The sequence below is a fragment of the Vagococcus fluvialis genome (assembly GCF_048815235.1).
In the GTDB taxonomy this organism is placed as follows: domain Bacteria; phylum Bacillota; class Bacilli; order Lactobacillales; family Vagococcaceae; genus Vagococcus.
Map to the genome: position 1 here is coordinate 57,672 of NZ_JBMEAO010000002.1, position 57,461 is coordinate 115,132.

The window sequence follows — 57,461 nt, forward strand, 5'->3', positions numbered from 1 at the left end:
ATAATAGGTTTTTTAGTTGTATCGCCCGTTTGTAAGTAAGTTAATGTATCATTTTTTTTATGTATTGTTGTCATAATATCCACCTCTTATTTTATTAACTCAATCGAAAACCAATTGAGCTTGTAGTTGTTTAGATTGGTTAACCAAACAAGAGACGTTATCTGATAAATGAACCTGATAAGCCCATAGCAAATCATCCTTTCTTTTCTATTAGAGAGTAACATAAAAAGTAAAAAAATGTAATAAATGCTCCTTTTTTAAGGAACAGATTGAAAATATCGTGTTAAAATAGCACTTGAAAGGTGTGGTTGTTATGCAGAAAAAAAGCAAGATTTTTTCTATTAGTTTATTGTTGTGTGTGATACTTGTAGTAACTGGCTGCGGAAAGAAGGAAGTGCCTGTAAAAAGACGTGAAATCTCATCTAAATTAGATACAGAGTTAGTAAATAAACTCTCAGGTACATGGTTAGGTGAAGGTGAAAAAGAAAAGAAAATATATGATATTCAAGTCGATGATAAAGAAATAAAAATAAATGATGAACTTTTAGAAGTAACTGAAACAGACAATAATTGGGTGAAATCACAAACCAAATCTGGGAAAATATTTTTTTATGATTTTGAAATCAATGAAAAGGAGTTAACTGTTTACCCATCATTTCCAGTTGAAGAAGGCCAAGTTGGTGGGGTCTTAGCTCCATTCAAATTGAAACCAATTGAATCGCAAGAGATTAGTGTTCGTAATTCAAACAAAGAAGAAATGAAAAAATATGAAGATACATTAAAAAATACAGCCAAAAAATGTGATATAGGGGAAACATTTCTATTAAAAATAACTCAATATACTCATGAGGGGGATCCAATTGTTGAGAGTATTAGTTTTGATGGCAAAATAATCACATATCACCATGATAATTCAAAAGATTCTTATGGAGAAAAAAATGTGTTTAGTGCGAATTATAAACAGATGAAATGGGAGGATAATAATACTGATACCAAGGGATTAGTGTTATTTGATCCGGTCTCAAAAGAGAGTGAAAAAGAAGTCGTTTTTGACGCAAAAAATGTTGATTAATTTTGAGCAAACAATAGTTATATTTTGAATCCTTCATGCTATACTGAATTATCAAAATTTGGAGGAAGTGAAGTATGCACCTAGTTTTTTACAATGACGATTTTTTTAATGATGTTAAAGCGTATCGTCTGGATGATGCCTCTTTTACAGGGGTACCAATTGAGATAATAGAGGAGTACAAGAATCAGGAAGATTTTTATCCAATTCTTTGCTTTGAAGAAGATAGATTAGTTTGTTTCTTTGCCTTGGACGGCTCAGCAAATAAATTAGTTTATACTGATAATCAAAATAGTTTTCTTATCAGAGCTTTTTCGACGGATTCTAATGAAGTCAGGAAAGGTTATGCAACTAAGAGCCTATTAGCTTTAGAATCATTTGTAAAAATGAACTTTGAAGGTGTAGATGAGATTGTTTTAGGGGTTAATGTAAAAAATCCTAATGCTTATAAGATGTATTTAAAAGCAGGATTTGATGATACAACAAGAACAAACTTAGGACCTAGAGGGTATCAAAATGTTTTAAATAAATTTGTAAGAAAAGAAGCTGAATGTTAAAACATTCAGCTTCTTTTACTATTTAGATACGCGTTTTGGATAAGTTTTACTCCTGTACTAATTTCATTTGGACTAAGTTGTAATAATTCAATCGTATACATTTTATTTTCACATTTGTAAGAAGTAGGTACATTGCGACCAATATCCTCTAAAATCACTTGATTCTCTTTTAACTGTTTTTCAAACAGTGTAACAGACACATCCTCTGGTAAAGTAATAAAGCTTTTACTCGTTTGAAAGAGGTCTAATTGGAATAACTCAGGTGTTTTCAAAGCATAAGTAGTAAATGCTTGATTTCGTTCATTTTGAATATGTAGTGTTTCTTTAATATGATTGTCAAACATCCCCGTTTTGATATAGATATTTAGAGCGGCTTGAGAAAACATGGAACTATCAACTTCTAGAACCCGTCGATATTTGATAAAAGAGTCTCTTAAGCTATTTGGTAAAAGACAAGCGCCAATTCGAAGACCTGGAAACATAATTTTTGAAAAACTTTTTAGATAGATAACCCGTTGATTTGTATCGTAAAAATGAAGTGGTAAATTATCGCTTTCTGAAATAAAGTCACCAAGATAGTCATCTTCAACTAAATAAACATCATAGGTTTGAGCTAGCGACACCAGTTTCTTTTTTTCTTTTTCTGTAAAAGATAACCCTAGAGGACTAGAGATGCGCGGAGTTGTATAAAAGAACTTGATTTGTTTTGTTTTAAAATAAAATTCTAAAAGTTCCCAATCTAGTCCCTTTTCATCTCGTTGGATAGTAAGAAAAGGAATATTTTCCATTTCTAGCAAATCTAGTATTAAGTGATAGCTAGGTAGTTCAAGTAATACTGTCTCTTTTTGATTAGGAAAAGACAGACGACTTAAAATAAATAGAGCTTGCTGGACACCAGTTGTGATAAATAGGTTGTCTTCTTTTGTAAAGAGTTGTTTGGTTTCAAACCATTGCTGTAAGGTATGAATTAATTCAGGTAAACCCTGTGTTTGTCCATATTGGAAAAACTCTTCCTTGTAATTTTCAGTTGCTTTTTTTAAGCACATCATAAAATCGCTATAAGGAAATGAAACAGCATTAGAGCGACTAGATCCAAAATCAATAACAGAGTTTGGTTGTGTGTTAAAAGCGTTGTACTCTTTTTGTAAGACATAGAAACCACTTCTATCCTTAGAATAAATGAGGTTATCTTCAACTAATAGATTAAGAGCTTTTTTTATGGTATCAAGACTAACTTGATACTGAGTAGCTAAGTTTCTAAGAGAGGGGATTTTTTGCCCTTCTGTGAAAACATCTTGTTGAATATCACATTTTATTTGTTGATAGACGGAAATGTATTTCATGATTACCTCCTGATCTGTACCGTTACAGATTGATTTCAAACTAATTGTATCCCTTGCTGTTTGGAAATACAATAAAAGTGATTAAAGGAGAGTGAATTAAAATGACACAAACATCAAAAGCTTATTTAGCCATTGTGACACAAATATTTATTGTAGGATTATCATTTTTATTTGTAAAGGAAGGACTAGGATACACAGATACTTTTACCCAGTTATCTCATCGGTTTATTATTGCCAGTCTAGGGATGAGTATAATTTGGTTAAGTAATAAAAATAGAACAAGGTTTAGTAAAGAAATGATAAAAGATTTATTGCCTTTAGGAATTTTTTATCCTGTTTTATTTTTCTCAATGCAAACGATGTCCCTAAACCATATTTCTACACTAGAGGGAGGAATTGTAACAGCAACTATTCCTATTATTATTTTGGTATTAGCCAGTGTCATCTTAAAAGAAAAAACAACCAGTTTACAAAAGATAGTTATTTTTATTGCCTTTTTTGGTGTTTTATACATCAATATCAGTAGTCAAACGAGTTCGAGTAACTTTAATATTTTGGGAACTTTTCTTATGTTTCTTTCAGCATTAGCATCAGCTTTCTATACCATTACAGCCAAAAAAGTGGCTAGTAAATATCATGCAATGGATATGACTCGGTTTATGCTGTTTTTTGGAATGATTGTTTTTACTTTAATATCAATGTTTCAACACATGACAGGAAGAGTAGAGACTAACTATTTTGAAGCGTTAAGTCATCCGAGTTATTTGATTGCTGTAGGTTACTTAGGTTTATTATCTTCATTAGGCAGTTCTTTCTTATCAAATTATGCTATTCATTATGTAGATGCGTCTACTGTAGGTCTATTTTCTAACCTTTCTCCAGTTATTATGATCCTTTCAGGAATCATTGTTTTAGGAGAACCAGTGTATAGCTATCAAATAATAGGTATACTTATTATTTTATTACCTATCATTGGAATGAATGTTATACAAAGAAAAAAACGGATAGTCTAATTAAAAAGTTCAACCTTAATTTTTCTTTTTAGGTATAATGAAAGAAAGAAAAGAGGGATTTGGATGAAAGATACGGATATTTATGACAAGCTTAGAGATAATCCTATTATTGCAGCAATTAAAGAAGAATCTGATCTGGATGAACTTTTAGAAACGGATGTTGAAGTTATTTTTGTTCTTCAATCGTCTTTATTAACGATTAAAGCCTTATCTAATAAAATTGATGCCAGTGGTAAAGTAGGATTTGTTCATCTAGGATTAGTAAAAGGTTTATCAGATGATGAGGTTGGTTTGAGATATTTAAAAGAAAATACATCTTTTGTAGGAATTATTTCAACGAAATGGCCTCAATTAGTAAGAGCGCAAGCATTAGGATTCATGACGGTTTACCGAATTTTTATGGTAGATTCCTTAGCATTTAATTCTCTAAAAAAAGCTCAAAATCCTAAATTTCCTGATTTCATTGAAATTCTACCTAATGCAAGTGGTAAAATAATTAAGTCTGTTATGGATCAAATTAAACGACCTCTAATTGTCAGCGGGTTAATTACAGATAAGGAAGATGTTATCAACGCATTAAAACATGGCGCAACTGCCATATCATCGACTAATAAAGATGTTTGGAAATTTTAAAAACAGATTGCAAAACTTTGTGAATTATTCTATAATATAGTTAATAAAATAAACAGCTAGAGAAAAGAGCGCACTGAACCAACCTTCACTAACGTGAGGTTGGTTCAGTGCGCTCTTTTTATAATTGGAGGATGAGGAAATGTACGATATCGCAATTATAGGTGGCGGCATTAGTGGCGCGTCACTGGCTTACGAATTAAGTAAGTATCAATTAAAAATTTGTGTGATTGAAGCTGAAAATGATGTGGCAGTCAAAACAACAAAAGCTAACAGTGCTATTTTACATGCAGGGTATGACCCAAAACCAGGCTCACTAAATGCCAGATTAAATGTTGAAGGAGCTAAGTTAGCTAAAGAAATTTGCAGAAAACTAGATGTACCCAGAAAACAACTAGGTTCTCTTGTTGTCGCCTTTTCAGAAGAAGATTTAGTGACTATTCAAGATTTGTATGAGCGAGGCAATTCAAATGGAGTCCCCGATTTACAAATATTATCTAAAGAAGAAACGTTAGCAAAAGAACCTCATTTGAATCAGGATATCTACGGCGCTCTTTTTGCACCAAGTGCTGCAGTTGTTAATCCATGGGAGTACACCATTGCAATGGCTGAAGTAGCTATTCAAAATGATGTCGAATTCTATTTTAATCAAAAAGTTATTAGTATTAACCAACTTGACTCTTATTTTGAGTTACAAACTGAAACAAAGTTGTTCGAATCAAGAATTGTTGTTAATGCAGCAGGTGTTCATGCTGGAGAAATTCATGAAATGGTAGCTGAGCCAACTTTTAAAACAATTCCTTGTCGAGGTGAGTATTATTTACTTGATTTAGAAGAAACAGATACCGTTAATCATATTGTTTTCCAATGCCCAACTAAAGTGGGTAAAGGAATCTTAGTAGCTCCGACTACTCATGGCAATATTATAGTTGGCCCAAATGCAGAAAATATTCCTGATGAATGGGTTAATACAGGTCAAGATACTGCCAATACTAGCTTAGGGCTAAAAGATGTAGCAAGTGGAGCTAGAAAAAGTGTTCCAACAATCAACCTAGCTAACTCAATTCGTAACTTTTCAGGTGTAAGAGCTAATACAGACCGAGAAGATTTTATTATTGAGAAAGTTGTACCAGGTTTTTATGATATGGCTGGTATTAAGTCACCTGGATTAACGGCAGCTCCTGCTAATTCACTTTATCTAATTGATTTAATGGAGAAGGACGGACTTGAATTAGTGGAAAAAGAAACTTATGTGGATTCAAGAAGAAGAATTCATTTTAATGAAGCTTCTATTGAAGAAAAACAAGAGTTAATCAATCAAAATCTAGATTACGGGCGAATTATTTGTCGCTGTGAAAATATAACAGAAGCAGATATTCGTGCTTCGTTACATCAAACATTACCTGCTCAATCAGTAGATGGGGTAAAACGAAGAACTATTGCAGGAATGGGAAGATGCCAAGGTGGCTTTTGTGGCCCTAGAGTGGTAGAAATTATCGCTGATGAATTAAATATTTCTGTGTTAGAAGTTGATTTAGATCGTTTCAATAGTCATGTTTTAGTGAGTGAATCAAAGGAGGTTCTTTAAATGTATGATTTGATTGTCATTGGCGGTGGTCCAGCAGGTTTGGCCGCAGCTATTAGCGCTTATGAAAATGGGTTAGAAAAGATACTAATTGTCGAAAGAGATGTTGAACTTGGCGGGATATTAAATCAATGTATTCACAACGGATTTGGTCTTCACTATTTTAAAGAAGAGCTAACTGGTCCTGAGTATGCAGGTAAATTTATTGAAAAATTAGAAGGAACAACAATAGAAGTCCTGTTAGATACTATTTGTTTAGAAGTAACTGATGAAAAACATGTTCATATCATGAATAAAATAAATGGTTACCAAATTCTAGAAGCAAAATCAATTGTTCTTGCTATGGGATGTCGAGAAAGAACGAGAGGAGCGATTCAATTACCTGGAGCAAGACCTTCAGGCATTATGACAGCAGGAGTAGCTCAACGTTACGTTAATATGGAAGGTTATATGGTTGGACGTAAAGTCGTTATTCTAGGCTCAGGAGATATTGGATTAGTTATGGCACGAAGAATGACTTTAGAGGGAGCTGAAGTTTTAGCTTGTATTGAAGTGATGCCCTATTCAGGAGGTTTAAATCGAAACATTGTTCAATGTCTTCATGACTTTGATATCCCCCTTTATCTGTCCCATAGCATTATCGACATTAAAGGGAATGAACGACTTGAATCGATTACCATGGCTCAAATTGATATGAACCGTGAAGTGATTCCAGGTACAGAAGAAGTCATCGAATGTGATACCTTACTGCTCTCTGTAGGATTGATACCCGAAAATGAATTATCAAGAAAAATGGGTGTCGAAATGGATAAAAAAACAAAAGGGGCTTATGTTTTTGAGAATCGAGAAACCTCAGTTCCAGGAGTTTTTGCCTGTGGGAATGTCTTACATGTCCATGATTTAGTTGATAACGTAAGTGCTGAAAGTATGATTGCTGGAGAAGCTGCAGCTCATTATGTCTTAAATCAAACACATAGTGAAGAGTCTGCTATTACTTTGGAAAACGGAAATGGTATTTCTTATTTACTCCCTCAAAAAATCAGAAGAAACCAAGTAGATAAACGAGTTGAAGTTTATTTCCGAGTAACGAAAGTAATGGAAGAGTGTGAGATTGAAGTTCGAAATAAGGGTGAGGTTATTACGACTTTTAAGAAAAAAGATTTAGCTCCAGGAGAAATGGAATCTTTACGCTTACGTAAAAAATTTATTGAAGACGTAGATATCAGTGAGTTAGAAATTGCTATAAAGGAGGATGAATAGGATGGCAGAATTAATTTGTATCGTTTGTCCAAAAGGGTGTCATATTCATGTGGATGAAGAAAATGACTATAAAGTAACAGGGAATAATTGCCGAAAAGGAGAAGTATACGGTAAACAAGAGTTAATTAATCCTGTTAGGACAATCACATCAACTTGTAAAATAAAAAATGGCAATCTACCAAGAATTCCAGTTAAAACACAAGACACGATTCCAAAAGGAAAAATGATTGAAATCATGGCGCTTATTAACAAAGTAGAGCTTCAAGCGCCAGTCCACGTAGGTGATTTAATTATTGAAAATGTATTGGATACAGGAGTAAATGTTGTGGCTTGTAAAAATATGGAACGTATTAGTTAAATAATAGGAGGAAAACATAATGACTTTAGTAAAAATTGCATACGCATCAAACACAGGAAATACAGAAGGAATTTCAGAATATTTAGAAGAAGCTTTTGAGGAATTAGGAGTTGACGTAGAAAGAGAAGAAGCAGGAGATATTGATAGTGATTTCTTTGAGGATGCAGATATTGCTATCGTAGCTACTTTTACAGATGGAGATGGAGAAATTCCATTTGATTTTGAAGATTTTTATGAAGAAATTGTAGATGAAGACTTAGATGGTAAATTATTTGCAGTTGTTGGAAGTGGTGACAGTGAATTGTATCCTGATTATTTCTGTCATGCAGCCTTTTTATTTGAAAAAGCGATGAGCCAAACAGGAGCAATTAAAGCATGCGAGACCTTAACCATTGAAAATGATGCAGAAGGCGAAGATGTTGAAAACATTAATAAATTAGCTAAAGAGGTACTAGAAAAACTTTAAACGTAAAGGACGATAAAAAATGAAAAAAACAATGGATGGAAATACAGCAGCAGCTTATATTTCTTACGCCTTTACTGAAGTTGCAGCTATTTATCCCATTACACCAAGTTCAACGATGGCTGAGTTAGTCGATGATTGGTCATCTAAGGGGCAACAAAATATTTTTGGTGAAACAGTAAAAGTCGTAGAGATGCAATCTGAAGCAGGAGCAGCAGGGACAGTCCACGGTTCATTAAAAACAGGTGTTTTAACTTCAACTTATACAGCTTCGCAAGGGTTACTTTTAATGATTCCAAACATGTATAAAATTGCAGGCGAGTTATTACCAACTGTTTTTCATGTAACAGCAAGAGCTATCGCAACAAATGCTTTAAGTATTTTTGGTGACCATAGCGATGTGATGGCAACAAGACAAACTGGTTTTGCCATGTTAGCTGAAGGCAGTGTTCAGGAAGTGATGGATTTATCAGGTGTGGCGCATTTGGCAAGTATTGAAAGTAGTGTGCCGTTTTTAAACTTCTTTGATGGGTTTAGAACGAGTCATGAACTACAAAAAATTGAAGTGATTGACTATGATGATTTAAAAGATTTAGTTAACAAAGAGAAATTAACTGAATTTAGAAACAGAGGGTTAAATCCTAATACCCCAACTGTTTCAGGAACAGCTCAAAATCCAGATATTTATTTCCAATCAAGAGAAACAGTGAATCAACATTATGTAGAGCTACCTAAGATTGTTCAGAAATACATGAATGACATCAATGAAATCCGCGGAACAGATTATGATTTAACAACTTATTATGGTCATGAAGAAGCAACAGAAGTGATTATCTCAATGGGATCAGCTACCCCTACGATTAGACAAACAGTAGATTATTTAAATAAACAAGGAAGAAAAGTTGGGCATATTGCTATTCATTTATATCGTCCATTTCCAACTGAGAACTTATTGGAAAAATTACCTAAAACAGTCACAAGTATTGCTGTTTTAGATCGAACGAAAGAACCAGGAGCAGATGGAGATCCTTTATTATTAGATGTTCAAAGTGCTCTTTATGAGTTAGAAACGCGTCCAACTATAATTGGTGGGAGATACGGAATAGGTTCTAAAGATGTTACACCTAATCAAATTGTCTCTGTTTACGACCATTTATTATTAGATAAATCAGCTGTTAAGAGACGTTTTACAGTAGGGATTGAAGATGATTTAACCCATTTATCATTGCCAATGACACCCGTTTTAGATTTAACACCTAGTTCAACATTCCAAGGGAAATTCTGGGGATTTGGTTCTGACGGAACAGTGGGAGCTAATAAACAAGCGATTAAAATTATTGGAGACAATACGGACAGATACGCACAAGCTTATTTTTCTTATGATTCTAAAAAATCAGGTGGCTTGACCGTTTCTCATTTAAGGTTTGGTAAAGAACCAATAAATTCGATTTATTTAGTTGAGAATCCTGATTTTGTGGGTTGTCATAATGCAGCTTACATTCATAAATATGACTTAATAAAGGGATTAAAAGATGGAGGGACTTTCCTCTTAAATACGGTTTGGGATGAAGAGAAAGTTTTAAGGCTATTACCTAAACATTTAAAGAAATATATCGCAGAACATCGAATTAATTTTTATATTATTAACGCCATGGAAATTGCGCAAGCAGCAGGGTTAGGTAGACGAATTAATACCGTTATGTCAACAGCCTTTTTCGAGTTAACGCACTTAATGACACGAGAAGAATATCTACCGCTGCTTAAAGAAGAAATAAAGAATACGTATGGTCGTAAATCATCAGAGATAGTTGAACGCAACTGGAGTGTGATTGATCAAACCTTTGATGCTTTAATAAAAATAGATGTGCCAAAAGAGTGGGCCGATTTAGATATCACTGTAAAACCTGTTGAAAAAGATTTACCAGCTTATGTTAAAAATATTGCTCAACCTATTGAACGCCAAGAAGGTAATAATTTATCCGTTAAAACCTTAATTGATAACGGCATGTTAGGAGGAAGTATTCCTCTTGGAACAGCAGCTTATGAAAAAAGAGGCATCGCTCTTGAAGTGCCTGAATGGATTCCTGATGCTTGTACTATGTGTAATGAGTGTGCCTTTGTTTGTCCTCACGCAGCAATTAGACCATTCTTAGCTAATGAAGAAGAGATGGAAGAGGCTCCAGCAGGATATATTACTAGAGACATGAAAGGTAAAGATGGCTTAAATTACCGAATCCAAGTATCTGTTGAAGACTGTACGGGATGTGGTTTATGTGTGGATGCTTGTCCAGCTAAAGATAAAGCTCTTGTGATGAAACCTTATGAAGAACAACGCGAAGAAGCAGTTAACTGGGCGTTTTCTATGACTTTAAAACAAAAAGAAAATCCAGTGAAAAAAGAATCTGTTAAAGGCTCACAGTTTGAACAACCTTTACTTGAGTTTTCAGGAGCTTGTTCTGGATGCGGGGAAACACCATACGTTAAATTATTAACTCAGTTATTCGGAGACCGTATGATGATTGCTAATACAACAGGTTGTTCGTCAATTTGGGGAGCGTCAGCACCAACGACACCTTATACAACAAATGAGCTAGGACAAGGACCAGCTTGGAGTAACTCTTTATTTGAAGATAATGCAGAATTTGGTTTTGGTATGTATGTAGCTAATCAAGTAAAACGTAATCGTGTTGCGGATAAAGTTAAGTGGCTGTTGTCTCAAGAAGTAGGGACTGAAGAAACAAGAGAAGTATTAACTAATTGGTTAGAGAAAATAGATGATGGTCAAGGAACAAGACAAAGAGCTAGTCAATTATCTATGGCACTTCAAACCGAAACAGACGCAGCATTTAAGGAATTATTAGCTGATGAAAACATGTTTGTTAAACCAAGCCAATGGATGATTGGTGGAGATGGTTGGGCCTATGATATAGGTTTTGGCGGAATTGATCATGTGCTTGCTTCAGGTGAAGATATCAATATTTTTGTAATGGATAATGAACTGTATGCCAATACAGGTGGTCAAATGTCTAAAGCAACGACTCAATCAGCCATAGCTAAATTTGCTGCTAGTGGTAAAAAGACAAGTAAAAAAGACTTAGGTATGATGGCTGCGACTTATGGAAATGTTTATGTGGCTCAAATTTCGATTAATGCTCATCCAAATCAAGCGATTAAAGCTATTACAGAAGCTGAGAATTATCCAGGTCCATCTTTAATTATTGGTTATACACCATGTATTAACCATGGTATCAAAGGTGGTATGAGTAATGCCTTATTAAATGCTAAAGAAGCATTAGAATCAGGCTACTGGCAACTCTATCGTTATGATCCAAGGTTAGCTGAAAAAGGAAAAGACCCAATGCGAGTTGATTATAAAAAAGCTGATTTGAGTAAAATTCCAGATTTCCTTGAAACGCAAACTCGTTTTTCATCATTGATAAATGTGATGAAAGATGAAGAGATGGTTGAAGAAATGTATGATAATACGAAACAAGATGTTGAAGAAAGAAACGACAATTATGAACGTCTTTCTAAATTACAAAAAAATAAATAATGAAACGTGAGAGGTTAGTTTTTACTAGCCTCTTTTTTATATGCGTCTAATTAAAATTATTGAGCTTATTATTTGTAAGTATAATAAAAAAGGTGTATGATAATCTCATGAAAGTCAAAGAAGGTCAAACGTCTTTCATAACAGAAAAAAATAGGAGGTTTGCGCTATGGCGAAACAACATTTTGAAAGAACAAAAGAACACGTTAACATTGGAACAATTGGACATGTCGATCACGGGAAAACAACATTAACTGCTGCGATCACAAGTGTACTAGCTAAAAAGGGCCTAGCAAACCCTCAAGACTATGCAAGTATTGACGGCGCTCCAGAAGAAAGAGAACGTGGTATTACAATTAATGCGTCTCATGTGGAGTATGAAACTGAAAAAAGACATTACGCACATATTGATGCACCGGGACATGCGGACTATGTTAAAAATATGATTACTGGTGCTGCACAAATGGATGGAGCTATATTAGTTGTATCAGCAACAGATGGCCCAATGCCTCAGACAAGAGAACATATTCTACTATCAAGACAAGTAGGAGTTAAATACCTAATTGTTTTCTTAAATAAAACAGATTTAGTAGATGATGAAGAGTTAATTGATTTAGTAGAAATGGAAGTTAGAGATTTATTAACCGAATACGATTTTCCAGGTGACACAACACCAGTCATTAAAGGTTCTGCGTTAAAAGCTATCGAAGGAGATAGTGAAGCAGAGGCTGCTATTCTTGAATTAATGGATACTGTAGATAGCTATATTCCAACTCCTTCAAGAGACACAGACAAACCGTTACTGTTATCAGTAGAAGATGTCTTCTCAATTTCAGGACGTGGAACAGTTGTTTCTGGTCGAATTGAAAGAGGTGTTGTTAACGTAGGAGACGAGATTGAAATTGTTGGTATTCATAAAGAAACCAAAAAAGCGGTAGTAACAGGAATTGAAATGTTCCGTAAAACCTTAGAACGTGGTGAAGCAGGAGATAATGTTGGTTTACTTCTTAGAGGTGTTACAAAAGACGAGGTCGAACGTGGCCAAGTGATTGCTAAACCAGGTTCTATTACACCACATACCAAATTTAAAGCTGAAATCTATGTTTTAAGTAAAGAAGAAGGTGGTCGTCATACACCATTCTTTAACAATTATCGTCCACAATTTTACTTTAGAACAACAGATGTGACAGGAAACATTATGTTGAATGAAGGAACTGAGATGGTAATGCCAGGAGACAATGTGGCAATTGATGTTGAATTGATTCACCCAGTAGCTATTGAAAAAGGAACAACTTTTTCAATTCGTGAAGGCGGTCGAACAGTAGGTTCTGGTATGGTAACAGAAATAGAAGCATAAATAAAAGGTCATTACTGATTATCAGTAATGACCTTTTTGATTAATAGTTGTACTTTTAGTCGTAAACTTGATACTAATAAAAAAGCTCTTTGTTATTTTTCAAATAAACTTGGTATAATAGACGTAATAAAATGCTGTTTGAAAGGAACTATATGAAAATAGAACGATTGATGTATATCATTATTACTTTGTTATCTAATAAATACTTAAAAGCAAGTGATGTTGCAGAAATGTATCAAGTGTCACAACGAACAATTTATCGTGATATTGATACTTTAAGTTTGGCAGGTATTCCTATCTATTCTAAAAAAGGAAATGAGGGTGGTTTTTATATAGATGCGGATTATAAATTAAATACTTTATTATTTTCAGATATGGAAAAAAAGATGATTCATGAGTTGAGTCTTAGTTTAGCAACGAGCTATAAAAGCCCTAAGATGGATGAGTTAAGTAAAAAAATGAGTTATTTAGTTGAGAAAAACAAAAGTGATTCTCCCTACTTTTTTGATTTAACCTTATGGAAAACAGATGCTTTATTTTTAGAAACGATTGAAAAAGGCATTGAACAACATAGAAAACTAGAATTTGAATACACAACTTTTCAAGGGGCGACAACAATTAGAACAATTGAACCTATCAATTTAGTTTTTAAATCTAATGTTTGGTATGTTTATGGTTTTTGCCATTTGAGACAAGAAATGCGTTTGTTTAGGGTTAATCGGATTAGAGAAGTAAAGCTTTTGAATGACTCATTTGAACCTAAAAAATATGATTCTTTAACCAAAAAAACGTTGGAAAATTTTTATTCTGGTTTAGAAAAAACGATTGAGATGATCCCAGTTATTTTAGAATTTGACTTACATGTAAAAGCTAAAGTTTATGATTCTTTTTTAGAGAAAGATATTAAAGAACTATCTAATAAAATTATTGTGGAAAAAGAGATGCCAAAGGAAAGATGGTTGGTTGAGATGTTACTTAGTTTTGGTGATGGAATCAAAGTTATCTCTCCAGAATGGCTACAAAGTGAAATCATAACAGAGGCTAAAAAGATTTTATCCCAATATGACATAGGGGTGTCAAGTTGATTTGCTATGATGATAGCAATAACAAGGAGGAGTAGTAATGACAAAAAGTCTATTTACAGTAAATAATTGGCAAGAAAATTTTGTTTTTGAGAAAAAAATAGCACATGCTAGAGCAAGTTATATAATGACAGGTGAATTAAATGGAAGTGTAGAAGTTGATTACAGTATCTACTATCTACACTATAACGAAGAAGACGTTCATGCTTCTACAAGTAGATTTGAAGGTTTTGCTGTATTTAATGGTGAAATGAATGGTAAAAAAGGAAGTTTTGCCTATTATGATTGTGGCAGTTTTATTAATAATCAGTACCAAGCTGCTATTGAGATTTTAGAAGGCACTGGAACAGGGGATTTTAAGGGAATTAAAGGAAAAGGCACGTATCAACCAACTGAAAAAGGAATGGAGATCAGTTTAGCATTTATCTAAGGAGGAGTCTTTATGAAACATGAATGGAGAAAACAGGAGAAAGAAATTTATTTACCTAAATCGATTGAAATAAGAGAGATTCCTAGGTATTCGTTTCTAATGTTTGAGGGAGAAGGAGACCCAAATAGCGAAATGTTTAGTCAACAAATTGAAGCTTTATACAGTGTCTCATATGCTATCAGAATGATGTTGAAAAAGGGTGAAACAACAGATAGTTTTGTCTATACTGTCTACCCCTTAGAAGGTATTTGGACAACAAAAGACGGTTCAAAAGATGAAAACTTAAATAAAGACCAGTTAGTTTATCGAATTATGATTAGACAACCAGAACAGGTTAATTTAGAAATGGTGAGTCAAGCTATTCAACAAACAATAAAGAAAAAAGACAATCCTTACCTAAATCAGCTTAGCTTTGAAACCTATGAAGATGGCATGTCGATTCAAATGATTCATGTTGGTAGTTTTGATACGGAATTGGAAAGTTTTAAACAGATGGATAGGTTTCTTGAAGGAACAGCATACGAAAGAGATTGGATAATGGAGTCTTATGTTCATCGTGAAATTTATTTATCTGACGCCAGAAAAGTAGTACCTGAGAAAAGAAAAACAGTCTTAAGATATAAATTAAAGGAGAAAAAATAATGAAATTAGATATGGTTGGTATTATTGTTAGCAAGATGAAGCCCTCAATTGATTTTTATGAACTTCTTGGATTAAAAGTGATTGAAGGAGATGAACATGCAGCTTATGTTGAACTTCAAAATGAAGGGGTAAGGATCTCACTTAATACAAAAGAGATGATTACTGGTGTGTTAGGCTTTGAACCTGAAAATAGAGGGGATAAAATAGAGTTAGCATTTTTATGTGATTCTAAAACTGAAGTAGATGAAATGACTGGAAAAATTCGAGATAAGGGATATACAGTTCTTAAGGAACCTTGGTCAGCACCTTGGGGACAATATTATGCATTGGTTAGAGATGTTGATAACAATATTATTAGTCTCTTTGTTAATGAATGATTTTGTAAAGATTAGTTTAATATGTTATGATGACATAACTATATGACAAGGAGCGATGAACATGCCTGGAAGAATTCGAATTGCATTTTTAAGACAACAATTAAATAAAATTTAAGAGTCTAGCAATGCGACATTTTAACGGGATACGTGTTTATTTTTTTATGATTAAATGTTGAGAGATAGCTTAGGCTATCTCTTTTTGTGTCCCTTTTTCCCATTGTTAGGTGTAAAGGGAGAAAGAAAAATGCAAGAATTAGTACTATCAATGGAAAATATTAGCCTAGAATTAGGTAACAAACATTTATTTGAGTTTGAAAGATTAACTGTTTATCAACAAGATAGAATAGGAATTATTGGGAAAAATGGGGAAGGTAAATCTAGTCTGCTTAAATTGATTACAGAAGAGCTATCTACTGAAAGAGGAATTGTTCAAAAGGAAATTGATTTTTCTTATCATGCTCAGTTGCCAGAAGATTTTTTAAACGAGCCAACATACGCAGATGAAGCTTTGTTAAGTCGTTTGAATGTTCCACTAAGAATGATTAGTCAAATGAGTGGTGGAGAGCAAGCGAAATATCGACTAGCCACTTTACTTTCTAACTATCCAGAAGGACTCATTTTAGATGAGCCAACAACTCATTTGGATCATAGGAGTAAAAACTTTTTGATTGATGAATTACGATATTATTATGGAACGTTATTATTTGTCAGTCATGATCGTCATTTTTTAAATGAATTAGCGACTAAAATCTGGGATATTTCAGATGGAAGAATTATTGAGTTTCAAGGGAATTATGAAGAGTACCAAAAATATCAAAGGCAACAAGCAATAGAAAACGATAGAGAATATAGCAATTTTCAACAACAAAAAAAGAAATTAGAAGTTTCTATCAAAAAACAAAAAGAGCAAGCACAACAAGCAGGAAAAATATCTCAGTCTCACTCTAAGAAGAATATTAAACCTAGCAGATTGTCAGCAAGTAAATCTAAAGATACAGTTCAAAAAAATTTATATAAACAGGTTAAACATTTAGAGAATCGATTGAATAAACTAGAGCCGAAAGAAGCTATTCAAATAGATAAAGAAATTATTTTCCCATCTCATCATTTTGAAGAGCTTTATAATCCCTATCCAGTTATGGCTGATAACTTAACTATTGAGTTTGAGCAGAAGATTATTCTTGATCACTGTGATTTTCAATTTAAGAAGGGGAAAAAAATTGCGATTGTAGGAGAAAATGGATCTGGGAAAACAACTCTTTTAAATTCTATTCATCAAGAGCAAGCAGGCATAAAAATTTCAACAAAAGCAAAATTGTCAACATATGGACAATTTGATTATCAAATGGCTAGTTCACAAAACGTCTTAGCGTATTTATTGAGTCAAACAGATTATTCAGAGTCAGTTGCTCGAAGTGTTCTTAGTCGACTAGGCTTTACTCAAGAAGAGTTAAGTAAACCAATTAGTAAATTAAGCGGTGGTGAAAAAACGAGATTAGCTTTAGCTTTGACACTTACTAAACCTTCTAACATTTTAATACTCGACGAGCCAACTAACTTTATTGATTTAAAAACAATTGAAGGATTAGAACAACTTATTAAGTCTTATCAAGGAACGGTTATTTTTACTTCTCATGATTCTTATTTTGTACAACATGTTGCTGATACTATTTATGAGTTGAAGGATGGTAAATTATGTATAATTGATTTAGTTTAAATGAGTCTCGTGAAAACTAGTTGAATACTTTAAGCCAAAACCTAAACTTCGGTCCATAAAGATATGTGTCAACCAAATGAGACTAATCATGATTAGAGAATTATGGTGGAATAAAAAACCTACCCCACATAAAAGAATAGGAATTAGTAAATGGTGGCAACTATTATAGATAGTTGCCCCTATTTTTGTGTCAACCATGTAACCAATCATCGAAATATCTGGGACAAGTAGTAGTAAAAGTAAAAGTTGCCAAGAAAAGTTAAAAAAATAAAAATAGATAAATAAAGTAAATAACAACAACATGATGTTTTCTAATTGTATAAGCTGTTTCATAGAGAGCCTCCTTCAAATTGTTTTAATAAAGGGATAACTTTTTCTTCATCATTAATACCATCGCTAGTTGAGATAATCGAATGAATTTCGTTTAAGGTACCCAAGCTCTTTTCCATAAATAGGAGTTGATTGGTGATGTTTGTTATATGAGTTTCTAAAAAAAGAACTGTTTCTTTTTTACAAGATAGAGAGGTTTCTTTATTTTTTATAGCAATAAGTATTGAAATGTCTTCTAAAGTGAGATTTAATTTTTTTAAATTTAAGATAAACATTAAGTCATCTATATCAGACTCAACGTACTCTCGGTAACCATTTAAACTCCTTGTGGGATGTAATAGTCCTAGGGATTCATAATAGCGAATGCTTTCTTTTGATACGTCGAATAGTTTAGCAAGTTCATTTATTTTCATGTGACTCATCCTTTCGTATTTCTTAATAGTAGAATAACATTGAAGTTCACTTTAAGGTCAAGATTAATTTACTAAGAAAAATAATCTGATAAAAAGTAAGTAAATTAATTAAAAATTAATGTAATAGAATAATAAACATGATATTATTCCAAGTGTTATTTAATTATTAGGAGGATTTGTAATGGATAGTTTTAAGGTGTTTTTTGAGAAAGAGAATTTAAGAAAGTGTATTAAAAGTAATAGTTTTATTATAATAATGTTACTTGGATGTTTTCCAATTGGTTTAATTTTATTGTGGAAATCTAAAAATTTCCGAAAAAATGTTAAAATAGTATTGTCTGTAGTGGGAATTTTTTGGGTTAGTCTATTCATGACTTATGCTTTTCGTTCAGCAGAATATGAAAATAAGTATTCTGAATTAAAAGAAGACTATGAAGAGTTAGAATATGAGAAATCGTCATTAAGCAGTGAAAATGATGATTTATTATTAGTAGAGCAAGAATATATAGCTTATAAAGAAAAAATGATACCATATGAAAGTTTATCTGAGGCTGATGCTAAGAAAAGAGAAAATGATGGAAAGTTAGCCAAAAAAGTTAGTGATGAAATAAGTAATTTACCTGAAGTTTCAGAAATGGTAATTGGCGACAAAGCGAAATTTACTAAAGTTAAAGGACTCTACAATGACTTAACAAAAGAGCAAAAAGAATTAGTAGATAGTTCCGATTTTTCAATTTATGAAGATAAAATAAAAGAATTAGAAGCGCAAGAGGCAAAAGCAAAAGAAGAAGCAAAAAAACAGGCTGAAGCAGCTAAGAAAAAAGCGGAAGAAGAAGCTAAAGGTTATGAAACAGGGATTACATATGATCAATTAGCGAGAACACCTGATGATTATTTACTTAAGAAAGTTAAATTCTACGGAAAAGTAATTCAAGTAATGGAAGGCGACGACTCTACACAAATAAGATTAGCTGTAAATGATAATTATGATACAGTTTTATATGCTGAGTATGATAGTTCTTCAGTGACATCTAGAGTTTTAGAAGATGATTATATTACAGTATCTGGGGTTTCAGCAGGACTATTAAGTTATGAATCAACAATGGGTGGGAAAATAACTATCCCTTCTATTTTAGTAGAAAAAATTGATCAATAACAAGTCAGATAACATGCTAAACATATATTGACAATTTGTGTCTCAAAAGAGTAGACTTTAGAAAAGATTACTATTAATTTAAGGAGTGAAGATATGCCAATCGTACATGTTGAATTATTAGAAGGTCGTACTCAAGAACAAAAAAATGCAATGGTCAAAGAAGTGACAGAAGCAATTGTTAGAACAACAGGAGCTAAGGAAGAAGCGGTTCATATTATCATTAATGATATGGAAAAAGGAAACTATGCCGTTGGTGGAAAGACTAAACTACAGTAATATAGTAGGAAAGTTATTTTTTTGCCGAATAACTAGAAATTTATAGACACTTATGATAAAATCATAAAGATGTCAGTTAGTTTAGTAGAGATGAGGAGGACATATTTTGTATCAACTTCTTTTAACCATTATGCTTATTTTATCAGTACTTATTATTATTGCTGTAATGATGCAGCCAAGTAAACAAAATAGTGCAGCCAGTGCATTCTCAGGTGGCGCAAGTGAATTATTTGGAAAAGCAAAAGCTAGAGGATTCGAAGCATTCATGCAAAAAGCAACAGCTGTTTTAGGTGTAGCTTGGGTTGCAGTAGCTATCGCTTTAGCCGTGTTATCATCAAAATAAGTAAAAAACTAACCTCCTGTTCTGACAGGAGGCTTTTTTATTGGTACAATGTAAACAAGATTTATGAGAAGGAATGATGTTAGTGTTACCACAAGAAATATATTTTAAAAATGGCGAAAAAGCTGTTTTATTACTCCATGCTTACACAGGAAGTCCTAATGATGTAAGAATGTTAGCTAGAAGATTAGAAAAAGAAAACTATACGGTGTTAGCTCCATTATTTTCTGGTCATGGCACACCTGATCCAATGAACATACTAAATATGACACCAGATATTTGGATAAATGATGCAAGAAAAGCTTTAAAAAAATTACAAGATGATGGATATAAAGAAATAGCAGTATTTGGTTTATCAATGGGTGGCGTTATCGCAACGACATTAATGGGAGAAAATCCAGATTTATTTATGGGTGGTGGCTCATTCAGCTCTCCATTAGTTCCTGAATCAACTAATCAAATTTATCCAAACTTTTTAAAATATTGTGAATTTATGTATAAAAAAATAACTAATTCTCCTGAAGAATTAGAAGAAAAACTTAATAAGGTGAAAGCGCCACTCAAAATTCAACTTGAACAAATATTTGGTTTATCAAAAATCGCTTATAACGGATTACCTAAAGTGTATAAACCAGTATTTGTTGCTCAATCAGGTCAAGATGAGATGTTTGACGGTACCTCTGTTTATCAAATTGGTAAACAATTACAACAAACGTATCATCAAATTATTTGGTACCCAAATAGTACTCATGTCATTACAGTGAGTAAAGATCGTAAACAATTTGAAGGAGATGTTGTAGCATTCTTAAGCCAAATTAAGTGGAATGAGGAATAGAATATGACAAGTAGTATAAAAGAAAGTGTGATAAAGTTCATGTCTGAAAGTAAAAAACAGACATTTGCTTTGGAACAAATTGCAGAAGGCTTAAAACTTCAAAAAAGCAATGATTTTAAGTTATTAGTACAAACTGTGGCTCAAATGGAAAGAGAAGGCAGTATCGTATTTAATCAAAAAGGAAAAATAAAACTAAATAATCAAGAAACTCAATTAGAAGGAATTTTCAGAGGGAATGAACGCGGCTTTGGTTTTGCGACAATTGAAGATGAAGAGGATGATGTTTTTATTCCTAAAGACTTTACTAATTTTGCTATTGAAGGTGACAAAGTTGTTATCGAAATTTTAAAATCAGGTAATCCTTTAGACGGACAAGCTGCAGAAGGTAAAGTAGTAGAAATAGTTGAAAGAAAAACAACTCAATTAGTTGGTATTTTTTATCTTTATTCAGAGGAAGATATTCAAAAATCAGGCCTTTACGGAATGGTTATACCCAAAGATAAAAAACTAAATCGCTTTAGAGTATTTGTAGCAGATGAAGGAATCAAACCAGAAGATGGTAGTGTCGTATCTGTTGAGATAACTCATTATCCAGATCATGATCATACTCATAGTTTTGAAGGTCTAGTGAAACAAGTGATTGGTCACAAAAATGATCCAGGTATGGATATTTTATCCATCTGTTTATCTCATGGTATTTCAGTTGAATTTGATGAAGCGACTCTTAAAGAAGCAGAAGCTATTTCTGATGTAGTCTTAGAATCAGAATTAGAAGGAAGAGTGGATTTAAGAGATGAAATAATCGTTACAATTGATGGCGAGGAAGCAAAAGATTTAGACGATGCCGTTAGAGTTAAACGACTAGAAAATGGTAATTTCTTATTAGGAGTTTATATCGCTGACGTTTCTCATTATGTAAGAGAAAATACACCTCTTGATAATGAAGCAAGTGATAGAGCAACAAGTGTCTATTTAACGGACCGAGTTATTCCGATGTTACCTAGAAAATTATCAAATGGCATTTGTTCATTGAATCCAAACGTGGACCGCTTGGTTATGGCGTGTGAGATGGAAATCGATTTAGCTGGACGTGTCGTTTCTCATGATATCTTTGAGGCAGTTATTCATTCTACTGCTCGTATGACTTATACAGCCGTTAATGAAATATTAGAAAAATCCAATGAAGAAACACTATCAAAATATCAATCTTTAATTCCTTATTTTGAAGAAATGGGAACACTACATAAAATTTTAGAACATATGCGTTCTGAACGTGGAGCTATTTCATTTGAAGACAGAGAAGCTAAAATTATTGTTGATGATGAAGGACACCCATTAGGTATTGAGCTAAGAGAAAGAAAAACAGCAGAAAGATTAATTGAATCATTCATGTTAGCGGCTAATGAAACAGTAGCTAGACATTATACACAATTAAAATTACCTTTTATTTACCGAATTCATGAGCATCCAAGAGAAGAAAAAGTTCAACGTTTCTTTGAATTTATTACTAACTTTGGTATTTTAGTAAAAGGTAAAAAAGATGATGTAAGTCCAAAAGAGCTTCAGAAAGTATTGGATAATATCGCCGGTAAGCCAGAAGAACCTGTTGTTAGTATGATGTTGTTAAGAAGTATGCAACAAGCGCGCTATGAAGAAAATCCTGTTGGTCATTACGGTTTAGCAGCAGACGACTATACGCATTTTACTTCACCTATTAGACGTTACCCTGACTTAATTGTTCATCGATTAATAAAATCTTATATGAAGAAACCGATTTCTGACGAGTTAAGAGAAAAATGGGAAGATGCGTTGCCTGATATTGCTGATCATAGTTCTAAAATGGAAAGAAGAGCGGTTCAAGCTGAACGTGAAACAGACAGTATGAAAAAAGCAGAGTTCATGCAAGATAAAATTGATGAAGAATTTGATGGAATTATCACATCGATTACTAAATTTGGTATGTTCGTAGAATTGCCAAATACAATAGAAGGTTTAATTCATGTTTCAAAATTAAAAGATGATTATTTCCAATTTGTTGAAAATCATTTAGCCTTAGTTGGAGAACGAACAGGTGTTATTTACAGAATCGGTCAAGCAGTGAAGATTAAAGTTGCTAAAGCTGATCCTGAAACAAGAGAAATTGATTTTGAGCTTCTGTCAGCAGAACCAATCACAGCTTCAATTGAATTACCTAAAAAAACAAAAGGTCAAGGTCGAAGAGATAGCAATAGAGGTTCTCAAAAAGTAACTTCTAAATCTAATAATAAAGATCAAGATAAACCGAAAAAAAATCGAAAAAATAAAAAGCAGCCTTTCTATAAAAGTGTGGCCAAAAAAGGTAAAGGAAAAGGCGGCCGAAATAAAAAGAGGTGACCAGTATGAGTAAAGGGAAAGAAGATGGCAATTTAATTGCTCAGAATCGAAAAGCAAGACATGACTATACGGTTATTGAAACAATTGAAGCAGGGATGGTTTTAAAAGGTACAGAGATTAAAGCTATCAGAAATCGCCGTGTTAACTTAAAAGATGGCTATGTTAGAATTAAAGACGGAGAAGCATTTTTGGTTAACGTTCATATCAGTCCCTACGAACAGGGAAATTTATTTAACCACGATCCTTTAAGAACTAGAAAATTATTGATGCATAAAAAACAGATTGATAAATTAACAATTGAAACCAAAAACACAGGAATCACTCTGATACCTCTGAAAATGTATATAAAAAATGGTTTTGCAAAAGTCTTAATTGGTGTGGCAAAAGGAAAAAAACAATATGATAAGCGACATGATTTAAAACAAAAAGATATGAATCGAGAAATTAATCGTACATTAAAAGAACGACAAAGGTAGATAAAAAAAGAGAAAAACACTTAATGTTTTTCTCTTTTTTATTTTTTATATAAACATCTAAAATCTACATTAAAAAAACATATAATTGCTTTGTGTTATTTATCATTTGGTGTTATTATAGTCCTAGTTGGGTTCAAAAACCATGAAGTACCAACTAATAGTTAGGAAAGATTTTTTATATCTTTTCTATATAAAAAAACAGGAAGACATTACAGTTTCCTGAAGCAATTATTTTCTAAAGAGAAAAGGGGTGAATAGAGGTGGAAGAAAAATCCCTGATGATTGAGGTTGCGGGAATTACGTTTGATGCCACAGTATGTATTATGACAGTTATCACTTGTTTAATCGTCTTTGGAATCGTATTCTTTTGTAGTCGCAATTTACAGATGAAGCCTAAAGGGAAACAGAATGTGTTAGAGTTTATAGTTGACTTTATTCGAGGTATTGTATCTGATAACGTACCTAAGAAAGAAGTAAATGATTACCATTTATTAGGATTTACTTTCTTTATGTTTGTTCTTGTTTCCAACGTGATTGGATTAATAACAAAAGTAGTTATCTTCCCAGATGAGATATCCTTATGGAAGTCACCAACAGCAGACCCGCTTGTTACTATGACATTAGCTTTAATTGCTATTGCGTTATCTCACTATTATGGTGTGAAAAAACAAGGAGCAAAAGGTTATTTTGTTAATAGTTTCTTGAAGCCAACAGCTATACTATTTCCAATTAAGATAATTGAAGAATTTACAAACGTATTGACGTTAGGTCTTCGTTTATATGGAAATATTTTTGCTGGGGAAATCTTGTTAACTTTAATTGCCCAACTTGGTGCAAGCAGTCCAACTAAATTTGTACTAGCTTTACCATTAGAAGTTATATGGCAAACATTCTCGTTATTTATTGGAGCAGTACAAGCCTTTATTTTTGTGACATTAATGATGGTTTACCTGTCACATAAAATAGAAGCAGAGCATTAAAAAATAGTTACTTAAATTAAAACAATCATTAGGAGGAAATAGTAATGCAATATCTTGCAGCGGCTATCGCAGTTTTCGGAGCTTCATTAGGAGCAGCATATGGTAATGGTAAAGTAATCGCACAAGCGATCGAATCAATGACTCGTCAACCAGAAATGTCAGGTCAAATCAGAGCAACAATGTTTATCGGGGTAGCCTTAATCGAGGCAGTTCCAATTTTAGGTGTGGTTATCGCCTTAATCTTAGTCTTCATGTAATAATATAATTTAGAGGAGAGTCATTTATTTTTAAATGACGAAGGAAGGAAGTGTAGTAAACTTATGATCCAACAATTAGTCGTGGCTAATGCAGGTCAAGGTATGCTAAGTACAATCCTTTTTGTTAGTGTTTCTTTTCTAGTCTTGTTATTAGCTTTGAAGAAATTTGCATGGGGTCCTGTAGTTGATATGATGCAAGCGCGTGAAGATAAAATCGCGTCAGACATTGATAATGCAGAGAATTCAAGAATTGAAGCCGATAAATTAGGCAAACAAAGAGAAATGGAACTAAAACAGTCACGTACTGAAGCACAAGGAATTATTGCTCAAGCAAAAGAAACAGCTGAGAATAACGCTCACGCTATCTTACTTGAAGCACAAGAGCATGCCACTCGTATTAAAAAGCAAGCTCATGAAGATTTGCGCATCGAACGTGAACGAATGATTGACGAAGCAAAAAAAGAAGTAGCAGACCTATCAGTGGAAATTGCTTCTAAAATTCTTAAAAAGGAATTATCGGCGAGCACTCATCAAGAGTTGATTCAATCTAGTATTGAAAAGCTAGGAGTCGATGAAGATGAATAGAAAATATACTGTTGCAAAAACTTATGGTAAAGCTCTATTTACAGAAGCAACACAGTTAAACTCAGTTTCTGAAATTTATCAAGAGATGCTTCAGTTAAGAGAAGTTTATCGCCAAGTACCTGATTTGGGTGATATTTTAACAGATGATCGTTTATCAGTGTATGAAAAAGTAAATATTGTCAAAGATTTGGAAAATAGCTTTAGCGATGCTGTTGCTAAATTCATTCACACGGTTTATGACTATGGTCGAATGAGAGAGATTCCTGAAATTATTGATGAATTTGAGCATTTATATTATGACCAATTTGGGATTGTTGTTGTTGAAGTTACAACAGCAGTAGCCCTTAACATGGATCAAAGACATGATTTAGAAAATCGCTTAGCGAAACAATTTCATGCAAACAAAGTTGTTATTCGACCAAAATTAAACCCAAACATCATGGGTGGAATGATTATCGAATCTGAACATCGTGTTATTGATCAAAGCGTGAGAACTGAATTAGCTAGTGTTCACGCAGCACTACTTAAATGATACGTAAGTGACAAGGTGAGAGGTGAAATACATGAGTATTAAAGCGGAAGAAATTAGTTCGCACATAAAACAACAACTTGCTAAATACGAAGAGTCTTTAACAGTAGATGAAGTCGGTACGGTTTCCTATGTTGGGGATGGTATTGCACGCGCTTACGGTTTAGAGAATGCTATGTCAGGAGAGTTATTAGAATTTGACAATGGCGTGTTCGGAATGGCTCAAAACTTAGAGGCTGATAGTGTTGGTATTATTATCTTAGGTAAATACCAAGACATTCGTGAAGGCGATAAAGTAAAACGTACTGGACGCATTATGGAAGTACCAGTAGGTGAAGCTTTAATCGGGCGAGTTGTTAATTCATTGGGACAACCAATCGATGGTATGGGTGAAATTAAAACAAATAAATACCGACCAATAGAAAGTGCAGCACCTGGTGTTATGGCGCGTAAATCAGTTGATGAGCCATTACAAACAGGTATTAAAGCGATTGATGCTTTAGTTCCAATCGGTCGTGGTCAACGTGAGTTAATCATTGGTGACCGTAAAACAGGTAAAACATCAGTTGCAATTGATACAATTATTAATCAAAAAGAAGAAAATATGATTTGTATTTATGTAGCAATTGGTCAAAAAGAATCAACAGTTAGAAATCAAGTGGAAACACTTAAAAAATACGGAGCGATGGATTACACAATTGTAGTATCTGCCGGAGCTTCACAACCAGCTCCACTTCTTTACTTAGCGCCTTATGCTGGTGCAACAATGGGTGAAGAATTCATGTATAACGGTAAACACGTATTAGTTGTTTATGATGATTTATCAAAACAAGCAGCTGCCTACCGTGAGTTATCATTATTACTTAGAAGACCACCAGGTCGTGAAGCATTCCCTGGGGATGTATTCTACTTACATTCTCGTCTTTTAGAAAGAGCTGCTAAATTGAATGACTCTCTTGGTGGAGGATCAATGACAGCATTACCTTTCGTTGAAACACAAGCAGGAGATATCTCAGCTTATATTCCAACGAACGTTATTTCTATTACAGATGGGCAAATTTTCTTAGAGAGTGATTTATTCTACTCAGGTGTTAGACCAGCGATTAATGCCGGTTTATCAGTTTCCCGTGTAGGTGGGTCTGCTCAAATTAAAGCAATGAAAAAAGTTGCTGGTACATTACGTACTGACTTAGCAAGTTTCCGTGAGTTAGAAGCCTTTACACAATTTGGTTCTGATTTAGATGCGGCAACTCAAGCGAAGTTAAATCGTGGTAAACGTACCGTTGAAATTTTAAAACAAAATGTTCATGAGCCAATTGGTGTTGAAAAACAAGTGTTAATCATTTATGCCTTAACAAATGGTTTATTAGATACTGTTCCAGTGAGTGATTTATTACGTTTTGAAAAAGAATTGTTTGAATATGTAGGGAATAACTACCCAGCTATTTTTGATACGATTAAAACAACGAAAAATTTACCAAACGAAGAAGATATGAAGAAAGCTATCGAAGAATATAAAGGAATCTTTAGTTCTAGTAGCTTTTCTGTAGCAGACGAATTAACACAATCCTAGAAAGTGGTGATTGAGCATGAGCGGTTCCCTAATAGATATTAAAAAGAGAATAGCTTCGACTAAAAAGACGAGTCAAATTACAAGTGCTATGCGTATGGTAGCAGCTTCCAAATTGACAAAATCTGAACAATCATCTAGACGTTTTCAAGAGTATGCCATGAAAGTAAGAAGTATTACAACTCACTTAGCGTCTTCACAATTACAAGCAATTGAAAAAGCTGATTTTTCTAGTTTTGAAGATAATATGGAAATGTACCATAACATGTTAATTGCTCGTCCTGTTAAAAAAACAGGTTATATCATAATTACTTCAGATAAAGGTTTAGCTGGTGGTTATAATAGCTCAGTGCTAAAAAATACCCTTGAAATCTTACGTAATGATCATAAAGATCAAAACGAAGTTGTTATTATGTCAATTGGAAGTGTAGGTGCTAACTTTTTTAAACACCGAGAAATTCCAGTGGCATATGAACTAAAGGGATTAAGTGACCATCCGACTTATAATGAAATTCGTAAAATCGTAAATTCTGCTATTCAAATGTATAATAATGAAGTTTTCGATGAGTTGTATGTTTGTTATAACCATCATGTTAATACATTATCTTCAGCATTTAGAGCAGAAAAGATGCTGCCTATTCAAGACTTAGACGCTAGCGAAGCGGCAACTTATGAACAAGATTATATTTTAGAGCCATCTGAAGATGCAATTTTAAATACATTACTGCCCCTATACGCTGAAAGTTTAATTTACGGAGCAGTGTTAGACTCTAAAACTGCAGAACATGCTGCGCGTATGACAGCAATGAAAAGTGCAACAGACAACGCACAGAATATTATTGATGACTTGACGATTTCTTTTAATAGAGCACGTCAAGCAGCAATTACTGAAGAAATTACTGAAATCGTCGGTGGTGCAGCAGCTTTAGAAGATTAATGGGGAGGAAATTTAAGAGATGAAAATTGGAAAAATAGTCCAAGTAATCGGTCCCGTAGTTGATGTGGCATTCCCATTAGATCAATCATTACCAGATATTAATGATGCTTTAGTTGTCTATAAATCTGAGAACAAACAAAAAGTTGTTCTTGAGACAACGATTGAAATGGGAGATGGTGTCGTAAGAACCATTGCCATGGATTCAACAGATGGATTACAACGTGGAATGGAAGTACTTCATACAGGAGCACCAATCAGTGTCCCTGTTGGTCGCGAAACTCTAGGACGTGTTTTTAACGTTTTAGGTGAGCCTATTGATTTAGGTGAAGAACTTCCTGAAAGTATGGAAAAAACAAGTATTCATACAGAAGCACCATTGTATGAAGATTTAAGTACTGAAACTGAAGTATTAATTACTGGTATCAAGGTAATTGACCTTTTAGCACCTTATTTAAAAGGTGGTAAAGTTGGTTTGTTTGGTGGTGCCGGTGTTGGTAAAACAGTATTAATTCAGGAATTAATTAACAACATTGCTCAAGAACTTGGAGGTATTTCAGTTTTTGCCGGTGTTGGTGAAAGAACTCGTGAAGGAAATGACCTTTATTTTGAGATGAAAGATTCAGGTGTTATTAATAAAACAGCTATGGTCTTTGGTCAGATGAATGAGCCACCTGGAGCCAGAATGCGTGTTGCGTTAACTGGTTTAACAATGGCAGAGTATTTCCGTGATCAAGAAAAACAAGATGTATTATTATTTATTGATAATATTTTCCGTTTTACTCAAGCAGGTTCAGAAGTTTCAGCCCTTTTAGGTCGTATGCCTTCTGCGGTAGGTTACCAACCAACCCTTGCTACTGAGATGGGACAATTACAAGAACGTATTACATCTACTAAAGATGGTTCAATCACATCTATTCAAGCAATCTATGTACCAGCCGATGACTATACGGATCCGGCTCCAGCTACAGCGTTTGCCCATTTAGATGCGACAACTAACCTTGAGAGACGTTTGTCTGAAATGGGTATTTACCCTGCGGTAGACCCATTAGCTTCTTCTTCAAGCGCTTTAGAGCCAGGAATTGTTGGTGAAGAGCATTATCAAGTGGCTACTGAAGTACAACGTTTATTACAACGTTACAAAGAATTACAAGATATTATTGCGATTCTTGGTATGGATGAGTTATCTGATGAAGAAAAAGTTGTTGTAGGACGAGCAAGAAGAGTTCAATTCTTCTTATCTCAAAACTTCCACGTAGCGGAACAATTTACAGGTCAACCAGGTAGCTATGTTCCTTTAGAAGAAACAATTAAAGGATTTAGAGAAATCTTAGATGGTAAACATGATAACTTACCAGAAGAAGCTTTCCGAAGTGTTGGACGTATTGAAGAAGCTATTGAAAAAGCTGAAAAATTAGGTTACTAGAAGGGGGAAATAGATATGAGTTCCTTCGTCGTTAATATAGTGACGCCAAGTGGTATTATCTATGACCATGAAGCTAAACTATTAGTAGCTAATACACAAGCAGGTTCCTTAGGAGTATTACCAAATCACTCACCATTAATCTCACCATTAAATATTGATGCAGTTCGCATTGATTTAGCTGGTGAAGCAGGTGGTTCTGATTGGGTAGCTGTTAATGGAGGGATTATTGAGATTAGAGATAATGTGGTATCTATTATTGCTAATAGTGCTGAAACAGAAGCTCAAATCGATGTGTCTCGTGCCGAAGAAGCTAAACAACGTGCTACAACAAAAATTGAAAAAGCCAAACAAGAAAAAGATCATGATATTGATCTTGCTCGAGCTGAGGTTGCTCTTCACCGAGCTATCAATCGATTGAACGTAGCTAATAAAAGCAAATAAAAAAGGTAAAGAGCTTTTGCTCTTTACCTTTTTGTTTTTTTTAATTAAAATGAAGAGACAATGGAAGGTGGTTTTATTTTTGTACGCAGTCGATACTTTAGTGAGAATTTTTAGTCATTTTGCTTTTATTTATTTAGCTTTTTGGGGGCTTCAAGCAATGAGGCTCGATTTACTTTTTAAAAAGGGACAGCAATACTATAAACAAATGCGAGTAGTGTTTGTGTTATTTGCTATTTTTATTGGGTATAATGCAAGCAACTTCTTTATGGAAGTTATGTTTTTAACACGAGACTTAGTTCAAAATGTGTTTTCTTAGAGGTTGTTTATATAATAGAGTAATAAAAAATACCATTTTGTATGAGGGCATGTTATAATAATTGAGATTTAGAAGATTCGAGAAATTTTCGGAGGGTGACTTATGGAATACATTAAGGTTCAAAGTGGCAATAAGCTATCAGGACAAGTGAGAATAGAAGGCGCTAAAAATGCCGTATTACCTATTTTAGCAGGTGCACTACTAGCTGATCAAGGTGAGACAATCATTACCAATGCCCCAATTTTATCAGACGTGTTTATGATGAATAATGTAATTAAGCATTTAAATACAGATGTAGAATTTAATGAAGATAACAATACAATTAAAATTAATGCAACACGAGAATTATTAAACGAAGCGCCATTTGAATATGTAAGTAAAATGAGAGCGTCTATTGTTGTAATGGGTCCACTTTTAGCCCGTACAGGACATGCTAAAGTAGCAATGCCTGGTGGATGTGCTATCGGACAACGACCAATTGATTTACATTTAAAAGGATTCCAAGCATTAGGAGCAACGATTACCCAAACAAATGGGTATATTGAAGCTAAAGCAGACAAGTTAACTGGAGCTAGAATTTATCTTGATTTCCCTAGTGTTGGTGCAACTCAAAATATTATGATGGCAGCTGTTAAAGCAGAAGGAACAACTATCATAGAAAACGTAGCTAGAGAACCTGAAATTGTTGATTTAGCTATTTATTTAAATAAAATGGGTGCTCAAATTGTAGGAGCTGGAACTGAGACAATTCGTATTGAAGGTGTCTCAACATTACATGGTATTGAGCATGCAGTTGTTCAAGATAGAATTGAAGCTGGAACGTTTATGGTTGCAGCTGCTGTAACAGGTGGAAACATCTTGATTAAAGAAGGTATTATGGAACATAACCGTCCTTTAATTTCAAAACTTTTAGAAATGGGCGTTTCTGTTTCTGAAGAAGCTGGTGGCATTAGAGTTATTGGTCCAGAAGTGTTACAACCAGCAGATGTTAAAACTTTACCACATCCAGGTTTTCCAACTGATATGCAAGCTCAAATGAGTGTCTTGATGACCTTAGCGAGTGGACCAAGCGTTTTATCAGAAACTGTTTTTGAAAATCGTTTCCAACATCTAGAAGAAATGAAACGTATGGGCGCAAATTTCAGAGTTTCTGGAAATGTTGCCTATATTGATGGTGTTCTTGGTTTACAAGGAGCGGAAGTATCTGCAACTGATTTAAGAGCAGCAGCGGCATTAATTATTGCCGGTTTAGTAGCTGAGGGAGTTACAAAAGTCTATCATTTAGAATTCTTGGATAGAGGGTATCATAACTTCCACAAAAAATTACAAGCTTTAGGAGCTAATGTGGAGAGACTAGATAGTCAAACTAAAGCAGAAGTTTCTATTGGATAAATGTTAAAGGAGTGGATGAGATGAGTAGTATCACTAAACATGTTGTTATACAAGTATCTCTTATTATCCTTGCCTTAGTAGTATTAGCAATTTTATTTTTTGTAGGGATTTATGTTGGCTTTACCGTGATTGGAAAAGGCAATGGTGCAGATGCTTTTTCATCTGGAACTTGGCAACATATTTTAGAGTTTATGAAATAAAAGAAAGAGGCTAACTGATTAAGTTAGGCCTCTTTTATTCGATTAATAGAAAGTTGATGAGTTATTTGTTTAAAAAAATTTTTATTGCGCCTGTGAGGTTTTATCAAAAATTTATTTCACCAATGTTTCCTAGAAGCTGTCGTTATCATCCAACTTGTTCTCAATACATGATTGATGCTATCAATTGTCATGGTGCGGTAAAAGGTGTAACAATGGGAACTAGCCGTATTTTACGTTGTCATCCATTTGTTGAAGGTGGCATTGATTATGTGCCTAGAAAATTTAGTTTAAAAAGAAATCCTAGTGAAAAATATACAGGTCCATATACGAAAAAGAAGAGTAAGTAATCTTATTCTTCTTTTTTTGTTTGAATTATCTGAATATTCAGTTGACATACTATTAGAATTTGGTTATAGTAGTAAACATCTTAATTAAAAAAATCTAATGTAATAGAAGGTTAGGGGAGTTTGGTATGAAAAAATTAGTCGGAATGTTATTTGCAAGTATGGTACTACTATCAGCATGTGGAACGCCTGGCGGTGGTGGGGCAGCAGGAGAGGTTAAAAAAGATAGTAAAGAATCAGATACCATTAAAATTGGTCTGAATCTAGAATTATCAGGAGCAGTTGCAGCTTATGGTTTACAAGAAAAAGATGGAGTTGAATTAGCTGTAGAAGAAATTAATGCTAATGGTGGGATTAATGGTAAAAAAATTGAATTAGTGGTTAAAGATAATAAATCAGATACAGCAGAAGCCGCAGCAGTTGCTGCAAACTTAACAACAAAAGAAGGAGTAGTTGCTATTATTGGACCAGCAACATCAGGTGCTTCTAAAGCTCAAATTCCAAATGTGACAAAAGCACAAATCCCAGTAATCACACCATCAGGTACAGATGATGCTATTACAGTTGTTAATGACGCTGTTCAAGAATATATTTTTAGAGCGTGTTTCCAAGATTCGTTCCAAGGTGTTATCTTAGCTAATTATGCTATGAATAATTTAGATGCTAAAAAAGCGGTTGTAATTGGTGATGTATCAAGTGACTATGCCAAAGGTCTTTCTAAATCTTTCAAAGATACATTTACAGGAGAGATTGTAGCTGATGAAAAATTTAATCAAAAAGATAAAGACTTTAAAGCAATTTTAACGAAAATTAAAGACAAAGATTTTGATTTCATTTATCTGCCAGGTTACTACGAAGAAGCGGGATTAATTATCAAACAAGCTCGCGAAATGGGAATTGAACAACCAATTCTTGGAGCAGATGGCTTTTCAGATGAAAAGTTAATTGACATTGCTGGTAAAGATAATATGAATAATATTTATTACACAGCTCATTTTTCTGAAAAAGCACCAGGATCAGATAAAGTAAAAGAATTTATTGATAGCTTTAAAACTAAATATAACAAAGCACCAAGTTCATTTAATGCTTTAGCTTATGATTCACTTTATATGCTTGCAGAATCAATTGAAAAAGCAGGCGAAGCTGATAGTGCCAAGATGACAAAAGAGTTAGCTAGCCTTAAAGATTTTGAAGGAGTTACAGGTAAGATGACTATGGATAAAAATCATAACCCAGAAAAAGCAGCAGTGGTTATCGGGGTTAATGGTGGCGAAGAAACATCAGCAGATGTTGTAAACCCATAGCTATGTTAGGTAAGGAGCTAAACAGTTCCTTACCTTTTTTATTAAAAAGGAGGCTGACTCAAAATGGATTTTTTTCAACAATTAGTAAATGGCCTATCATTAGGTAGTATTTATGCTTTGTTAGCATTGGGATACACAATGGTGTACGGCATTATAAAATTAATAAATTTCGCTCATGGTGAAATTTATATGGTAGGAGCATTTGTTGGGTATTACGTAACAAATGAATTAAAACTTAGTTTAATTCCAACACTTCTTATTTCAATGGCAGTGTGTTCAGTGTTAGGTGTTTTAATTGAATTTTTAGCCTATCGACCATTACGAAAATCGACTAGGATAGCAGCTTTAATAACTGCTATTGGTGTCTCATTTTTAATCCAAGCATTAATGATTTATTTTATTGGAGCAGACACAAGACCGTTTCCACAAATTGTCGAAAATACGAATTATGATTTAGGATTGTTCACGATTAGTAAAATTCAATTAATGATTTTAATAACATCAATTGTCCTTATGTTTTTACTTCAAGTAATTGTTCGTTACACAAAAATGGGAAAGGCTATGCGAGCTGTTAGTGTTGACGCGGATGCAGCCCAGTTAATGGGAATAAATGTCAATCATACAATTTCATTTACCTTTGCCTTAGGTTCTTCTTTAGCTGCAGCAGGAGGCGTGTTAATTGGTCTTTACTATAATAGTATTGATCCAATGATGGGAGTAGCCCCTGGACTTAAAGCCTTTATTGCTGCTGTTTTCGGTGGGATTGGTATTATACCAGGTGCTGCTTTAGGAGGATTTGCGATTGGTGTTATTGAAACCTTTGTCAGCGCCTTAGGATTTACAGCGTATCGAGATGCGGTTGTTTACGGGATTTTAATTGTGGTTTTATTAGTAAGACCAGCAGGATTACTTGGTAAAAATGTCAAAGAAAAAGTGTAGGTGAGTTGAATGAAAAAAAATATGAAAGCAAATCTCTCATGGTTAGGATTAATGATTGCTGGATTTATTATTTTAGCCCTTTCTTATAGTACGGGTTTGATGTCTCCAGTTATCGAAAATGCTTTAGTAATGATTGGGATTAATATTATTTTAGCTGTTGGGTTAAATTTAGTTATTGGTATATCTGGGCAATTTTCTTTAGGACATGCTGGATTTATGGCAGTTGGGGCTTATGTCACAGCTATTTTATCAATGAAGATACCTACATTTACAGGTTTTTTATCAGGTCTGATTATAGGAGCAGTCATCTCAGGAGTTGTAGCGTTACTTGTTGGGATACCTACATTGAGATTATCAGGTGATTACCTAGCTATTGCTACATTAGGTGTAGCAGAAATTATTAGAACTTTAATCATGAATTTAGATGGTATTACAAATGGGCCAGCGGGTTTATTTGGAATCACACCGTTTGTTACATGGTCTATGGTTTACGTGATAGTTTGTGTAATGACTTTGATAACGACCAATTTTATTAATAGCCCAGCTGGAAGAGCAACACTTTCTATTAGAGAAAATGAAATTGCAGCAGAATCTATGGGTGTTAATACCACTAAATACAAAGTCATTGCTTTTGTGATTGGTGCAATGACGGCGGCCGTTGCAGGTGGCTTATATGCTAGTTATATCCAAACTATTGTTCCAGGTAACTTTGACTTTATGAAATCGATCGATATTTTAATCATTGTTGTTTTCGGTGGAGTGGGTAGTATTACAGGAACATTTATTGCGGCTATTGCACTAGGGTTACTTAATATGTTTTTACAAGATGCAGGATCATTAAGAATGATTATTTATGCCTTAGCTTTAGTTATTATTATGATTTTTAAACCATCAGGCTTATTAGGTACAAAAGAATTATCATTTAAAAAGATGTTTAACAGAGGAGGCGAAGCTAATGTCACTACTAAAAGTAAATAATTTAACTAAAAATTTTGGTGGTTTAGCTGCTGTTTCTAATGTCAGTCTAGAGTTAAAAACAAATGAATTAGTTGGTCTTATCGGACCCAATGGAGCAGGGAAAACCACTTTATTTAATCTATTAACAGGCGTTTATGAACCAAGTGAAGGTGATGTGATTTTAGGAACTGGTACGGGAGATAAACGTTTAAATGGCTTGAAACCTTTTAAAATTGCTAATTTAGGTTTAGGAAGAACCTTTCAAAATATTAGATTGTTTAAAGAGTTATCAGTTATTGATAATGTTTTAATAGCGATGACTGGAAAACAACCAGTAGGAGTTTTATCTAGTATTTTTAGATTACCTAATTTTTATAAAGCAGAAAAAAATATGTTAACGCAGGCAGAAGAATTATTGTCGATTTTTGATTTGTTAGATAAAAAAGATGAAAAAGCTAAAAATTTATCTTACGGAGAGCAACGACGTTTAGAAATTGTTAGAGCCTTAGCAACAGAACCTAAAATACTTTTTTTAGATGAGCCAGCAGCAGGAATGAATCCTCAAGAAACGGCCGAACTAACAGAACTAATTAAAAAAATTCAAAGAGAATTTGAATTAACGATTTTATTGATTGAACACGACATGTCTCTTGTTATGGAAGTTTGCGAACGTATTTATGTATTAGAGTATGGTCAATTAATTGCTAGTGGCTTACCAGATGAAATCAAGAGTAATAAACGAGTAATAGAAGCTTATTTAGGTGGTGAATTGTAATGTTAAGAGTTGAAAATATGTCTGTTCATTATGGCATGATTCAAGCGGTGAAAGATATTAGTTTTGAAGTGAATCAAGGAGAAATTGTTAGTTTAATTGGGGCTAATGGAGCAGGTAAAACAACTGTTTTAAGAACTATTTCAGGATTAGTTAGACCAAGCCAAGGTAATATTGTTTTTGAAGGGAAAAAGATTGAAAAAGAAACACCACCTAAAATAGCAAGTAGTGGTTTAGTTCAAGTTCCAGAAGGACGACATGTTTTTACAGGAATGTCGGTTATGGAGAATTTAGAGTTAGGTGCTTTCTTATATAAAGATAAAAAAGAAAGCCAAGAAATCATGAAAAGCATTTTTGAACGCTTTCCAATTTTAAATGAACGAAAAAACCAAGATGCCGCAACACTTTCAGGTGGCGAACAACAGATGCTTGCTATGGGAAGAGCCCTGATGACACGTCCAAAACTACTTCTTTTAGATGAGCCTTCAATGGGATTGGCACCCATATTTATTAAAGAAATTTTTTCTATTATTGAAGAAATAAATAAACAAGGGACAACAATTCTGTTAATCGAACAAAATGCTAAAATGGCGCTAGGTATAGCTGATCGAGGTTATGTTTTAGAAACTGGCCGTATTGTTTTAGAGGGAAGTGGCAGTGACTTATTAAATAGTCCTGATATTCAAAAAGCGTACTTAGGAGGATAAAAAATGTTAGTAAAAGACTTTATGTCAACAAACTTGATTATCGCAAAAAAAGACTTAAAAATTTTTGATGCTGTTGAAATGATGAAAAAACACGATATCCATCGACTACCAGTAGTAGAGGATAGTAAATTAGTAGGGTTGATTACAGAGGGAACTATCCAAGGAGCTATGCCTTCAAAAGCAACAAGTTTAAGTGTGTATGAAGCTAACTATTTATTAAATAAAACTGTAATCGCTGATATTATGATTGAAAAAGTTGAAACTATTAAAGAAACTTGTTTATTAGAAGATGCTATCTATCAAATGAGAAGCTATAAAATTAATGTTTTACCCGTTTTAGATGATGGGGATAATATTGTTGGAATTATTACAAATAATGATATTTTTGATGCGTTCTTAGATATTACAGGCTATAAATCACCTGGTTCTAGAGTCTCTATTTCAATTCCAAAAGATGAAGAAGGCGTCTTAGCTAAATTAACAGATATTTTTTCAAGAAATCATTTTAATATTATTCAAATTGTAGTTTATCGTCATGAAGAAGAACCGATTATTGTTATTCAAACAACATCAGATAAAAATGATGAGATTCAATCAATATTAGAATCAGAAGGATATAAAGTTGTTTCATCCATTAAAACCATAACACGTTAATTATAAGGCTATGAGATAAGTGCAGATACTTATTTCGTAGTCTTTTTTGTTAAACTAAACTAGTAGTTGATTGTTTTTAAAGATAAAAATTGCTATCCTTTTATTAGAGAGGAGGTGTAGCAGTGACGACATCTATTAGTGTCAACTTAAAGTATTTTAGAAAAGCTAACAAGTTAACGCAACTGGAGATGGCTACAAGTCTTTTTGTTACACCTCAAGCCGTATCTAAATGGGAAAGAGGTGAATCCTTACCAGATATTTCATTAATTCCTGAGATAGCTAATTTATTTCAAATTTCTATTTCAGACTTATGGCAGGAAAGAATGACTAATCTACAAGAAAATAGTAATCATTTAAATGATACAGTACTTCAATTTATGAAAGCTGAACGTTTAGAAGAAATAAATAATTATTTTGATTCTTTTTTATTATTAGATGAAACTCAAAAAGAACAAACTGTCTTTAAGTTACTTAGTTTACATAATTCAGATTTTCTTATTGAAGATTATTATTATTATCTGTCTAGTCGATTAAAAGAATTAGTTGTTCTTAGTTTGCTAAATGAAAAAAGGTATTTAGCTTTAGAAACATTGATTCCCATGATGTCTTCAAAAATACGAGATAAAGTTTTAGCAACCTGTCTTGCTAATCAAGAATATGAATTTTTAGATGAATTATTTCCTTTTTTAACGTTTACTCAAAAACAAAAAATAATAGAGAAAGTAAGTTTTAAGGAATTGGAAGTAACAGAATTAGAAAATTATTTAACTTTTTTTACTGAAAAACAACGAATTATGTTAAAACAACTTGAGGAGGATTATTATGAATAAAGAAGAACAGAAACTAAAAGTGTTGCAAATGTTAAAAGAAGACATGATTACTCAAGAACAAGCATTAGACTTATTAGAACTGATAGCTAGTGAAACCAAAGTAAGTGAAAATAATCAGAGTAATGAAGTTAAAAAAGAAGAAAATACAACTTCAATGGTACAACCACAACAACCTTATGATTTTTTTGGAAATGGTCATCAATTATTTAAAATAGAAAAAACAGTTAATTTGGATAATTTTAAAAGTTTAAAATTAATTGGAAAAAATAGCCACATCAAAGTGTCAACACATCAAAAAAGAACCATTGAAATAAATGGTTGGTATAAACAATCTCGTCATAATGATCCAATGATTTGTTTTGATGAAAATAATGGAAACTACCAGTTGAGTTACAATTACCATGGCGTAAAATACTTAGGTTGTGAAGTGATGATTCCTGAGACATTTTTAAGTTTATTAGCTATAGAAAATAGCAATGCAGCTGTTTCGTTAAATAATATAAATAGTAGTGAAATTTTTGTTAAAACTAAGAATGCTCAAATAGAATTGAGCAAGTGTCAAAGTGATGTATTAACAGGGATTACTAAAAATAGTCATATCAATTTGATAAAATATCGAGGAGCTAGAGTCGAACTTGTGACGACGAATGCTAGAATTTTTGTAAAAGATGCGACTGCAAAGGAAGCAGAATTTAGAACAACAAATGCAGATATTTTAGTACAAAATAGTCATTTTATGAAGCAATCCTTAGAAACAAAGAATGCACAGATTACTTTAGATTTAATGTCCCAAGCTTTTTTTGAGAAAGGTCATTATGAAATTGACGGTCGAACAACAAATGCCAATATTGAGGTTTTATTACCAGAAGGAGAAGAAGTCCCTTTTAGAATAAATGGGAGTACTAAGAGAGGTAATGTGGTAACTCAGGAAGCAAATTTAGTTGTTAATGCCCGTGATCGAGGATACCTTGTAGCTGAAAGTAAAGCATTTAATTCAAGTAATAAAAAAATGATATTTAATTTTCAAACGACTAATGGAGATATTATTTTAAAAGAAACTTTTTTTGATTAATATATAAGCGATAGAAAAGTTTTTTTGACTTAACAAATCTTTTAAAATATGCTATCCTCAATAAGTTAAGAGATAAGAGGTGAATAGAATGAAAAAAAATAAACCTGTTGAAGTAGAAATAAAAGAAGATGTTATCACTAAAGATGGTGAAAAATATGCTTGTCATGAACTAGTTATTGGAAAACGTGTCATTGGAACAGTGACTGAAGTAGAATCTAATAAATTTGAAGTTAAATCTGATGAAACATTAGTTGGATTTGTAAAATCAATGGACCTAGGATATGAAGAAGTTTTAAGAAATTGGAATTTACATAATTAATTTTAAAAAAATGCTTGCATTTTTATTTGGAATTATGTATGATTATGAAGTCGGGTTTTTAACGCGACTAGCTGGAGGGGTAGCGAAGTGGCTAAACGCGGCGGACTGTAAATCCGCTCCTTCGGGTTCGGCAGTTCGAATCTGCCCCCCTCCATTTTTTATTTTTGGGCTATAGCCAAGCGGTAAGGCAACGGACTTTGACTCCGTCACTCGTTGGTTCGAATCCAGCTAGCCCAGTTTTAAAAGCTAACAGACAGTGTTAGCTTTTTTATTTTATTTTTGAAAGGAAGTTATTAGCATGAAGTTAAAAGATAAACTAACTGAGCAGTACATGACTTACAGAGATATTTTAAAAGAAACAGATTTAGTTGAAGATGTTAAACAAACGATTCCCTTTGTAAAAGAGGAAAATAATTCAACTGCTAACAAAGAAAACACTCGTAAGTGGCATTCAAGATTATATTAATAGCTTAAACAAGAAAAGTTTCTTTAAATAAGAAGCTTTTTTATTTTTGGGAAATACTGACAATAAACTGTACAAATTGACTGAAAATCGGTTTTATTACTTAAAACTAGTTGTATCCTTTGTCTATACCAGTTATAATATGATATAAAATTGAGAAAGGGAAGTGGTTCTAAGTGGTCTCTAAATTACCTGTATATTTAAGAATTCACGATCAAATTAAACAAGAGATTGAAGAAGGTAAATGGCGTGTTGGCGACCGTTTACCATCTGAAAGAGAGTTGTCTGAAAAGTTCAATGTCAGTCGAATGACTTTAAGACAAGCTATTCAAACTTTAGCTGATGAGGGAATCTTAGAAAGAAAAATTGGTTCTGGAACTTATGTCGCACGAAAAAAAGTTCAAGAGACGATGATTGGGACAACTAGTTTTTCTGATATTGTAAAATCGCAAGGAAGTGTGCCATCTAGTAAAACCATTTCTTATTTTGTGACAAAACCTAGCTCAAGTGAGATGGAAAAATTAAAATTAACAGAAAAAGATGACATTTTAAAGATGGAAAGAATTCGTTATTCAGATGATGTGCCTATTTGTTTTGAAGTAGCGAGTATCCCATATAAATTGGTTTCTGATTTTGATAAAGAAGAAGTAACAACCTCTTTATATAAAGCTTTAGCTGAAAAAGGAAATGCTGTCATTGGTAAATCAAGCCAACATATCTCAGCAGTGGTTTCCTCTGAAAAAATTGCTCATTTTTTAGATATCAAACGTGGCGAAGCTATTTTAAGATTACGCCAAATTTCATATTTTGAAGATGGCACTCCTTTTGAGTATGTAAGAAGTCAATACGTTGGTGAACGTTTTGAATTTTATTTAGAAAAATAAAAAAAGATTAACTCCCCAAGCTAAAATGAGGAGTTAATCTTTTTTATTAGATTGGTGTTTCTACGTAATCAGTTTCACCTAATTCAATGAAACATTGATTGCTGAGTAAATTGATTAATGATTCTGTCAAAATATTGACTTGGTCCTCATTAGCCATGATTAAAAGAGTGACTTTTTCAGTGAAAAGCGTATCTTTTAATGTGTATTCAGGATTATTTTCTAAAAAATGAGTGACTTTTCCATGTAAAGGATAATCAATAGTTAATTGGACTTCTTGTTGTAGAGTTCCTTTAACTAACCCAACGTGATTTAAAGTTTCAGCTACTGAGCTACTATAAGCTCTAATTAAACCACCAGCTCCTAATTCTGTTCCTCCAAAATAACGAGTAACTACTGCTAATACATTACGTAGTTCTTTGACTTTTAAAACTTCTAACATTGGAATACCTGCAGTTCCACTAGGTTCTCCGTCGTCACTCGATCGTTGAATTGATTGCTGATCACCTAAAACGTAAGCGACGCAGTTGTGACTTGCTTTCCAATGTTCCTTTTTTATTTCTTGAATGAATTCTTTTGCTTGATCTTCAGAATCGATACGTTTGAGATGGCATATAAAACGTGATTTTTTTATAACTATTTCAAATTGTCCATCATTTTTTATGGTATAGTAATGTGATAACATAATTAGCCTCCTGGTTAGTTAATTTTAATAAGATGAAGAGGTATAACAAGTGAAAAAGAATATAGCAATTTTGTTAACAACTATTAGTCTACTCTTTTTAGCGGGGTGCCAACCAAAACAAAAAGAAGTAGAGAAAAAAGCTACGGACTCTGATAGTGCTTTGATGTATACGTTTAATATCGAAGAACATGAGTATCGTTTTAGATTATTAGATAATTGGATTAAATATCCTAATAAAGATGGAAATATTACTTTTTTAGTTGGAAACAAAGAAAATAAATCATTTATGACAGCAGGTGTTGAGCCAGTTGATAAAAGCTTAGATAATTACAAAGATGACTTCTTAAAGAAAATATCTGAACAAAAAGGTGATATTAAAATAGAACCTGATGAGAGAGAGCTAAATGACTTACCTAGTTATTATCTTCAGTTTGTTATGGATGACAGTAAAGGGCGACCTTTAACCTATTGTTCTTATCTGATTGAAACAGATGACTATTTTATTAATTTAGCAGCATGGACGAGTGAAGAAAACCCAAGTGCAGAAACTCTACAGAATTTAGATGATATGCTATCTAATTTTGAGCAATTAAAATAAAGAAACGAAACAAGGGATACCTCTTTAAAGAGGTACTTTTGTTTCGTTTTTTTTATAAATGATTTGTTATCCAATCGTAGATATCGTTCATTATATCTTCTTTTTCGTTTTCATTTAAAATCTCATGACGAAGATCATGGTAAAGACGAAGAGTCACATCATTAAAGAAATTATCGGTTAAATCAACAGCAATTTTTCTAGGGATTTTACCGTAATTACCAACTGGATCTTTTTCACCACTAACAATTAATAAAGGTAAGTTGGTTCTAATTGTCTTAAACCAGTTTTTTTGAGTTGCTCCATCGATTAAGTTGATTAATGTATAAAAGCCGTTATTAGTAAAAACAAAGCCGCATTTCTCATCTAAATCATATGATTTAACATTGTCTTCATTTTTAGAAAGCCAAGCGTTTGATGAGATAGGCTGTTTAATACGACGATTGAAATTACTAAATGATAAATGATGAAAAGCAGAATTGACTGCTTTAGGACTAATTGTATTTAAGCCATTTAGAAGTTTTTTTGTTAATTTAACTTCTTCTCGTTTGCCACCAGTTCCCATTAAAATGGCACCTTCGACGGCTGTAGAGTAGGTTTTTAAATAGTTTCTCAAAACGAACGACCCCATACTATGTCCCAAAATAAATACAGGAACAGTTGGATATCTTTTTTTGATATAGTTTGTAATCTGATAAGTATCTTCAACTAAAATTGAGGCACTATCGCCTTTTGCAAAGTAACCCATTTTTGGGTTTTCAATATCAACTGAATCACCATGCCCTAAATGATCGTGACCTACAACTAAAATGTTATTTTCATTTAAAAAAGTCGCTAATTCATCGTAGCGTTCAATGTATTCTGCCATGCCGTGGATAAGTTGTAAAATCGCTCGTGGCGCTTTACTTGATTCTGGTTGCCATATCACACCATTTAAATCTGTTTTCTCATCCATTGATTCGATAACAAAGTATTTTTTCATATGGTACATCCTTTCCCTTTGAAGTAACTACTGACTATTATAGTCTATTTCTAAAAAACAAAAAAGTCTTCCGCGTATTTTTTATAAAATGGGGTGGATCAATGAGATTAGAGGATTACTTAATGGGTCGGAAATTACTAAAAAAAGAAATACCAAAAGAATACCATGAAGCGTTACACCAGTTAGGAATTTGTCGTGAAAAAAGTATTGTTATGAAGAAAAATAAAATGCTTTGTAAAAGGTGTGGTTTTGAAGATAATCAACTAAATTGGCGAATTGTTAGCAAGGGAACTGATTTTTACTATTGCCCAACTTGTATTTTATTAGGAAGAGTTGAAAGCCGAGAATCATTTTATTATGTCTTAGAGAAAGAAAAGGGCAAAAGGCAAGTTCGACTGACGTGGCAAGGAGAACTAACAAAAGCGCAACAAAAAATAGCTAAGGACCTAATGAAATCTTTTAAACGAAAAGAAAATCATCTTGTTCATGCAGTAACAGGCGCTGGGAAAACTGAAATGTTATTTCCTTTAGTTCATTTGGCTTTAGGTAAGGGATGTCGAATAGCTATTGTCTCTCCTAGGATAGACGTTTGTTTAGAACTTTTACCACGTTTTAAAGAAGCGTTTAAAGAAGAAGATATTATCTTGTTATATGGCAAAAAGGAAGAAGATTACAGATATACATCATTTGTTATTGCAACAGTTCACCAATTACTTCGTTTTTATCAAGCTTTTGATTTAATAGTCGTTGATGAAGTTGATGCTTTTCCGTATGCAGGAAATCCTTATTTAGAATATGGCATTAAAACAAGTCTTAAGAAAAAAGGGAGCTTAGTTTATTTGACTGCTACCCCAAGTGAAGAATTGAAAAAAAAGGTATCGATGAACGAATTAAATCTAAGTTATTTACCTAATAGGTATCATGGTCATGCCTTACCTGTACCTAGTTGTCACTTTAACTATTTTTTGAATCAGCAGCTATTTAAAGGGAGGTTGACGAGAAGTATGTCTTTAATTTTAGAAAAGCAAAGCAAAGCTTGTTTAATTTTCTTTCCGAATATTGAGAGAATGAAATTATTCTACAAAATACTAAGAAAACAATTCCCAAATAAAAGGATAGCTTATGTTTATTCAGGAAAAGATGATCGAGAAGAATTAATTATGGCAATGAGAAGAGGGGACTTAGACTGGCTGCTAACAACGACGATTCTTGAAAGGGGAGTGACTTTTTCAAATATTGATGTGATTGTATTTGAAGCAAATCACAGAACCTTTACAACGGCGAGTTTAGTTCAAATTGCAGGGAGAGTTGGAAGAAAAAACGATTTTCCTACAGGTAATATTTATTTTTTTCATACAGGAAAAACTAAAAGTATTAATAATAGTGTGGCTCAAATTAAAGAGATGAACCGAAAAGGAGGGTTTTAAATGAAATGTTCTTTTTGTGGTGACTCTTTAGTTAAGGAGTTAAAAATAAGTGATTTGTTGTTTTTTAAGCCTATTTTATTTAACGAGTGTTGCTATAGTTGTTATGAAACAATTAAATCTCAAAAGAATGGTAAGACCTGTCAGTTTTGTCAAAAAAAGTTAACAGCTTCACATGATACTTGTAAAGATTGTTCTCATTGGCAAAAAATAATACCTCATTTTTCTTTACATCATACGTTTTTATATGATTATACCGATATGATGAGTGATTATTTTAAAGAATTTAAATTTTTAGGAGATATTAGAAAGGGAACAGCTTTCTCAAAAGATGTGTTTAAGGAACTAAGCCCTTTTGTAAAGAAAGGTTTTATTATTGTTCCTATTCCATTATCAAAACAAGGAATGAAGGATAGGGGATTTAATCAAGTGGAAGAAATGCTAAAAGCTAGTAGTGTTCCTTTTGAGTTATACTTATCAAAGAAAAATACAATCTCTAAGCAATCGGAAAGAGGGAAAGAAGAGCGTTTATTAATGAAACAACCCTTTATTGTAACTAAAAATAAAAGGAAAAGGGTTGAAAATAGTAAAATACTCTTAGTTGATGATGTTTATACGACAGGAAGAACTATACTGCATGCTTATGATTGCCTTTCTCAATACAATCCAAAGGAAATAAGGTCATTTACCCTATCAAGATGAAATATGAAGCGTTTTTTTACTAAAGTTAATTGTCATTTGTCTATTACTTAGTTATAATAGAAGTAAGAAGAGGAAGGTTAGAGAGTGGTCCCTACATTCTTCCTCTTTGAGTGATAGACGAAAGGGGTAATTAGTATGTTTAGATATAATGTACGTGGAGAGAACATTGAGGTTACTCAAGCCATTAGAGAGTATGTTGAGAAAAAAATTGGGAAATTAGAAAAATATTTTACTAATGTTCCAGAATCAACAGCACATGTTAACTTAAAAGTTTATTCAGATAAAAATGCTAAAGTGGAAGTGACAATTCCGTTACCATACTTAGTATTACGTGCTGAAGAAACATCTCCAGATTTATACGCTAGTATCGACTTAGTAGTGGATAAATTAGAGAGACAAATCAGAAAATACAAAACTAAAATTAATCGCAAATCTAGAGAGACAAATTTAGATCCAGCAGTAGCAGCAGCGATTTTTAATACAGAAAATGTAGAAGTTCAAGATGAACCTGATTTAGAAATCGTAAGAACTAAACGTCTGTCATTAAAACCAATGGATAGTGAAGAAGCAGTATTACAAATGAATATGTTAGGTCATAACTTCTTTATCTTTGAAGACGCAGAAACAAATGGAACAAGCATTGTTTATCGTCGTAAAGATGGAAAATATGGTTTAATCGAAACAAATTAGTGATAAAAAGAGCTTGTGGGCACCCACAAGCTCTTTTTATTGTTCTTTTCTAGTTAAAAGAGTTTTATTTTGTGACAAGTAATGATAAAATATGTGAGATGAACTCATTTTATTTTTTATGAACTATAAATAATGATAATTGATATCAAATGAATATAAACGAGGAGTAGATTTCATTCATGGCAAATTTCTTGAAACAATTAATTGAAAATGATAAAAAAGATTTAAAACGTTTGGATCATTTAGCAAGTAAGGTTGAAGCCTTTGCTGAACAGACTGAAAAATTAACAGATGAAGAATTACAAGGTAAAACAGAAGAGTTTAAAGCTCGTTATCAAAAAGGAGAAACACTAGATGCTTTATTACCAGAAGCATTTGCAGTTGTTCGTGAAGCAGCAAAACGTGTGTTAGGTTTATTCCCTTATAAAGTTCAGATTATGGGTGGTATTGTTCTTCATGAAGGTAGTATCCCTGAAATGAAAACAGGTGAAGGTAAAACGTTAACAGCGACTATGCCTGTTTATTTAAACGCATTATCAGGTGAAGGTGTTCATGTTGTTACTGTAAATGAGTACTTGGCAACACGTGATGCAAGTGAAATGGGTGAGTTATATAACTTCTTAGGTTTAACAGTTGGATTAAACATCAACTCTAAATCTTCAGAAGAGAAACGTTTAGCTTATGCTTGCGATATTACATACTCAACAAATAATGAGTTAGGTTTTGACTACTTAAGAGATAACATGGTTGTTTACCGTGAGCAAATGGTACAACGTCCATTAAACTTCGCAGTAGTGGATGAGGTCGATTCGATTTTAATTGATGAAGCAAGAACACCACTTATTATTTCTGGTCAAGCTGAAAAATCAACTGCAATGTATAACAGAACGGACAACTTCATCAAAACATTAGTAAACGAAGAAGATTATAAAATCGATGTTCAATCAAAAACAATTGCTTTAACAGAAGAAGGTATCTCAAAAGCTGAGAAACATTTTGATGTTGATAACTTATATGACATTGAAAATACCTCTTTAACACATTACATGGACCAATCACTAAGAGCTAACTACATTATGCTTTTAGATATTGATTATGTTGTACAAGATGGAAAAGTTATGATTGTTGACCAATTTACTGGTCGTATTATGGATGGTCGTCGTTATTCTGATGGTTTACATCAAGCAATTGAAGCCAAAGAAGGCGTAGAAATTGAAGATGAAACAAAAACAATGGCGAACATTACATTCCAGAACTATTTCCGTATGTATAAAAAATTATCTGGTATGACAGGTACTGCGAAAACAGAAGAAGAAGAGTTTAGAGAAATTTATAACATGCAAGTTATTCAAATTCCAACTAATAGACCGATTGTTCGTGATGATAAAGCAGATTTATTATACCCAACTTTAACAAGTAAATTTAAAGCGGTAGTAGCTGACATTAAAGAACGTCACGAAAAAGGACAACCTGTTCTTGTTGGTACTGTAGCTGTTGAAACGTCTGAATTATTATCAGATTTATTAACAAAAGCAAAAGTTCCTCATGAAGTTTTAAATGCTAAAAACCACTTTAAAGAAGCTGAAATTATCATGAATGCTGGTCAAAAAGGCGCTGTAACAATCGCGACTAACATGGCTGGTCGCGGTACGGATATTCGTTTAGGTTTAGGCGTTATTGAAGCAGGTGGATTGGCTGTTATTGGTACAGAACGTCATGAATCAAGACGTATTGATAATCAGTTAAGAGGACGTGCTGGTCGTCAAGGTGACCCTGGTGTGACTCAATTCTATTTATCATTAGAAGATGAATTAATGAAACGTTTTGGTTCAGAAAGAATTAAAATGTTCTTAGACCGTATGAACTTAGAAGAAGAAGATGCTGTTATTCAAAGTAAAATGTTTACTAAACAAGTTGAGTCAGCTCAAAAACGTGTAGAAGGTAACAACTACGATACACGTAAAAACGTTCTTCAATACGATGATGTTATGCGTGAGCAACGTGAGGTTATTTACCGTCAACGTAACCAAGTCATTACATCAGATGACGATTTAAAACCTGTTTTATTAGGTATGGTAGAACGTACTATTAGTAGTTACGTTGAAAGTCATACAACGGCCTTAGGTGAAAAAGAATTATGGAACTTACAAGGTTTAGTTGACTTTGTTGGAGCTACAATTACCCATGAAGATGCAATCTCATTAAGTGATTTTGAAGGCAAGACGCCAGAAGAAATGAAAACATTTATTTTTGGAAAAGCTAAAGAATTATACGATGAAAAAGAAGCTATTCTAGACAGCTCTGAACAATTACTTGAATTCCAAAAAGTAGTTATTTTAAGAGTTGTTGATACTAAATGGACAGATCATATTGATGCTATGGATCAATTACGTGAGTCAATTGGTTTACGTGCCTATGGTCAAAATAACCCATTAGTTGATTACCAAACAGAGGGTTACCAAATGTTTAACGACATGGTAGGAGCTATTGAATATGAAGTAACACGTTTATTCATGAAAGCTGAAATCCGTCAAAACGTTCAACGTGAGCAAGTTGCTCAAGGAGAAGCAATCAAACCAACTGAAGAACAAGGTGTTGTATCTTCTGATACGAAAAAAATGCCTGTTAAAGTTGATGAAAAAATTGGTAGAAATGATTTATGCCCTTGTGGTAGTGGTAAAAAATATAAAAACTGTCATGGAAAACCAGTTTAAAGCAGATGGCGACTTAGAAATTCTGAGTCGCTTTGCTTATTTTTAGGAGGTCTTTTTGTGGAACTATATGAAATAAAGTCTGATTTAGAACAATTAGAAGAAAAAATTAATAACTTTAGGGGGTCTCTTTGACTTAGATGAGTTGGAAGAGCAAATTGCTGAAGCTGAGAGTATGATGGCAGAACCAGGTTTTTGGGATGATAGTCAAAAAGCACAAACAGTTATTGATCAATCTAATCAATTAAAGGCACAATATGAAACTTTTAATGATTTAACAAATGGTTTAGAAGAATTAGTGTTAATGGTAGAAATGATTGAAGAAGAACCAGATGAAACCATGTTTGAAGAACTTGTAGAAGCTTTTAAAGCATATAAAGAAACAATTGAAGAATTTGAGTTATCTCAATTATTAAGTGACGAATATGACCACAATAATGCAATTATCGAGTTTCATCCAGGTGCTGGTGGGACTGAATCACAAGATTGGGGTAGTATGTTATTAAGAATGTATATGAGATGGGCAGACTCTAAAGGCTTCCAAGTGGAAACGATTGATTACCAAGCAGGAGATGAAGCGGGTATTAAGAGTGTGACGCTAATGATTAAAGGCTTTAATGCCTTTGGTTATTTAAAATCTGAACGTGGGGTTCATCGTTTAGTAAGAATTTCACCTTTTGATTCAAATAGTCGTCGTCATACATCTTTTTGTTCTATTGATGTAATGCCTGAGTTGACAGATGATGTTTCGATTGAAATTAAATCAGATGATTTAAAAGTTGATACTTACCGAGCTAGTGGTGCTGGTGGGCAACATGTTAATAAGACTGACTCAGCTGTTCGAATCACTCATATTCCTAGTGGTGTCATTGTTGCTAGTCAAGCTCAACGTTCTCAATTAAAAAATAGAGAACAAGCCATGAGTATGTTAAAAGCGAAACTCTATCAAATTGAAATGGAGAAAAAAGAGCAAGAAGCAGCTGCTATTCGTGGAGAACAAATGGAAATTGGTTGGGGTTCACAAATAAGATCTTATGTCTTTCATCCATATTCGATGGTTAAAGATCATCGTACTAATTACGAAGTAGGAAATACGCAATCTGTTATGGATGGGGATATTGATGGTTTTATTGATGCATACTTGAGGTTAAAAATGTCAAATTGATTTCAAAAAGAAAGACTGAAAATTTTTTGAAATAGAATTGTAATGTATTGACATGAACAACTAGCTAAACTCATGTTATACTAAACTAGAAATAGTGTGACTCATTATTATAGATAAGAACAGGTGAGGAGAATACTCATGATAGAAATGAAAAAAGTAACAAAAAAATATTCTAATGGGACAACAGCTGTTAGAAATTTATCAATAAACATTAACCAAGGTGAGTTTGTTTATGTAGTAGGGCCAAGTGGGGCAGGGAAATCCACTTTTATTAAATTAATGTACCGTGAAGAAAAAGCAACAAAAGGAACTTTAAATGTTTGTGGTTATGATTTATTAACTATTAAAAATAGAAATATTCCTTATTTAAGACGTGAAATAGGAATAGTCTTCCAAGATTATAAATTATTAACACAAAAAACAGTGTACGAAAATGTTGCCTATGCGATGCAAGTAATTGGAAAAAAACCAAGAGAAGTTAAAAAACGCGTTCTTGAAGTGTTAGACTTAGTTGGTTTGAAACATAAAGTAAGAGTGTTCCCTAATGAATTATCAGGGGGAGAACAACAACGTGTGGCAATTGCTAGAGCGATTGTGAATACACCAAAAGTATTAATAGCTGATGAGCCGACAGGGAACTTAGACCCAGAGAACTCATGGGAAATTATGGAATTATTAGAACGCATTAACAATCAAGGGACAACAGTTGTTATGGCGACACATAATAGTATGATTGTTAATGAAATTCGTCATCGTGTAATAGCGATTGAAAATGGTCGAATTACGCGAGATCAAGACGAGGGGGATTACGGATACGATGATTAGAAATTTTTTCAGGCACATTGGTAGTGCATTAAAAAACTTAAAAAGAAATGGTTGGATGACCTTAGCTTCCGTTAGTGCGGTAACTGTTACCTTAACTTTAGTGGGAATCTTTTTGGGCGTTATTTTAAACGTAACTAAAATAGCAGAAGATATTAATAATAGTGTGGATGTTTCTGTATTTGTTGATATCGGGACAGATGAAAAAGATACAAAAGCATTAGGTGAAGACTTAAATAAAATTGCTAACGTTGAAAAAGTAGTGTTTTCAAGTAAGCAAAATGAATACAAAAAATTAACTGATAAATTAGGCGATACTTGGAAGCTATTTGATGGTGATGATAATCCTTTATATGATGTTTACATTTTAACGTCAAAAGATTCAGATTCAATTAAGGGAATAGCGGAAGAAGCATCTAAATTAAAAAATGTACACAAAGCTGATTACGGTGGACAAAACTCAGATAAGATTTTTGCTATTTCCAAAAATGTTAAACTTTGGGGATCTATTGGGGCAGCGTTTTTAGTAGCAGTTGCTATGTTCTTAATTTCTAATACAATTCGAATTACAATTATCTCTAGAAAACGAGAAATTCAAATTATGCGCCTTGTTGGAGCTAGAAATGGATTTATTCGTTGGCCATTCTTCTTAGAAGGAGCATTTATTGGTGTCTTAGGTTCAATTGTCCCTATTTTACTGATTTCATTTGGGTATGCACAAGTCTATTATTTCTTTACGAAGAGTATGATGGCTACAGCATCTTACGAATTAGTGTTACCAACTACGCTGGTATTACAATTAAACTCATTGTTGGTTGTAATAGGAGTTGTGATTGGTTCATTTGGATCAGTTATTTCAATGAGACGATTCTTAAAAATTTAACATTAAAAAGGTTGATTCGAGAAGAATCAACCTTTTTTGTTTATCCGAATGTTAAATTTATAGAAAAAAAGATGACGTAAAAGTCATCTTTTTTCCTATAAGGGATGATATTAACCACTAAATATATTGGGGAATATAAAATTAGTGATTAGAAACTGTTTGATATTTGTTTACACTAAGTGTTTTAAGACGCAAGTTGGGGAGCTTGCATCTCTATTATAAATAAAAAACTGTGTTTCACATAAATTATAACACAAGTGTATTATAATTAAAAAGGTATATTAAAAAAACTTAAGCCGTCTATTTCTCTTCTTTATAATTGTAAAAAGAATGTAAAAAGACTTGCAATTTTCTTCAGTAAACTATATGTTTAGTTTGGATGAAAAAGCAAAAGAATTAATTTGTAAATTAATTGTAAAATCTAGGAGGTTAACTCGTGAAAAAATTGAGCAAAGCAACTGGACTACTAGCACTATCTTTAGTATTAGTTAGTTGCGGAAAAGTCGACAATGGTGAGTCAATTAATGCCGTTGGTTCTTCAGCCATGCAACCTTTAGTTGAGGCAGCTGGTGAACAATACAGTAGCACAAATATGGGGAAATTTATTAACGTACAAGGTGGCGGAAGTGGAACTGGATTAAGTCAAGTTCAAGCTGGTGCAGTTGATATTGGCAACTCTGATTTGTTTGCAGAAGAAAAAGATGGAATTGATAGTGAGTCTTTAGTCGATCATCAAGTTGCGGTTGTGGGCCTAACACCTATTGTTAATAAAGAAGTAGGTGTATCAGATATTTCAAAAGAGGACCTAAAGAAAATATTTCAAGGTGACATTACCAACTGGAAAGAAGTTGGTGGGAAAAATCAAAAAATAGTATTATTAAATAGAGCAGCTGGAAGTGGAAGCCGTCATACATTTGAACAATGGATATTAGATGGCGAAGATTCAAAAAACGCTCAAGAGCAAGAATCAACAGGAATGGTGCGACAAATTGTTAGTACAACGCCTGGAGCAATTAGTTATGTTGCATTTTCTTACGTAACAGATGATGTAGCAACACTAACAATTGATGGCGTGTCGCCAACAGAAGAAAACGTGATGAGAAATAAATGGCCAGTGTGGTCTTATGAGCATATGTATACAAAAGGTGAACCAAAGGGATTAACAAAAGAATTTTTAGATTATATGTTATCTGAGGATGTCCAAAAAGAGATTGTTCCTCAACTAGGTTATATTCCAGTTTCACGTATGACAGTAGAACGAGATGTTGAAGGAAATGTGAAGCCTAAATAAATGGCTTTATAATAGGAGGAAAAACGTTGGAAGATATTCAAAGTAAATTGCTTAAAAAATCACCTAAGAAAAAATTAGAGCAATTTGGTAAAACAATTAGTTTTTTAGCTATTACATTAATTGTAGCTGTTGTTGTTGCGATTTTCTATTTTGTTGCCAGTAAAGGACTAGCTACTTTTTTTGTAGACGGGGTAAGTCTAAAAGACTTTCTATTTGGAACAGAGTGGAATCCAAGTTCAGTTGATGAAAGTGGTCAACCATTAGTTGGCGCTTTACCTATGATTATGGGGTCATTTATTGTTACGTTCCTTTCGGCATTAATTGCGACACCTTTTGCTATAGGTGCGGCAGTGTTTATGACTGAGATTTCACCAAAATTAGGAACAAAAGTATTGCAACCAGTAATAGAATTATTAGTGGGTATCCCTTCAGTAGTTTATGGTTTCATTGGTTTATCAGTTATTGTACCTGCTGTAAGAAGTGTTTTTGGTGGTTCAGGATTTGGTATTTTAGCAGGGACGTTTGTCTTGTTTGTTATGATTTTGCCAACAGTAACATCAATGACAGTAGATGCCTTAAAAGCTGTTCCTAGACATTACCGAGAAGCATCATTAGCTTTAGGTGCAACAAGATGGCAAACAATCTATAAAGTGGTGTTACGTTCTGCGGTACCAGGGATTTTAACAGCAGTAGTTTTTGGTATGGCAAGAGCATTTGGTGAAGCGTTGGCCATTCAAATGGTTATTGGTAATGCCTCATTAATGCCTCATAACTTAATTACACCAGCATCAACTTTAACAAGTGTATTAACAATGGGTATTGGTAACACAATTATGGGTACTCTTCAAAATAATGTGTTATGGTCATTAGCCCTACTATTATTATTAATGTCATTATTCTTCAATATATTAACTCGTATGATCGGTAGAAAAGGAGCAATGAAATAATGAATGCAAAACGTGCAGACAAACTAGCAACAGGTATTCTTTACGGAATTGCTGTGATTATTATTACCATCCTAGCTAGTTTATTACTATATATATTAGGACGCGGCATTCCTCATATTAGTTGGGAATTTTTAACGCAACCTTCTAAGAGTTTCCAAGTAGGTGGGGGAATTGGAATTCAGTTATTCAACTCTTTCTATCTATTAATTATTACCATGTTAATCAGTATTCCGATTTCTTTAGGAGCTGGGATATATCTAGCTGAATATGCTAAACAAAACATGTTTACAAATATTATTAGAACATCTATTGAGGTATTAAGCTCATTACCATCAGTTGTTGTTGGTTTATTTGGCTTCCTAGTATTTGTTATTCAAGCAGGTTTAGGTTTCTCAATTATTTCTGGAGCCTTAGCCTTAACATTCTTTAATTTACCACTATTAACTAGAAATGTGGAAGAATCTTTAAAAGCAGTACATTACACACAACGTGAAGCAGGACTTGCTTTAGGTTTATCAAGATGGGAAACTGTTTTAAGAGTTGTTATCCCTGAAGCATTACCAGGTATTTTAACAGGAATCATTTTAGGAGCAGGTCGTATTTTTGGTGAAGCCGCTGCTTTGATTTATACAGCAGGACAAAGTGCTCCAGCATTAGATTTTACGAACTGGAATCCAATGAGTATTACAAGTCCACTTAATATCTTTAGACAAGCTGAGACTTTAGCAGTTCATATCTGGAAAGTAAATAGTGAAGGAAATATGCCTGATGGGGCACAAGTATCAGCAGGAGCATCTGCCGTTTTAATTATTGCTGTCCTACTTTTCAACTTCTTAGCTCGCTTTATTGGAAAGAGATTGCATAAAAAGATTACATCAGCCTAGATAAGGGGATTTAACATGAAAAAATATAATTTGGATGAGACACATATTATTCAATTAGATGAAACTGAGAAAAAAATAGAACTTGCAACAGACGATTTACATGTATGGTATGGGCAAAATGAAGCGATTAAAGGAGTTAGTTTACAGTTTGAAAAAAACAAGATTACTTCTTTAATTGGACCATCAGGATGTGGAAAATCAACTTATCTACGCTCTTTAAATAGAATGAATGATGAGATTGATGGAACGAGTATTACAGGGAAAATTATCTATGAAAATACGGACGTTAACTCAAAAGAAGTTGATGTTTACGAAATGAGAAAACATATTGGAATGGTGTTCCAACGTCCTAATCCATTTAGTAAATCAATCTATGATAATATTACATTCGCTTTACGTCGACATGGTTTAAAAGATAAGAACGAATTAGACGAGATTGTTGAAACAAGCTTAAAGCAAGCGGCCTTGTGGGATCAGGTTAAAGATAACCTAAACAAGAGTGCCTTAGCTTTATCAGGTGGTCAACAACAACGTTTATGTATTGCTCGTGCAATTGCAATGAAACCAGATATATTATTGCTTGATGAGCCAGCAAGTGCCTTAGATCCAATCTCAACGAGTAAAGTTGAAGAAACATTGATTAATTTAAAAGAAAATTATACAATTATTATTGTGACACATAATATGCAACAAGCCTCACGTATCAGTGATTATACCGCTTTCTTTTATATGGGTCAGGTAATGGAATATGATAAAACAAGAAAAATATTTACACGCCCAAAAATTCAAGCAACAGATGATTATGTCTCTGGACATTTTGGTTAAGGAGGAAGTTCATGTCTATTATTGAGTCTAAAGATTTACATTTATATTACGGGAAAAATGAAGCGTTAAAAGGAATAACGATGGATTTTGATAAAGGCGGAATCACTGCCTTGATCGGTCCTTCAGGATGTGGAAAATCAACTTACCTAAGAACATTAAATCGAATGAATGATTTAATTCCTTCGGTAACAATTACTGGAAATGTTACTTACAATGGTAAAGATATCTACAGTCCAAAAACAGATACTGTTTTGTTAAGAAAACAAATTGGAATGGTATTTCAACAACCTAATCCTTTCCCATTTTCTATTTATGAAAATGTTATTTATGGATTAAGACTTGAGGGGAAACATTCTAAAGCTGAATTAGATCAAGTTGTAGAGGAAAGTCTAAAAGCAGCAGCAGTTTGGGATGATGTTAAAGATAAGTTAAATAAAAGTGCCTTATCTCTTTCAGGTGGGCAACAACAGAGGGTTTGTATTGCCAGAGTATTAGCAGTAAAACCTGAAGTGATTTTATTAGACGAACCAACAAGTGCTTTAGATCCTGTTTCAAGTGGTAAGATTGAGAGCATGTTGTTAGAGTTAAAAAATGATTACACAATGATTATGGTGACACATAATATGCAACAAGCTTCTAGGATCTCAGATAAAACGGCATTTTTCCTAAGTGGCGATTTAATTGAGTACGATAAAACTAAAAATATCTTTTTAAATCCTAAGAAGCAACAAACAGAAGATTATATTACAGGGAAATTCGGTTAAAAGAAGGAGAGGAAAGTATGTTAAGAAGTCAATTTGAAGAAGATTTAACGAAACTACATGATAAATTTGAAAAAATGGGGCAAGATGTTAATATAGCAATCAGTAAATCAGTAAAGGCATTTATTGATCATGATAAAAGCTTAGCAAAAGAAGTAATTGCTGAAGATGACAAAATTAACGCTAAAGAGCAAGATTTAGAAAAGAAAAGTTTTGAAATGATTGCTTTGCAACAACCTGTTACATTAGATTTAAGAAAAATTGTAACAATTATGAAAGCTAGTTCTGATTTAGAACGTATGGGAGATCATGCCGTATCAATTGCGAAATCAACTATACGTGTTAAAGGTAATAAACGTGTTTTAGAAATTGAAAATGAAATATCTGAAATGGCAACACACGTTATGGCGATGGTTAGTGAAGTATTAGTTGCTTATATTAATACAGACAGCCAAAAAGCGATTGAGATTGCAATCAGTGATAAAGTAACGAATGATTACTTTAAATCAATCTACCGTCATTCAATTAGAGCGATGCAAGAAAATCCAGAAACTGTTATTGTTGGAGCAGATTATTTACAAGTTGCAGGT

Annotated in this window: 64 protein-coding genes and 2 tRNA genes (2 of these 66 cut by a window edge); 60 read left to right on the forward strand and 6 right to left on the reverse strand. The window is 33.2% G+C overall.

What is annotated here, in order from left to right; all coding sequences use genetic code 11:
• On the reverse strand, window positions 1–74 hold the 5' end (the start) of the coding sequence (locus tag ACODH8_RS01510) for an alpha/beta hydrolase (RefSeq protein ID WP_332465586.1). It extends 760 nt beyond the left edge of the window; only the first 74 of its 834 coding nucleotides appear in the window; it begins with the start codon at window positions 72–74; its stop codon lies off the left edge, out of view.
• A 239-nt stretch (window positions 75–313) separates the two neighbouring features.
• On the opposite strand from ACODH8_RS01510, the gene ACODH8_RS01515 reads away from it, so the two are divergent.
• Both ACODH8_RS01515 and ACODH8_RS01520 read left to right on the forward strand, forming a co-directional pair.
• On the forward strand, window positions 314–1,072 hold the full coding sequence (locus ACODH8_RS01515; RefSeq protein ID WP_332465585.1) for a DUF4362 domain-containing protein: 759 nt from the start codon (window positions 314–316) through the stop codon (window positions 1,070–1,072).
• A gap of 74 nt (window positions 1,073–1,146) precedes the next feature.
• Window positions 1,147–1,626: a GNAT family N-acetyltransferase gene (locus tag ACODH8_RS01520; RefSeq protein ID WP_332465584.1), complete on the forward strand. Its 480-nt coding sequence runs from the start codon at window positions 1,147–1,149 to the stop codon at window positions 1,624–1,626.
• Window positions 1,627–1,631: 5 nt separating this feature from the next.
• Here ACODH8_RS01520 and ACODH8_RS01525 read toward each other — a convergent pair whose 3' ends face one another.
• Window positions 1,632–2,969: a PLP-dependent aminotransferase family protein gene (locus ACODH8_RS01525; protein ID WP_332465583.1), complete on the reverse strand. Its 1,338-nt coding sequence runs from the start codon at window positions 2,967–2,969 to the stop codon at window positions 1,632–1,634.
• Window positions 2,970–3,070: 101 nt separating this feature from the next.
• On the opposite strand from ACODH8_RS01525, the gene ACODH8_RS01530 reads away from it, so the two are divergent.
• The 13 genes from ACODH8_RS01530 (at window position 3,071) to abc-f (ending at window position 17,433) form a co-directional block, all read left to right on the forward strand.
• A complete protein-coding gene (locus ACODH8_RS01530) occupies window positions 3,071–3,982 on the forward strand; it encodes a DMT family transporter (RefSeq protein ID WP_332465582.1) in 912 nt (303 codons plus the stop codon).
• A gap of 63 nt (window positions 3,983–4,045) precedes the next feature.
• Entirely contained in the window at window positions 4,046–4,615 is a 570-nt protein-coding gene (locus ACODH8_RS01535) for a glycerol-3-phosphate responsive antiterminator (RefSeq protein WP_332465581.1), read from the forward strand.
• Between the two features lie 139 nt (window positions 4,616–4,754).
• Entirely contained in the window at window positions 4,755–6,200 is a 1,446-nt protein-coding gene (locus tag ACODH8_RS01540) for an NAD(P)/FAD-dependent oxidoreductase (protein ID WP_332465580.1), read from the forward strand.
• A complete protein-coding gene (locus ACODH8_RS01545; protein ID WP_332465579.1) occupies window positions 6,201–7,457 on the forward strand; it encodes an NAD(P)/FAD-dependent oxidoreductase in 1,257 nt (418 codons plus the stop codon). It abuts the gene before it with no gap.
• 1 nt (window position 7,458) lies between these two features.
• A complete protein-coding gene (locus ACODH8_RS01550; protein WP_332465578.1) occupies window positions 7,459–7,815 on the forward strand; it encodes a DUF1667 domain-containing protein in 357 nt (118 codons plus the stop codon).
• A 19-nt stretch (window positions 7,816–7,834) separates the two neighbouring features.
• A complete protein-coding gene (locus tag ACODH8_RS01555; RefSeq protein ID WP_332465577.1) occupies window positions 7,835–8,281 on the forward strand; it encodes a flavodoxin in 447 nt (148 codons plus the stop codon).
• A 19-nt stretch (window positions 8,282–8,300) separates the two neighbouring features.
• Complete coding sequence (gene nifJ, locus ACODH8_RS01560) at window positions 8,301–11,831, forward strand: pyruvate:ferredoxin (flavodoxin) oxidoreductase (protein ID WP_332465576.1); 3,531 nt, start codon at window positions 8,301–8,303, stop codon at window positions 11,829–11,831.
• A gap of 166 nt (window positions 11,832–11,997) precedes the next feature.
• Window positions 11,998–13,185, forward strand: coding sequence for an elongation factor Tu (gene tuf / locus ACODH8_RS01565; protein ID WP_332465575.1), 1,188 nt, complete (start codon window positions 11,998–12,000; stop codon window positions 13,183–13,185).
• Between the two features lie 152 nt (window positions 13,186–13,337).
• Window positions 13,338–14,270 carry a YafY family protein gene (locus tag ACODH8_RS01570; protein WP_332465574.1) on the forward strand — a complete coding sequence of 311 codons (933 nt, stop codon included), beginning with the start codon at window positions 13,338–13,340 and terminating at the stop codon, window positions 14,268–14,270.
• 37 nt (window positions 14,271–14,307) lie between these two features.
• Window positions 14,308–14,697: a DUF3224 domain-containing protein gene (locus ACODH8_RS01575; RefSeq protein WP_332465573.1), complete on the forward strand. Its 390-nt coding sequence runs from the start codon at window positions 14,308–14,310 to the stop codon at window positions 14,695–14,697.
• Window positions 14,698–14,709: 12 nt separating this feature from the next.
• Entirely contained in the window at window positions 14,710–15,339 is a 630-nt protein-coding gene (locus tag ACODH8_RS01580) for a GyrI-like domain-containing protein (protein ID WP_332465572.1), read from the forward strand.
• Complete coding sequence (locus ACODH8_RS01585) at window positions 15,339–15,716, forward strand: VOC family protein (RefSeq protein WP_332465571.1); 378 nt, start codon at window positions 15,339–15,341, stop codon at window positions 15,714–15,716. The genes ACODH8_RS01580 and ACODH8_RS01585 overlap by 1 nt, the downstream gene beginning before the upstream one ends.
• A gap of 244 nt (window positions 15,717–15,960) precedes the next feature.
• Window positions 15,961–17,433 carry a ribosomal protection-like ABC-F family protein gene (abc-f, locus tag ACODH8_RS01590; RefSeq protein ID WP_332465570.1) on the forward strand — a complete coding sequence of 491 codons (1,473 nt, stop codon included), beginning with the start codon at window positions 15,961–15,963 and terminating at the stop codon, window positions 17,431–17,433.
• Here abc-f and ACODH8_RS01595 read toward each other — a convergent pair.
• Window positions 17,425–17,766, reverse strand: a complete 342-nt coding sequence (locus ACODH8_RS01595; protein ID WP_332465569.1) for a DUF4260 domain-containing protein — start codon at window positions 17,764–17,766, stop codon at window positions 17,425–17,427. The two genes, abc-f and ACODH8_RS01595, sit on opposite strands and share 9 nt — an antisense overlap.
• Window positions 17,763–18,176: a MerR family transcriptional regulator gene (locus ACODH8_RS01600; RefSeq protein ID WP_332465568.1), complete on the reverse strand. Its 414-nt coding sequence runs from the start codon at window positions 18,174–18,176 to the stop codon at window positions 17,763–17,765. The genes ACODH8_RS01595 and ACODH8_RS01600 overlap by 4 nt, the downstream gene beginning before the upstream one ends.
• Before the next feature lie 181 nt (window positions 18,177–18,357).
• Here ACODH8_RS01600 and ACODH8_RS01605 point away from each other — a divergent pair, with 181 nt between their 5' ends.
• From ACODH8_RS01605 to ACODH8_RS01755, 31 genes are all read left to right on the forward strand, one after another.
• Complete coding sequence (locus ACODH8_RS01605) at window positions 18,358–19,332, forward strand: hypothetical protein (RefSeq protein WP_332465567.1); 975 nt, start codon at window positions 18,358–18,360, stop codon at window positions 19,330–19,332.
• Window positions 19,333–19,425: 93 nt separating this feature from the next.
• Window positions 19,426–19,608: a 2-hydroxymuconate tautomerase gene (locus tag ACODH8_RS01610; RefSeq protein ID WP_332465566.1), complete on the forward strand. Its 183-nt coding sequence runs from the start codon at window positions 19,426–19,428 to the stop codon at window positions 19,606–19,608.
• Between the two features lie 106 nt (window positions 19,609–19,714).
• Window positions 19,715–19,951, forward strand: a complete 237-nt coding sequence (secG, locus tag ACODH8_RS01615) for a preprotein translocase subunit SecG (RefSeq protein WP_332465565.1) — start codon at window positions 19,715–19,717, stop codon at window positions 19,949–19,951.
• Window positions 19,952–20,027: 76 nt separating this feature from the next.
• Window positions 20,028–20,783 carry an alpha/beta hydrolase gene (locus ACODH8_RS01620; RefSeq protein ID WP_332465564.1) on the forward strand — a complete coding sequence of 252 codons (756 nt, stop codon included), beginning with the start codon at window positions 20,028–20,030 and terminating at the stop codon, window positions 20,781–20,783.
• A 3-nt stretch (window positions 20,784–20,786) separates the two neighbouring features.
• Entirely contained in the window at window positions 20,787–23,156 is a 2,370-nt protein-coding gene (gene rnr / locus ACODH8_RS01625; RefSeq protein ID WP_332465563.1) for a ribonuclease R, read from the forward strand.
• Between the two features lie 5 nt (window positions 23,157–23,161).
• A complete protein-coding gene (gene smpB / locus ACODH8_RS01630) occupies window positions 23,162–23,632 on the forward strand; it encodes an SsrA-binding protein SmpB (RefSeq protein WP_332465562.1) in 471 nt (156 codons plus the stop codon).
• Between the two features lie 260 nt (window positions 23,633–23,892).
• On the forward strand, window positions 23,893–24,612 hold the full coding sequence (atpB, locus tag ACODH8_RS01635) for a F0F1 ATP synthase subunit A (protein WP_332465561.1): 720 nt from the start codon (window positions 23,893–23,895) through the stop codon (window positions 24,610–24,612).
• Window positions 24,613–24,656: 44 nt separating this feature from the next.
• The gene (atpE, locus tag ACODH8_RS01640) at window positions 24,657–24,869 is read left to right on the forward strand and encodes an ATP synthase F0 subunit C (protein WP_332465560.1); all 213 of its coding nucleotides are present in this window, start codon (window positions 24,657–24,659) and stop codon (window positions 24,867–24,869) included.
• A gap of 63 nt (window positions 24,870–24,932) precedes the next feature.
• Window positions 24,933–25,454: a F0F1 ATP synthase subunit B gene (atpF, locus tag ACODH8_RS01645; RefSeq protein WP_332465559.1), complete on the forward strand. Its 522-nt coding sequence runs from the start codon at window positions 24,933–24,935 to the stop codon at window positions 25,452–25,454.
• Entirely contained in the window at window positions 25,447–25,986 is a 540-nt protein-coding gene (gene atpH / locus ACODH8_RS01650; protein ID WP_332465558.1) for an ATP synthase F1 subunit delta, read from the forward strand. Before atpF ends, atpH begins: the two co-directional genes overlap by 8 nt.
• A gap of 31 nt (window positions 25,987–26,017) precedes the next feature.
• Window positions 26,018–27,556, forward strand: coding sequence for a F0F1 ATP synthase subunit alpha (atpA, locus tag ACODH8_RS01655; protein WP_332465557.1), 1,539 nt, complete (start codon window positions 26,018–26,020; stop codon window positions 27,554–27,556).
• A 16-nt stretch (window positions 27,557–27,572) separates the two neighbouring features.
• Window positions 27,573–28,490 (forward strand): F0F1 ATP synthase subunit gamma, encoded by a 918-nt coding sequence (locus ACODH8_RS01660; RefSeq protein ID WP_332465556.1) that lies wholly within the window; start codon window positions 27,573–27,575, stop codon window positions 28,488–28,490.
• Between the two features lie 19 nt (window positions 28,491–28,509).
• Window positions 28,510–29,913, forward strand: coding sequence for a F0F1 ATP synthase subunit beta (gene atpD, locus ACODH8_RS01665; RefSeq protein WP_332465555.1), 1,404 nt, complete (start codon window positions 28,510–28,512; stop codon window positions 29,911–29,913).
• Between the two features lie 15 nt (window positions 29,914–29,928).
• On the forward strand, window positions 29,929–30,354 hold the full coding sequence (locus ACODH8_RS01670) for a F0F1 ATP synthase subunit epsilon (protein WP_332465554.1): 426 nt from the start codon (window positions 29,929–29,931) through the stop codon (window positions 30,352–30,354).
• Window positions 30,355–30,433: 79 nt separating this feature from the next.
• Window positions 30,434–30,670, forward strand: a complete 237-nt coding sequence (locus ACODH8_RS01675; protein ID WP_332465553.1) for a DUF1146 family protein — start codon at window positions 30,434–30,436, stop codon at window positions 30,668–30,670.
• Between the two features lie 102 nt (window positions 30,671–30,772).
• Complete coding sequence (gene murA / locus ACODH8_RS01680) at window positions 30,773–32,062, forward strand: UDP-N-acetylglucosamine 1-carboxyvinyltransferase (protein WP_332465552.1); 1,290 nt, start codon at window positions 30,773–30,775, stop codon at window positions 32,060–32,062.
• Between the two features lie 20 nt (window positions 32,063–32,082).
• Window positions 32,083–32,262, forward strand: a complete 180-nt coding sequence (locus ACODH8_RS01685) for a DNA-directed RNA polymerase subunit beta (RefSeq protein ID WP_332465551.1) — start codon at window positions 32,083–32,085, stop codon at window positions 32,260–32,262.
• 65 nt (window positions 32,263–32,327) lie between these two features.
• Complete coding sequence (yidD, locus tag ACODH8_RS01690) at window positions 32,328–32,609, forward strand: membrane protein insertion efficiency factor YidD (RefSeq protein WP_420517467.1); 282 nt, start codon at window positions 32,328–32,330, stop codon at window positions 32,607–32,609.
• Window positions 32,610–32,734: 125 nt separating this feature from the next.
• Window positions 32,735–33,910: an ABC transporter substrate-binding protein gene (locus tag ACODH8_RS01695; RefSeq protein ID WP_332465549.1), complete on the forward strand. Its 1,176-nt coding sequence runs from the start codon at window positions 32,735–32,737 to the stop codon at window positions 33,908–33,910.
• A gap of 63 nt (window positions 33,911–33,973) precedes the next feature.
• Entirely contained in the window at window positions 33,974–34,849 is an 876-nt protein-coding gene (locus tag ACODH8_RS01700) for a branched-chain amino acid ABC transporter permease (protein ID WP_332465548.1), read from the forward strand.
• Window positions 34,850–34,858: 9 nt separating this feature from the next.
• The gene (locus tag ACODH8_RS01705) at window positions 34,859–35,827 is read left to right on the forward strand and encodes a branched-chain amino acid ABC transporter permease (protein ID WP_420517468.1); all 969 of its coding nucleotides are present in this window, start codon (window positions 34,859–34,861) and stop codon (window positions 35,825–35,827) included.
• Window positions 35,805–36,581, forward strand: coding sequence for an ABC transporter ATP-binding protein (locus ACODH8_RS01710; protein WP_332465546.1), 777 nt, complete (start codon window positions 35,805–35,807; stop codon window positions 36,579–36,581). The genes ACODH8_RS01705 and ACODH8_RS01710 overlap by 23 nt, the downstream gene beginning before the upstream one ends.
• A complete protein-coding gene (locus tag ACODH8_RS01715) occupies window positions 36,581–37,285 on the forward strand; it encodes an ABC transporter ATP-binding protein (RefSeq protein ID WP_332465545.1) in 705 nt (234 codons plus the stop codon). The genes ACODH8_RS01710 and ACODH8_RS01715 overlap by 1 nt, the downstream gene beginning before the upstream one ends.
• A 3-nt stretch (window positions 37,286–37,288) precedes the next feature.
• Complete coding sequence (locus ACODH8_RS01720) at window positions 37,289–37,939, forward strand: CBS and ACT domain-containing protein (RefSeq protein WP_332465544.1); 651 nt, start codon at window positions 37,289–37,291, stop codon at window positions 37,937–37,939.
• Between the two features lie 122 nt (window positions 37,940–38,061).
• Complete coding sequence (locus tag ACODH8_RS01725; protein ID WP_332465543.1) at window positions 38,062–38,769, forward strand: helix-turn-helix transcriptional regulator; 708 nt, start codon at window positions 38,062–38,064, stop codon at window positions 38,767–38,769.
• Window positions 38,762–39,841, forward strand: a complete 1,080-nt coding sequence (locus ACODH8_RS01730; protein ID WP_332465542.1) for a DUF4097 family beta strand repeat-containing protein — start codon at window positions 38,762–38,764, stop codon at window positions 39,839–39,841. The genes ACODH8_RS01725 and ACODH8_RS01730 overlap by 8 nt, the downstream gene beginning before the upstream one ends.
• 88 nt (window positions 39,842–39,929) lie before the next feature.
• Window positions 39,930–40,160, forward strand: a complete 231-nt coding sequence (locus ACODH8_RS01735) for a DUF2969 domain-containing protein (RefSeq protein WP_332465541.1) — start codon at window positions 39,930–39,932, stop codon at window positions 40,158–40,160.
• 73 nt (window positions 40,161–40,233) lie between these two features.
• Window positions 40,234–40,314 (forward strand) — tRNA-Tyr (locus ACODH8_RS01740).
• 11 nt (window positions 40,315–40,325) lie between these two features.
• Window positions 40,326–40,397, forward strand: a tRNA-Gln gene (locus ACODH8_RS01745).
• A gap of 61 nt (window positions 40,398–40,458) precedes the next feature.
• Complete coding sequence (locus tag ACODH8_RS01750; protein ID WP_332465540.1) at window positions 40,459–40,626, forward strand: hypothetical protein; 168 nt, start codon at window positions 40,459–40,461, stop codon at window positions 40,624–40,626.
• Window positions 40,627–40,799: 173 nt separating this feature from the next.
• Window positions 40,800–41,507 (forward strand): GntR family transcriptional regulator, encoded by a 708-nt coding sequence (locus ACODH8_RS01755; protein ID WP_332465539.1) that lies wholly within the window; start codon window positions 40,800–40,802, stop codon window positions 41,505–41,507.
• Window positions 41,508–41,553: 46 nt separating this feature from the next.
• Here the strand turns inward: ACODH8_RS01755 and ACODH8_RS01760 are convergent, their stop codons facing one another.
• Window positions 41,554–42,189 carry a YigZ family protein gene (locus ACODH8_RS01760; RefSeq protein ID WP_332465538.1) on the reverse strand — a complete coding sequence of 212 codons (636 nt, stop codon included), beginning with the start codon at window positions 42,187–42,189 and terminating at the stop codon, window positions 41,554–41,556.
• Between the two features lie 49 nt (window positions 42,190–42,238).
• Here ACODH8_RS01760 and ACODH8_RS01765 point away from each other — a divergent pair, with 49 nt between their 5' ends.
• Window positions 42,239–42,787, forward strand: coding sequence for a hypothetical protein (locus ACODH8_RS01765; protein WP_332465537.1), 549 nt, complete (start codon window positions 42,239–42,241; stop codon window positions 42,785–42,787).
• 52 nt (window positions 42,788–42,839) lie between these two features.
• Here ACODH8_RS01765 and ACODH8_RS01770 read toward each other — a convergent pair whose 3' ends face one another.
• A complete protein-coding gene (locus ACODH8_RS01770; protein ID WP_332465536.1) occupies window positions 42,840–43,766 on the reverse strand; it encodes an alpha/beta fold hydrolase in 927 nt (308 codons plus the stop codon).
• A gap of 101 nt (window positions 43,767–43,867) precedes the next feature.
• Between ACODH8_RS01770 and ACODH8_RS01775 the strand changes: the two genes are divergently transcribed.
• From ACODH8_RS01775 to phoU, 13 genes are all read left to right on the forward strand, one after another.
• Window positions 43,868–45,193: a DEAD/DEAH box helicase gene (locus tag ACODH8_RS01775; RefSeq protein ID WP_332465535.1), complete on the forward strand. Its 1,326-nt coding sequence runs from the start codon at window positions 43,868–43,870 to the stop codon at window positions 45,191–45,193.
• Window positions 45,194–45,892 carry a ComF family protein gene (locus ACODH8_RS01780; protein ID WP_332465534.1) on the forward strand — a complete coding sequence of 233 codons (699 nt, stop codon included), beginning with the start codon at window positions 45,194–45,196 and terminating at the stop codon, window positions 45,890–45,892.
• Window positions 45,893–46,027: 135 nt separating this feature from the next.
• Complete coding sequence (gene hpf / locus ACODH8_RS01785; RefSeq protein WP_332465533.1) at window positions 46,028–46,582, forward strand: ribosome hibernation-promoting factor, HPF/YfiA family; 555 nt, start codon at window positions 46,028–46,030, stop codon at window positions 46,580–46,582.
• A 179-nt stretch (window positions 46,583–46,761) separates the two neighbouring features.
• Entirely contained in the window at window positions 46,762–49,296 is a 2,535-nt protein-coding gene (gene secA / locus ACODH8_RS01790; protein ID WP_332465532.1) for a preprotein translocase subunit SecA, read from the forward strand.
• A 57-nt stretch (window positions 49,297–49,353) separates the two neighbouring features.
• Window positions 49,354–50,458, forward strand: a protein-coding gene (prfB, locus tag ACODH8_RS01795) for a peptide chain release factor 2 (RefSeq protein ID WP_332465531.1) whose coding sequence is annotated in 2 segments (ribosomal slippage) — window positions 49,354–49,425 and window positions 49,427–50,458 — 1,104 coding nt in all. Because the reading frame shifts where the segments join, the coding sequence is not laid out codon by codon here.
• Window positions 50,459–50,596: 138 nt separating this feature from the next.
• Window positions 50,597–51,283: a cell division ATP-binding protein FtsE gene (ftsE, locus tag ACODH8_RS01800; RefSeq protein ID WP_332465530.1), complete on the forward strand. Its 687-nt coding sequence runs from the start codon at window positions 50,597–50,599 to the stop codon at window positions 51,281–51,283.
• Entirely contained in the window at window positions 51,276–52,163 is an 888-nt protein-coding gene (gene ftsX, locus ACODH8_RS01805; protein WP_420517469.1) for a permease-like cell division protein FtsX, read from the forward strand. Before ftsE ends, ftsX begins: the two co-directional genes overlap by 8 nt.
• 436 nt (window positions 52,164–52,599) lie before the next feature.
• Complete coding sequence (locus tag ACODH8_RS01810) at window positions 52,600–53,454, forward strand: phosphate ABC transporter substrate-binding protein PstS family protein (protein ID WP_332465528.1); 855 nt, start codon at window positions 52,600–52,602, stop codon at window positions 53,452–53,454.
• 26 nt (window positions 53,455–53,480) lie between these two features.
• On the forward strand, window positions 53,481–54,401 hold the full coding sequence (gene pstC, locus ACODH8_RS01815; protein WP_420504352.1) for a phosphate ABC transporter permease subunit PstC: 921 nt from the start codon (window positions 53,481–53,483) through the stop codon (window positions 54,399–54,401).
• Window positions 54,401–55,285: a phosphate ABC transporter permease PstA gene (gene pstA / locus ACODH8_RS01820; protein WP_420504351.1), complete on the forward strand. Its 885-nt coding sequence runs from the start codon at window positions 54,401–54,403 to the stop codon at window positions 55,283–55,285. The genes pstC and pstA overlap by 1 nt, the downstream gene beginning before the upstream one ends.
• A gap of 15 nt (window positions 55,286–55,300) precedes the next feature.
• A complete protein-coding gene (gene pstB, locus ACODH8_RS01825; protein ID WP_332465525.1) occupies window positions 55,301–56,110 on the forward strand; it encodes a phosphate ABC transporter ATP-binding protein PstB in 810 nt (269 codons plus the stop codon).
• Window positions 56,111–56,121: 11 nt separating this feature from the next.
• Window positions 56,122–56,874: a phosphate ABC transporter ATP-binding protein PstB gene (gene pstB / locus ACODH8_RS01830; RefSeq protein WP_332465524.1), complete on the forward strand. Its 753-nt coding sequence runs from the start codon at window positions 56,122–56,124 to the stop codon at window positions 56,872–56,874.
• Window positions 56,875–56,891: 17 nt separating this feature from the next.
• Window positions 56,892–57,461 carry the 5' portion of a phosphate signaling complex protein PhoU gene (gene phoU, locus ACODH8_RS01835; protein ID WP_332465523.1) on the forward strand. The gene runs 108 nt beyond the window's last position, so only the first 570 of its 678 coding nucleotides appear in the window; its start codon is at window positions 56,892–56,894; its stop codon lies off the right edge, out of view.

Bases quoted from the DNA above. Each gene is read 5' to 3' on its own strand.
- ACODH8_RS01515 (WP_332465585.1), top strand. From the start codon at position 314: ATGCAGAAAAAAAGCAAGATTTTTTCTATTAGTTTATTGTTGTGTGTG.
- ACODH8_RS01520 (WP_332465584.1), top strand. From the start codon at position 1,147: ATGCACCTAGTTTTTTACAATGACGATTTTTTTAATGATGTTAAAGCG.
- ACODH8_RS01525 (WP_332465583.1), bottom strand. From the start codon at position 2,969: ATGAAATACATTTCCGTCTATCAACAAATAAAATGTGATATTCAACAA.
- ACODH8_RS01530 (WP_332465582.1), top strand. From the start codon at position 3,071: ATGACACAAACATCAAAAGCTTATTTAGCCATTGTGACACAAATATTT.
- ACODH8_RS01535 (WP_332465581.1), top strand. From the start codon at position 4,046: ATGAAAGATACGGATATTTATGACAAGCTTAGAGATAATCCTATTATT.
- ACODH8_RS01540 (WP_332465580.1), top strand. From the start codon at position 4,755: ATGTACGATATCGCAATTATAGGTGGCGGCATTAGTGGCGCGTCACTG.
- ACODH8_RS01545 (WP_332465579.1), top strand. From the start codon at position 6,201: ATGTATGATTTGATTGTCATTGGCGGTGGTCCAGCAGGTTTGGCCGCA.
- ACODH8_RS01550 (WP_332465578.1), top strand. From the start codon at position 7,459: ATGGCAGAATTAATTTGTATCGTTTGTCCAAAAGGGTGTCATATTCAT.
- ACODH8_RS01555 (WP_332465577.1), top strand. From the start codon at position 7,835: ATGACTTTAGTAAAAATTGCATACGCATCAAACACAGGAAATACAGAA.
- nifJ (WP_332465576.1), top strand. From the start codon at position 8,301: ATGAAAAAAACAATGGATGGAAATACAGCAGCAGCTTATATTTCTTAC.
- tuf (WP_332465575.1), top strand. From the start codon at position 11,998: ATGGCGAAACAACATTTTGAAAGAACAAAAGAACACGTTAACATTGGA.
- ACODH8_RS01570 (WP_332465574.1), top strand. From the start codon at position 13,338: ATGAAAATAGAACGATTGATGTATATCATTATTACTTTGTTATCTAAT.
- ACODH8_RS01575 (WP_332465573.1), top strand. From the start codon at position 14,308: ATGACAAAAAGTCTATTTACAGTAAATAATTGGCAAGAAAATTTTGTT.
- ACODH8_RS01580 (WP_332465572.1), top strand. From the start codon at position 14,710: ATGAAACATGAATGGAGAAAACAGGAGAAAGAAATTTATTTACCTAAA.
- ACODH8_RS01585 (WP_332465571.1), top strand. From the start codon at position 15,339: ATGAAATTAGATATGGTTGGTATTATTGTTAGCAAGATGAAGCCCTCA.
- abc-f (WP_332465570.1), top strand. From the start codon at position 15,961: ATGCAAGAATTAGTACTATCAATGGAAAATATTAGCCTAGAATTAGGT.
- ACODH8_RS01595 (WP_332465569.1), bottom strand. From the start codon at position 17,766: ATGAAACAGCTTATACAATTAGAAAACATCATGTTGTTGTTATTTACT.
- ACODH8_RS01600 (WP_332465568.1), bottom strand. From the start codon at position 18,176: ATGAAAATAAATGAACTTGCTAAACTATTCGACGTATCAAAAGAAAGC.
- ACODH8_RS01605 (WP_332465567.1), top strand. From the start codon at position 18,358: ATGGATAGTTTTAAGGTGTTTTTTGAGAAAGAGAATTTAAGAAAGTGT.
- ACODH8_RS01610 (WP_332465566.1), top strand. From the start codon at position 19,426: ATGCCAATCGTACATGTTGAATTATTAGAAGGTCGTACTCAAGAACAA.
- ACODH8_RS01620 (WP_332465564.1), top strand. From the start codon at position 20,028: ATGTTAGTGTTACCACAAGAAATATATTTTAAAAATGGCGAAAAAGCT.
- rnr (WP_332465563.1), top strand. From the start codon at position 20,787: ATGACAAGTAGTATAAAAGAAAGTGTGATAAAGTTCATGTCTGAAAGT.
- smpB (WP_332465562.1), top strand. From the start codon at position 23,162: ATGAGTAAAGGGAAAGAAGATGGCAATTTAATTGCTCAGAATCGAAAA.
- atpE (WP_332465560.1), top strand. From the start codon at position 24,657: ATGCAATATCTTGCAGCGGCTATCGCAGTTTTCGGAGCTTCATTAGGA.
- atpF (WP_332465559.1), top strand. From the start codon at position 24,933: ATGATCCAACAATTAGTCGTGGCTAATGCAGGTCAAGGTATGCTAAGT.
- atpH (WP_332465558.1), top strand. From the start codon at position 25,447: ATGAATAGAAAATATACTGTTGCAAAAACTTATGGTAAAGCTCTATTT.
- atpA (WP_332465557.1), top strand. From the start codon at position 26,018: ATGAGTATTAAAGCGGAAGAAATTAGTTCGCACATAAAACAACAACTT.
- ACODH8_RS01660 (WP_332465556.1), top strand. From the start codon at position 27,573: ATGAGCGGTTCCCTAATAGATATTAAAAAGAGAATAGCTTCGACTAAA.
- atpD (WP_332465555.1), top strand. From the start codon at position 28,510: ATGAAAATTGGAAAAATAGTCCAAGTAATCGGTCCCGTAGTTGATGTG.
- ACODH8_RS01670 (WP_332465554.1), top strand. From the start codon at position 29,929: ATGAGTTCCTTCGTCGTTAATATAGTGACGCCAAGTGGTATTATCTAT.
- murA (WP_332465552.1), top strand. From the start codon at position 30,773: ATGGAATACATTAAGGTTCAAAGTGGCAATAAGCTATCAGGACAAGTG.
- ACODH8_RS01685 (WP_332465551.1), top strand. From the start codon at position 32,083: ATGAGTAGTATCACTAAACATGTTGTTATACAAGTATCTCTTATTATC.
- ACODH8_RS01695 (WP_332465549.1), top strand. From the start codon at position 32,735: ATGAAAAAATTAGTCGGAATGTTATTTGCAAGTATGGTACTACTATCA.
- ACODH8_RS01700 (WP_332465548.1), top strand. From the start codon at position 33,974: ATGGATTTTTTTCAACAATTAGTAAATGGCCTATCATTAGGTAGTATT.
- ACODH8_RS01705 (WP_420517468.1), top strand. From the start codon at position 34,859: ATGAAAAAAAATATGAAAGCAAATCTCTCATGGTTAGGATTAATGATT.
- ACODH8_RS01710 (WP_332465546.1), top strand. From the start codon at position 35,805: ATGTCACTACTAAAAGTAAATAATTTAACTAAAAATTTTGGTGGTTTA.
- ACODH8_RS01715 (WP_332465545.1), top strand. From the start codon at position 36,581: ATGTTAAGAGTTGAAAATATGTCTGTTCATTATGGCATGATTCAAGCG.
- ACODH8_RS01720 (WP_332465544.1), top strand. From the start codon at position 37,289: ATGTTAGTAAAAGACTTTATGTCAACAAACTTGATTATCGCAAAAAAA.
- ACODH8_RS01730 (WP_332465542.1), top strand. From the start codon at position 38,762: ATGAATAAAGAAGAACAGAAACTAAAAGTGTTGCAAATGTTAAAAGAA.
- ACODH8_RS01735 (WP_332465541.1), top strand. From the start codon at position 39,930: ATGAAAAAAAATAAACCTGTTGAAGTAGAAATAAAAGAAGATGTTATC.
- ACODH8_RS01750 (WP_332465540.1), top strand. From the start codon at position 40,459: ATGAAGTTAAAAGATAAACTAACTGAGCAGTACATGACTTACAGAGAT.
- ACODH8_RS01760 (WP_332465538.1), bottom strand. From the start codon at position 42,189: ATGTTATCACATTACTATACCATAAAAAATGATGGACAATTTGAAATA.
- ACODH8_RS01770 (WP_332465536.1), bottom strand. From the start codon at position 43,766: ATGAAAAAATACTTTGTTATCGAATCAATGGATGAGAAAACAGATTTA.
- ACODH8_RS01775 (WP_332465535.1), top strand. From the start codon at position 43,868: ATGAGATTAGAGGATTACTTAATGGGTCGGAAATTACTAAAAAAAGAA.
- ACODH8_RS01780 (WP_332465534.1), top strand. From the start codon at position 45,194: ATGAAATGTTCTTTTTGTGGTGACTCTTTAGTTAAGGAGTTAAAAATA.
- hpf (WP_332465533.1), top strand. From the start codon at position 46,028: ATGTTTAGATATAATGTACGTGGAGAGAACATTGAGGTTACTCAAGCC.
- secA (WP_332465532.1), top strand. From the start codon at position 46,762: ATGGCAAATTTCTTGAAACAATTAATTGAAAATGATAAAAAAGATTTA.
- ftsE (WP_332465530.1), top strand. From the start codon at position 50,597: ATGATAGAAATGAAAAAAGTAACAAAAAAATATTCTAATGGGACAACA.
- ftsX (WP_420517469.1), top strand. From the start codon at position 51,276: ATGATTAGAAATTTTTTCAGGCACATTGGTAGTGCATTAAAAAACTTA.
- pstA (WP_420504351.1), top strand. From the start codon at position 54,401: ATGAATGCAAAACGTGCAGACAAACTAGCAACAGGTATTCTTTACGGA.
- pstB (WP_332465525.1), top strand. From the start codon at position 55,301: ATGAAAAAATATAATTTGGATGAGACACATATTATTCAATTAGATGAA.
- pstB (WP_332465524.1), top strand. From the start codon at position 56,122: ATGTCTATTATTGAGTCTAAAGATTTACATTTATATTACGGGAAAAAT.